Below are 52412 nucleotides of genomic sequence, written 5' to 3'. Positions count from 1 at the left end.
CTTATTTCAGCGGGTCCCACGATGCCAAAACGCAAAGGCTTGTCAGCGAAATCGAAGACTTTGAATACATTGTCACTTCGTCAAACATCGAAGCGCTGATCCTTGAGATGAACTTAATCAAAAAATACGACCCAAAATATAATGTGATGCTGAAAGACGATAAAAGCTACCCATTTATCAAAATTACGAATGAACGGCATCCGAAACTGATCGTAACAAGGAAGGTCAAAAAAGACAAAGGCCGCTATTTCGGACCCTACCCGAACGTGCAGGCCGCCAGGGAAACGAAAAAACTGCTCGACCGCCTGTACCCGCTCAGAAAATGCGCGAAGCTGCCTGACCGCGTCTGCTTGTACTACCACCTCGGCCAGTGTCTGGCGCCGTGCGTCTATGACGTAACAGAGGAGACGAACAGAGAGCTGACGGAAGAAATCACCCGCTTCTTAAAGGGCGGCTACAGCGACGTGAAAAAAGAACTGGAAGCGAAAATGCTTGAAGCATCGGAGAACCTCCAGTTTGAAAGAGCCAAGGAATACCGCGATCAGATCGCCCATATCGAGTCGACGATGGAAAAACAAAAAATGGCGATGAACGATATGGTTGACCGCGATGTCTTTGCGTACTCGTACGACAAAGGGTGGATGTGCGTCCAGGTCTTTTTCATCAGGCAGGGAAAACTGATCGAAAGAGATGTCAGCATGTTTCCTTTATACAGGGAAGCCGATGAAGAATTTCTTACGTTCATCGGCCAGTTCTACTCCAAAAACAATCATTTTCTTCCGAAGGAAATTTTGGTGCCGGACAGCGTCGACAAAGACATGATCGAGGAGCTTTTGGATGTCAAAGTCCGCCAGCCCAAAAGGGGAGCGAAGAAAGACCTGCTTCTCCTTGCCCATAAAAACGCGAAGCTTGCCTTAAAGGAGAAGTTTTCGCTGATCGAACGCGATGAAGAGCGGACGATCGGCGCGATCGAACGGCTCGGCAAAGCCCTCGGAATCTACACGCCGTACAGAATTGAAGCGTTCGACAACTCGAATATTCAAGGGACGGACCCGGTTTCGGCGATGGTCGTGTTTCTTGACGGAAAGCCGAATAAAAAAGAGTACCGGAAGTATAAAATCAAGACAGTCGAAGGGCCTGACGATTACGCCTCCATGCGCGAAGTCGTCAGAAGGCGGTACACGAGGGTGTTGAAAGAAAATCTGCCCCTGCCCGACTTGATTTTGATCGACGGAGGGAAAGGACAGGTTTCAGCCGCGCTCGATGTACTTGAAAACGAACTGAGCCTCGATATTCCTGTAGCCGGCCTGGTAAAAGACGACAAGCACAGAACATCGAACCTCCTGATCGGTGATCCGCTTGAGATCGTCCGGCTTGAACGGAACAGCCAGGAATTTTATTTGCTTCAGCGCATTCAGGACGAGGTGCACAGGTTTGCGATCAGCTTTCACAGGCAGCTCAGGGGAAAAAGCGCTTTCCAATCCGTTCTCGACGGGATTCCCGGCGTCGGGGAGCAGCGGAAAAAGCGGCTGTTAAAGCACTTCGGCTCGGTCAAAAAAATGAAGGAAGCGAGCGTTGAAGACATCCAGCAGGCGGGCATTCCGCTGAAGACGGCCCAATTGATTTTCGAGGCGCTGAAAAAATAACATTGACTTTTTGCAGGAATCTGATAGAATTTTTACTAATTTCATAATAAGATCGTGTGATATGGTGAAGATAGAGGTGCGAACTTCAAGAGTAAGCTTTCTGAGAAAGGTGGATTTCGATGACGAAAGCTGAAAGGGGAGCGTCGCCGAAGCGGGTAAAAATCCATTCGTTTTACCTGCTGGCTTTACATTGAATAAATGTGAGGCTGTCAAGAAAGTCACTTTCTTGGAGAGCTATCTCGTTGTTTAAGATCATCGGCGCAGTTTGTCGGTTAAAGCAATGAGGGGATTCTCTCATTGCTTTTTTGTTTTTCGCGAACAAACCGCCGATCCGGCTTTCCTCTTCATACATAGCCAAGCACGACTGAAAACAAAAAGGGTGGTATATATGGGTCTCATCGTCCAAAAATTTGGCGGAACTTCAGTAGGATCAGTGGAAAAAATCTTAAACGTCTCAAACCGCGTCATCGAGGAAAAAAAACGGGGCCATGACGTCGTCGTCGTCGTGTCCGCCATGGGGAAATCGACCGATTCCCTCGTCGCGCTTGCCAAGGAAATCACCGAACAGCCGAGCCGCCGGGAAATGGACATGCTGCTTACGACCGGTGAGCAAGTGACGATTTCTCTTTTGACCATGGCTTTGCAGGAGAAAGGATATAAAGCCGTTTCATATACCGGCTGGCAGGCGGGCATCCAAACCGAAAACATTCACGGCAATGCGAGGATCATCGATATTGAGACGGCCAAGCTGAAGGAGCGCTTGAAAGAAGGAAAAATCGTCGTAGTCGCCGGATTTCAGGGGGTCACAGAAGGCGGAGAAATCACCACGCTCGGAAGGGGAGGCTCCGATACGACGGCAGTCGCGCTCGCTGCCGCTTTAAAAGCCGATAAGTGCGATATTTACACAGACGTACCGGGCGTTTTCACGACAGATCCCCGCTATGTCAAAACGGCGAGGAAGCTTGCCGGAATATCCTACGACGAAATGCTGGAGCTTGCCAATCTTGGCGCAGGCGTCCTGCATCCGAGAGCCGTCGAATTTGCGAAAAACTATCAGGTCCCGCTAGAGGTCCGTTCAAGCACTGAAAAAGAAGCCGGAACATTAATCGAGGAGGAATCATCCATGGAAGAAAATTTAGTCGTCAGAGGGATTGCATTCGAAGACCAAATTACGCGCGTCACGGTTTGCGGCCTGTCAAGCGGGCTGACGACATTGTCGACGATTTTTACAACGCTCGCAAAACAAAACATCAATGTCGACATCATCATTCAATCGGTCACAAGCACGAGCCAAACGTCGATATCCTTCTCCGTGAAAACGGAAGACCTGTCAAGAACCGTTCAGGTGTTGGAGGAATACAAAGACGCGCTGCAATATGAGCGGATTGAGACTGAAAACAGACTAGCCAAAGTGTCCATCGTCGGTTCCGGCATGATTTCCAATCCGGGCGTGGCAGCTGAAATGTTCGCCGTGCTTGCCGAAAAAAACATCCAGGTCAAAATGGTCAGCACGTCCGAGATCAAAGTCTCAACCGTGATCAATGAAAACGATATGGTAAAGGCCGTTGAATCATTGCATGATGCATTTGAATTGTCAAAAATCAGCGTTCCGGCCAATTAAATCAGCATCCTGGAGGGTCAACTCCAGGATTTTTTATGTGAGGAATGTGAAATTTGTGTTAATATTGGCACATTGAGGATTTTAGCTGATAAGGAGAGTATGGAATCATATTATGACTGCATTGGTACATAGCATAGGCCCATTGGCCGTCGCAGCAATCGCCAGCATTGCCGTACACGAGCTGGGGCATATCCTTTTCGGGCGGATCGTCAGGCGCAAGGCCGATTGGCTGGCAATCGGGCCGCTCATCATATATAGAGACGGGAAAATCTTATTTCGCTGGAAGCACAAATATTTTGGCGGAGCCGTGTTTTTATACGGTGAAGCCATTACAAACAAGGAAGCGTACCGTAAAGAAAAAATTAAAGCGGCAGTGAGTCTTCTAGGAGGCCCGGTCACAAGTTTTCTGTCGGGATTTGGTTTTCTGTACGCTGGTCAAAACAATGAATACGCTTTTTATTTTGGCATTTTCTCAATTTTAATAGGAACAGGCACACTGCTATTTACGGATGGACTTCCTGCCATTCTCATTTTCACGAACAGCCTGTATGCCTATTATTATTTTTTGAGTGTAGAATTGATGACTTCCAAAGAGGAAAAGCAATTTGATTTTTTGCTGAAGGAATTGAGGGGCGAGCTGCAAAAGGTGAAAGCGGACTCCATTGAGAAGATCAGCCTGACTTGTTTGGGTGCATTGTATTTTTATTTATATTGTTCTCAAATCAATTTTAATATGACAAGCCGAGAAGGAGTAAAAATTCACCAATATATATTGAACGAAATTAAACATAAAGGGCTTGGCATATTCAAAAATAAGCAAAAAAGGTCTGTATTAACCGCCATTGTATATCTGGAAGAAATGAATTTATTAATGGAAGGTAATGCGGAGGCTGCTGAAACGCTGTATGCAAAGCTGGCTGATGCTGATGACCGCCGTTTATATGAGTTAAAGCGCGACGCCGTCATCAAGCAGGACGACAAGGCAAAAAGCCTGTATATCAGCGAATTGCAATCCGATGTATTTAACAGAAATACAATACTCCTTAAAATCGAAGAGGAATTTGTTCAAAAAGCAGGCGAATACATGACGGATGTACGGGGAGAAAGGTCGTGTGTGACGGATGGGAACGCGGAAATGTAACAACATCATACCGGGACAAAAGTCTTGTTATGATAAAAAGGGCTGCATCATATCCGGCAGCCCTTTTTCATGTATTATGCCGGATCTTTCAAATCCCACTTCACCGTCAACACGACTTTTTCGGCTCTTTTTTTCACCTGTTCGTATGACTCGGCGATGTGCTCGTTCATCTGCTGGATTTGTTCGGCGATAAATCCGGCTTCAAGCTGAAAGCAAGGCTCTTTTTGAAATTTGAGACGATTGGAGACCAGCGGGCCTTCCAGTTCAAATTCGAGTTCCTGTTTTTTTGAATGGACCATTGTGAGCGTTCCCCATCCCGCATCATGAAAAAACGCAGGGATATCCTCCCATGATTCGAGCGGGAACTTTCGGGCGAGGTTTTTCCCGGCCCAGTACATCATGTCGGCATAGTCTTGTCCCAGCATATCCGGAAGAACCACTTCCCTGATTAATTCATAGGCATATGCGGAGACTTCCAGCTCTTTTAATTGCGCTAAGTTTGCTTCATATTTATTCATATCCAATGTCTCCCCTCTTTCCTCCGTATATTATAGCTTAAATGGGGCCGAAGATTACAGCGCGGACATGCGTTTTAACAGAAAAAAATTTGATATATTTATATTTTAATAAAATAAAATTTTCTGAAATATAATTAAATATTAGAAAATTTCAATTTATGTACGCGTTTTCTTGACGCCTATTTCTCATAGGAGTAAAATGAAATTGTCATAAAATCTTAACAAAGTGCGATATTTGAAACAGGACGGGGATAGGAGACCTTTCAATTTTTCTGCACTTTTCAACTACTAGGGGGTAAAGCAATTGGCCGGGAACAGAGAATTTGTGTATCGAAGATTGCATTCTTTGCTTGGCGTCATACCGGTTGGCATTTTTTTAATCCAGCATTTGGTTGTCAACCACTTTGCGGCAAGAGGAGAAGAGGCATTTAACAATGCCGCTAGTTTTATGGAAAACCTGCCGTTCAGGTACGCTTTGGAAATCTTCGTGATTTTCCTACCGCTGATTTATCATGCTGTTTATGGTGTATACATAGCGTTTACAGCGAAAAATAATGCGAGCCAATTTGGGTACTTTAGAAACTGGATGTTCGTGTTGCAGCGGATTACTGGAATCATTACCTTAATTTTTGTCAGCTGGCACGTCTGGGAAACGCGGATTGCCGCCCAAATGGGGGCGGAAGTAAACTTTGACATGATGGCTGATATTTTAAGCTCCCCGATCATGCTCGGCTTTTACATTGTAGGTGTCCTTTCAACGATCTTCCACTTTTCAAACGGTTTATGGTCGTTTGCTGTCACTTGGGGAATTACTGTCTCCCCGCGTTCGCAGCGAATCTCCACGTTTGTGACAATGGGAGTCTTTGTTGTGCTGTCCTATGTAGGGCTGAGAGCGATTTTGGCATTTGTGTAAAAGAACTAGATTACTAGAGGGAGTGGGGCTGGCATGAGTAACTCAAGCATTATCGTCGTCGGCGGAGGACTCGCGGGTCTGATGGCGACCATTAAAGCTGCGGAAGCAGGAACAAACGTAAAACTCTTTTCGATCGTCCCTGTGAAACGGTCGCATTCTGTATGCGCGCAGGGCGGAATCAACGGTGCGGTCAATACGAAAGGCGAAGGAGACTCTCCTTGGGAGCATTTTGATGATACGGTTTACGGCGGTGACTTTTTGGCCAACCAGCCGCCGGTTAAAGCGATGTGCGAAGCTGCGCCGTCAATCATTCACCTGCTCGACAGGATGGGGGTCATGTTCAACAGAACACCGGAAGGGCTCCTTGACTTCCGGCGCTTCGGGGGAACGCAGCATCACAGAACGGCATATGCCGGAGCAACGACGGGCCAGCAGCTTCTGTATGCGCTCGATGAGCAGGTTCGCCGTTTTGAGGTCGAAGGACTTGTTTCAAAATACGAAGGCTGGGAATTCCTCGGCGCCGTACTTGATGACGAGAGAACGTGCCGGGGGATCGTCGCGCAAAACTTAACGACGATGGAAATCGAATCGTTCCGCTCTGACGCCGTCATCATGGCGACCGGCGGACCCGGGATCATCTTCGGAAAATCGACAAACTCCATGATCAATACGGGATCAGCGGCTTCGATCGTCTACCAGCAGGGTGCATATTACGCAAACGGAGAATTCATCCAGATTCACCCGACGGCCATCCCGGGAGATGACAAGCTGCGGCTGATGAGCGAATCGGCCCGCGGGGAAGGCGGACGGGTCTGGACCTATAAGGACGGAAAACCTTGGTACTTCCTTGAGGAAAAATATCCGGCATACGGAAACCTCGTGCCGCGCGATATCGCGACACGCGAAATTTTCGATGTCTGCGTCAGACAAAAGCTCGGAATCAACGGCGAAAACATGGTGTACCTCGATCTTTCCCATAAAGATCCGAAAGAGCTTGACATCAAGCTTGGCGGAATTATCGAGATCTATGAAAAATTCATGGGGGACGACCCTCGCAAGCTGCCGATGAAAATCTTCCCTGCGGTTCATTACTCAATGGGCGGACTTTGGGTCAACTACGACCAAATGACAAACATCCCGGGACTGTTTGCCGCAGGAGAGTGCGATTATTCGATGCACGGCGCAAACCGCCTCGGCGCGAATTCGCTCTTGTCCGCGATTTACGGCGGCATGGTGGCCGGGCCGAAAGCCGTTGAATACGTCCAGGGGCTTGAAACATCCGCCGAAGACCTGTCTTCTTCTCTATACGAGTCTTATGTCGGAAAAGAAGAAGAAAAATGGGAGGGCATCATGAAGATGGACGGCAATGAAAATGCTTACGTCCTTCACAAAGAGCTCGGCGAATGGATGACGGACAACGTGACGGTCGTGAGGCACAACGACATGCTTCTGAAAACGGACGAAAAAATCCAGGAGCTTATGGAACGCTACCGCAACATCAATATTAACGATACGGCGAAATGGAGCAACCAAGGGGCCGCATTCACGCGTCAGCTGAGAAACATGCTGCAGCTGGCAAGGGTGATTACGATCGGCGCATACAACCGGAACGAAAGCCGCGGCGCCCATTATAAACCGGATTTCCCTGACCGAAATGACGAGGAATGGCTGAAAACGACAATGGCGAAACATGCTGGCGATTTTGAAGCCCCGAAATTCCATTATGAGGATGTCGACGTTTCATTAATCGCACCGCGTAAACGGGATTACACGAAGAAAAAGGTGGCGAAATCATGAGTGAAAATAAGACAATCAGGTTTATCATCACTCGTCAGGATACATCGGAATCCAGTCCTTACCAGGAAGAGTTCGAAATTGCTTACCGTCCGAACATGAATGTCATTTCCGCTTTAATGGAAATCAGAAGAAATCCGGTTAACGCAAAGGGAGAAAAAACGACGCCCATCGCCTGGGATATGAACTGCCTCGAAGAAGTGTGCGGCGCCTGCTCCATGGTGATCAACGGAAGGCCGCGACAATCGTGCACAGCGCTGATCGATCAGCTTGAACAGCCGATCCGCCTTGAGCCGATGAAAACATTCCCGGTTGTCAGAGACCTTCAGGTCGACCGGAGCCGGATGTTTGATTCATTGAAGAAAGTCAAAGCATGGGTGCCGATCGACGGCACATACGATCTCGGGCCTGGACCGAGAATGCCGGAAAAAAGACGGCAGTGGGCGTACGAGCTGTCAAAATGCATGACATGCGGCGTCTGCCTTCAAGCTTGCCCGAACGTCAATGATAAATCAAGCTTCATGGGTCCTGCCCCGCTTTCGCAAGTCCGGCTGTTCAACGCCCATCCAACAGGAGCGATGAACAAATCGGAGCGGCTTGAAGCGATTATGGGAGACGGCGGCCTTGCCAACTGCGGAAACTCTCAAAACTGCGTGCAGGCATGTCCGAAAGGAATCCCTCTCACAACATCGATCGCTGCATTAAACAGGGATACAACCGTTCAGGCGTTTAAAAACTTCTTTGGAAGCGACAACACGGAATAATGAGAACGCACCTCTTCAGTTTTGAAGAGGTGTTTTCATGATATAAGGGGATGAATAAATTGAAATTTCCTTCATATATTGAGGGGTCATTCGACAAATGGCGCCAGTCGTTTTCCTTTTTTGAAAAGGTGTCTGTCCGTTTTTCGGAAACGGATATGTTCGGCCATATGAACAATGTGACACCGTTCATCTATTTTGAAGAAGCGAGAATTTCTTATTTCAAACATCTTCAGGCGATGGATGACTTAACAGTCAGCCGGACGATTCCTGTCGTTGCAAGCCAGCAGTGCGACTACCTCAGGCAAGTCATGCTCCATGAGAACGTAAACATCGGCGTCAAAACGGCAGCTCTCGGACAAACGTCGCTCACGCTCCATTACCTGGCGGAAAACGAAGCGGGGGTTCCTTGTTTTACAGGAAAAGCCGTCATGGTTCAAATTGCAAGGGATACGGGGAAACCCGAAAGCTGGACAGACGAACAAAAAAACAAATTGTCAGGTTCATTTCCTGAGAAATAATATGCAAGGAGAAAAGAGATGAAGAAAGCAGCGGTGATCGGCGCAAGTTCCGGCATCGGGAGAGAGCTTGCAAAACAGCTGTCAGAGAGCGGTGTTACCGTCGGGCTTGCTGCAAGGCGGGAAGAACTTCTCAAAAAACTTCAGAATGAACTGCCCAACCCCTCATATATCAAAAAGTTGATGTAGCCGACGCTAAAACGACGAATATACTGTTAAAGGATCTGATTGATGAGATGGGACAGGCGGACGCCGTCTTCATTTGTTCAGGTGTCGGCTATACAGAAAGCGAACTCGGCCGGCAAAAGCAAAAAGAAAAGATTGATGTGAATGTATTGGGGTTTGCCGTATGTGCAAATCTGTTTCTCGATCATTTCGTCCAAAACGGACGCGGCCATCTTGTCGGCATCTCATCGATTGCCGCATTAAGGGGAAGCGGATCAGGCGCCTTATGCAGCGCTTCAAAAGCCTTCGTCTCAAATTATATAAAAGGCCTGAGAAGAAAAATGAAAAGCACGGGGGCCGACATCGTCGTCACCGAAATTCAGCCTGGCTTCGTCAACACTACGCTTGCCAAAGGGGAGAGGCTGTTTTGGGCGGCTTCTCCTGAAAAAGCAGCTGAACAAATTCTTAAGGCTGTCCGAAAAAAGAAAAAACACGCTTATATATCAAAAAGGTGGCGGATCATGCCTGGATTTTGAAGTGCATTCCTTAATGGAGGCGGTTTGTCCCGCTGTTTTTCGAAAAAACGAAAAAAAGGTGTTAGCGGTTACCCTTTTCTCCTTCGGAAACGTCACCGACTTCAGGGATGTTTCATATGATATCACGACTATATCGAAACCCATTCGTTTCAGATCAGCTCTCACCTAGCAAGGAGGGTTACAATACTTGAAGGAGAAAGAGTTTCAATCAAAGCCGCTGCTAACAAAGAGAGAAAGAGAAGTGTTCGAATTGCTCGTTCAAGACAAGACAACAAAGGAAATTGCAAGCGAGCTCTTTATAAGTGAAAAAACTGTTCGTAATCACATTTCCAATGTTATGCATACCTACGGCAAACGATTAATCCATGATTGAGCCTTTAAAGGCTCTTTTTTGATTATATAATTAGGCGGGTTTTGCTGAAATACATATTGAGGCGGACTTTTGCGAATGGCTCAGACACTTTGAATGTCTTGGCAATGAAGCGGGTATCAAAAAATTGATTATGAGGAATTTTCATCCCGTGGAGCATGAAAGTAGGGATACAAAAGTGATATGAGAAGTAATTTGCTTGACCTTCCTGATAATCTGACCAGAACTTTGGCATTGTTTTTTTGTCTCCTTCATGTCTGAAGAGGTGGCACAATTCGTGTGCAAAGTCATCCCACTGCTCACAGCGGATTTTCCGACTATCTAATGAAATCGTATACACATCATTGTATTTAAAGGAAAAAGACGGAGATGGTTTGAAATAAACTCTGATTCCTAACAGCTCGGCGATGAGCTCGAAATTAATTTGCTCGGGTGTTGTGATGTTGATTCTTTTATACAAGTTTTCAATCCAATCTTCTAAATGACTGTTGGTATACACCAAGATGAATTCCCCCTTAAATGTCAATGATTAATAGGAATATATGTTCTGTTTTTTATATAAAAGAAAATCCCTGCAAATAGGGATTTTCTTATGTATCAATTACTTCACAGGAACAGTGAATGATACGTCTTTATTTTTCATAAAGTCTTCAGTCGTAACATCACCGAATTTTAGTTTAACCTCTTTCACGCTGTTGACATCGATTTCTTTACCTTCAGGTACAGTAAATTCAAGAACACCGTCTTGTTTTACGCCGCCTTCGACGTCTCCACCTACTTGACCGTCGGTTAAGAACATATTAGCGTCTAACTGTATGTCACCCACTACTGCTTTACCTTGGTCAGGATAGAAGTGTAGCTGTTTATTTGTAGTGTTTTCAATGTTGATTCCTACATTAACTTTGTCTTTCATAATTTTAACATCGCCTAGGTTGATCTTCATTCCTAAAGCGTTAGTTTTTTGTTTGCTTGCATCAATTTTTTTAGAACCGTCGTCTTTCTTCTCTTCTGTCTTCTTGTCTTTAGAATTGTCTGCCCCTGTTGATACGTCATCCGTTGATCCGCATGCAGCTAATGCCAGAGCAAGACCAAGAGATAAGAATAAAACTAAAAATTTCTTCAAACTAAATACCCCCAGTTCATATATATGTACGTCTTTTATAATAGGCTAAAAAACTCAAAATTTCAACATTATATTACAAAAATGTCAAAATATTCACTGTTGTTTGCGGGCTTTTAGTGTATGAATCTCGAATTCTGCATCGGCTACCTTGCGATTAACAAAGATGACGCCTTCTTTAAGGGAGCTGATTTCTTCAAGAAGGAGATTATCTGAATTGATGTTCTCAGCATGCTGTGCGTCGACCTTTTCATTTAGTTTATCGATTTTCTCATTGATGACATTCAACTTGGAACTTGTGTCCTGTTTGAAGGAATCGAAGTCCGTTCTGAATTCTGTTATGGCATTCAGAATCATATCCAGTTTTTTGTCTTCCATCGTTTTCACCTCTTTTTTAGACTCGAAAACGCCAAAATTTTTGGTACTCCTTTAGTAATCCATTGGGAAACAGAGAGAACTCCATTGGGAAACGAACACCCCTCAAATCCCTTGATACACAAGGGCCGAAAGGCTTGTATATTTTTACATCGGGAAACGGATAGACTTGAATTAGTTTCCATTCGTCTTTTTTGGGAAACTTCTATAGATAACTAAATAACTAAAGAATAACTAAATAATATATATAAGGAGTCGTTCTTCACTCAATCAGATTTCTTTTTCCGACCTTCTTTAAGTTGCTCCGTGATGATTTCGAGGGCAGCATCTAAAATCTCCGGTGTAATCTCTCCGTCACGGGCAGCGAGGAAGGTTTTGGGATCCTTTAAAATTCTCTTTGCTTCGTCTTCGAAAATTTTATCTTGAATCTTCGGATCGGTGCCTCGAAGTAAGTAGTCAATTGAAACATCGAAATAATCAGCTATTTTAATTAGAATTTCATATTCCGGTTCTCTTCTATTTTGCTCATACATACTAATTGTGCTTTCTGCAAGACCTAAATGTTCCCCTAATTTTTTTTGAGAAAGATTCGGCCTCATTTTCCTGAGTTCTCTAAGTCGATCTCCGAATTTCATATTCATCACCTTTATAGATAATATCACGATTCGTGACGTTTTACAAAAAAACTTCACAATATGTATTGACTTTACGAATCGTGCGGTTTAATATAATAGACAAGAACAACACGAAACGTAAAGGAGGAGGGCAATTGAATAAAAAGGTTATTGGTGCAAAGTTGATGAAACTAAGAGGCGATAAAACCCGGTCTTTAGTTGCAAATGAGCTTGAAATAAGCGAAAGTACATTAGCTATGTATGAATCGGGTCACCGCACACCTCGTGATGAAATAAAGGTTCGTATAGCAAATTATTACAAAAAAACAGTGCAAGAAATTTTTTTTGAAGATCAACTTCACGAATTGCACGGTAAATCCCACACAGCGTAGGAGGTGGAAATAATGCTTGAAAAATTGAAAAGCGAAATCGAGTTACTCGAACGCCGAAAAGCCACTCTAATGGTCGAGATGGGCAAGCAGAACTTTAATGAATTATCAGATCTGTTGGTAGCAGAGATTCAAAAAAGAGACCTGCCGCCGCATCTCATAATCGACTTTTTTAATTATCTAGGTCGAACTTTTCGATTGGCACATGTACATGAACAAAATCAACAGTGAAAAGAGGCTCATTTTTCCTCTCTTCATGATTTTTACGAAAATGATAATTCAAATTCCAAACAGTCCCTAGTGCATTCTTAAGTTTCTCTGTCATAGCTTCATCGAGTTCTTTACTGCAGTATGGGCACATTATAGGTAATTGTTTTTCAAAAGAATGCCAAAAAACTTGAAAAGTATTTTCACAGTTGTGGCATTTAATATCAGCTCTTGTTGCCATATTCTCACCACCTTTCAAAAAGATTCTATCACGGAAGAGTGAGTGATAAACCACAGCATAGGAGGCTGAACATGGAAACGAAAATGGTTGTTAAATTAACAAATCATCAAGAGTTCAGCGAGTTGCTCAAAAAGGCCACGAACCAAGTTGAACAACTCAGCAGAACTTTAGAGCAAATTGAAAACTTCAAACCAAAAGTAATTGTTGATTAAAGACCTAATTTTCTAACCACATATTCTTTCCCGGCAGTATCAAGCATTTCTCTCCAATTTGCAAATTTTGAGTTGCTGGATACGTAAGTGTCTAACTCGTGGTCAGGAATCTCTTGGAAAGTCGGATACTTTGAGAACATTTCATGACTTTCAAACTCTTCTAAAGAAGAGAAGCCGGTGTGTTTTCTTAAAAACGCTTCTGTTAGTAACTCGTTAAGAGGTACTTCATTAGTTCCTTGAAGGTCTTTAGCGGCTTTGCTCATTTTTTCAAGTTTTTTCTCAAATTTTTTAAAACCTTTAAATTTCATAACAATCACCACCTTTCTGTGAAAATTTTACCACATGAGAAAGGTTGATAGATTACAAACAAGGCAAAATCCCATGGTCAGTCCAACTGTCCAACACGAATACACTGACGTGAGGTGATCGCGATGGCGAAAGAAAAAAAGAAAAAGCAAACGATCCTCAAGGTCGGCAAAGAAGTATACGGCACGATGGACCGGGAAGAATGCTTCCGTAAAGCCCTCGAACCGTACTTTACAACAGATAAAGAATTAAAACTCAACGCTTGAAACATTTTTGCTTCACCCTTTTTTGATGGACAAGCTGCAAGGAGGTTATAGCATGAATCAATTACAAACGTTCAAAAATGAGCTGTTCGAAGTTGCTGCAAAAATCGAAAATGATCAAATTCTTTTCGATGTGGAACAGGTCGCGAGATCATTAGGAATTGTTGATGTTAAAAACGGCGTTAAATACGTCAGATGGAATCGAGTGAATAGCTATCTCCCTAAAAATTCGCCACAAGTGGCGAAAGGCGATTTCATCCCTGAACCATTGGTTTACAAATTGGCTTTTAAAGCCTCGAACGAAGTTGCTGAACAATTTCAGGACTGGCTTGCTATTGAAGTCATCCCAACAATCAGAAAAACAGGCCAATACGGCAGCCCGAAAATTTTATCTGAAAGAGAGCAGCGCATCGTATCTCTTGAACTCACTTTAGAAACTGCAAAGCGTCAGGACGAAATGCAAAAAGCCCTGAACAAACATGAAAATAAGTTGCTCGAACTTAGCGAAAAAGTGGACGAGCAAATCACACTTGATCACGGAGAACAGCGCCGGCTTCAAAAAGGCATAGCCCGACGAGTCTATTCTTTCACGGATGACAAGAAAGAAGCGGGGAGGCTTTTCAAGGAATTACATCGTGAAATTAAAGACCGATTCGGGGTTCCAAGCTATAAAGATGTGAAGCGTAAGGAGCTGTTAACCGCGATCAACTATATCGAAAATTGGGTGCCTCGAAAGGTTTCCTAAAACCTGTCGAGTACCCTCATTAATAAATTTTACCAAATAAATTACCGTGAAACAGGAGGCGAACGTATGGAGAACAACCCGTATAATCTGGATAATTTGCCCTCAATTATGCGTGAAATCCGAAAACGATACGGATTCAATCAATTTCAGTTAGGGAGATTACTTGGAGGAAAAGGACAACAGTATATTTCAGATGTTGAAAACGGATTAATTACCTTAACCCCACAGCTTTGTATTAAGTGGTTTGAGGCGTGCGAAGCTTATGAACATATCGATCTTGTACATTACCTTTTCCGGCTGCACCCAACAGCAGCGGCCCCGATCGATCCGGCATTGAACGAAAGTGCCAGTACGGCAGTGATCAATATGATTCACCAATTAAAAGAGGCGCTGCAAGCGACTGAAAACCTCGGGAAGTGGTTAGCTCGGGAACGACCCGGACGAGCTGCGGAATTACCGATAAACGAGATAAAACAAATTTTCGATCTGATCCCGGCCAATAAAACGCTGATCTACTCATTAGCCCGGAATCACGGTCTAAAAATTCAAGAGGTTGCCGACAGATGGACGCGAAAGGCGTTAGTCGATCATGTGGCAATGGCAAGAAAAGAAGAAAGGCAGGCGGTATAAGGTGAAAATCAATCATTTTCTAAAAACAGATATTGAGGCGGCTAAAAGAAAAATGGAATCAGTGGAAGATTTGTCTGGCATGCTTTCAGAAGCATTGAGTGATGGGGATTTTGAGGAAGCAATTAGTATGGCGGGAACCATCAAGGTTTTAGCTGAGGATTTAAACAGAATGGCAAACAAAGCACGATTGTATGAAACAGCTTTAAAAATGAGAAAAAGAGAACTTAATGTAACTGTGGTTAGCAGGTGTTTAAGATGATACTCCATTACGTTCATAAGCCGGCGACAGCGTTAGAAGTGCGTGCATGGTGCGCGAGAATCCGAAACTATCCTGAACTGCATCTTATATGGGATCAGCGTTTTAAAAAATTCAGAGAAAGAGGGTTGAAAAATGGCTAATGTATATGACTTGAAAGCGGCTTTAGCTGCGGTTGAGGATTTCCGTGACGAGGCAGCAAGCGGAATTGAAGAGGCTATCGAGAAAGCGGATCGATTATCGTTCGGATAATCTCGAAGAACTACAAGAGGGATATAACGAGGTTATTTCTATATTGGAAGACACCTTGAAGAAATTACGATGAGGAGTTGTTTCAAATGAACATCGAGCACCCAATGATCACAGAAATTAACCGTTTCGGCTACCCAAAAGAGTATTTGCGGTATGAGGACGAGGAAGAGCAGGAAGATGATGAAGAGTAAAAAAGAGCCCACTTGGCAGAGTGGACTCCCGGGCGATTGGTAAAGAATCATTTATCTAATTATACCAAATCGCCCCATAAAAAACAACGGGGGTTATGGAAAATGAAGCTAACAAGAAGTGAAAGTATTGAAATTATCAAAACCTATCTTGATGGTCAATGGGTACCGACGCCCAAGTTCCTTGAATCACTTAAAAAAATGGTGTCAGAAATCGAAAGATTAGAACGAAAAAATGAAGGTTTGCTAAAAACTGTACGAGCTTATCAAGCTGAGAGGGGGATATATCCTAATGACTAAAGCGATCACAGCACCATTCAGTAACAGACTTGAGGATCAGCAGAGGCTTTATAAGGTCGGCGGGTCTATTGTAATCGATAAACAGGGCAGGACGGTTTTCAGTTTCCCTTCAATGGACAAGTACCGGGAATGGCAGCGGCTCGGGGCAGAAGCACATAAAAGAAAGGTGGGGATCGTCTGATGCAAGCCGAAGTCCTTTCATCTACGGCCAATATGTCGCGGGAGGAATGGCTTTCAATAAGGCAAAAAGGCATCGGCGGGTCGGATGCTGCCGTTGTACTCGGTTTGAGCAAGTGGAAAACACCGTTTGAATTGTGGTTAGAAAAGACCGGACAAGTCATGCCGGAAGAATCTCAGAGCGAGGCGGCATATTTCGGGACCATTTTAGAGGATGTGGTCGCAAAAGAGTTTGAGCTTCGTTCGGGGAAAAAAGTACGTCGCAAAAATCAGATGTTGAAGCATCCTGACAATGAATTTATTATCGCGAACCTCGACCGGATGATCGTTGGGGAAAAAGCCATTCTTGAGTGCAAAACAACATCAGCATACAACATGAAGGAATGGGAAGACGACGAGATTCCAGCGAACTATATCGTTCAGGTTCAGCATTATCTTGGTGTCCTTGGCCCCGAGTATCGAAAGGCGTATTTTGCCGTCTTGATCGGCGGGAACAAGTTTGTTTGGAAAGAGATAGAACGTGACGAAGAGCTTATCCAAATGATCTTTGCTGCTGAAATTGAATTTTGGAATGACAAAGTGTTAGGCGGACAGGCTCCGGCGCTGGACGGCTCGAGCGCGGCGGAGGAATTTCTAAAAAAGCGGTACGCCGAAACAGAAAGTAATAAAGTGATTGATCTTTCTGCCGCAAATCGCGAGCGCATTAAACAGTATTTGCAGCTAAAAGAGCAAATTTCAGAATTACAGGTGCAAGCCAAGGAACTAGAAAATCAGATCAAGTTTGAGATGAAAGATGCCGAATACGGATTCATCGGAAACTACCAAACAAGCTGGAAACATGTCGCCTCTAAAAGAGTTGACACCGAAAAATTGAAAACGCAGTTTCCTGATATTTATGAAAAAGTCACTAAAGAAACGCATTCCAGACGTTTTGGAATTAAGGAGGTTGGCTGATATGGCAACAACTCAATCAATTAAAAATAACATTCAAGCGAAACAAAATAGCGCCCCGGCACAGCAGCAAGGGACGACGATGAAGGGGCTGCTTAAATCCCCAAGGGTCCTCAAACGTTTTGAAGAAGTCTTAGGGAAAAGGGCAACACAGTTCACAGCATCCATTCTGAGCCTGTACAACAGCGAAAATACTCTTCAGAGGGCAGAACCCATGAGTATTATTTCTGCGGCAATGGTGGCCGCCACGCTTGATCTGCCTGTAGATAAAAATTTAGGCTATGCCTGGATTGTACCGTATGGAGGAAAAGCACAGTTTCAGCTCGGGTACAAAGGCTATATCCAGCTTGCATTGAGGACAGGGCAGTACAAATACATCAATTGCATACCGGTTCACGAAGGGGAATTGCAAAAATGGAATCCGTTAACCGAAGAAATCGAGATTGATTTTGAAAAGCGCCAGTCTGATGCCGTGATCGGTTACGCTGCTTATTTCGAACTACTAAACGGCTTTCGGAAAACGGTCTATTGGACAAAGGCACAAGTCGAGAAGCACAAAAAGAAATTCAGTAAGTCGGATTTCGGGTGGGGAAAGGATTGGGACGCGATGGCCCTCAAAACCGTTCTGAAATCCATTCTTAGCAAGTGGGGCATTCTCTCTGTTGAAATGCAAAAGGCGGTTATCGAAGACGAGACACCAAGGGAAAGAATAGACATCACAGAAGATGCAGACAGCCCCGAGATCATCGACTATAACCCTGAGCAGGACCAAGAAGAAAAACCGAGCGCGCAGGATGCCGATCCTTTTGACGGCCAGCCTGTAGATATTAAAGACGATGACCTCCCATTTGATTAAGGTTCCGATCCCCTTCTGCTACAAGTGGCTGACAGCAGGGGCACCGAATCGCGCAAAGCTGTTTCGTTCTTACGTCGAAAGCTATCTGAAGACAAACGAACCGGGATTGAAATTAGTCCGCATCAGCGGAATGACAGCGCTGTGTGAAAGGAAGTAGGTGAGTGTATATGGATATGGAAGGCTGGGGTTATGTAGTTGCACCTGCTCGTGTATTTAAAAACAGGCGCGAAAAAATACTATACATGTGCTTACTTGAGGAAGCTGCTTTCGCTCCGTTTGGATCTTTAAAAACTGGCGAAGCTTTGATAAACGTGACGGAGTTAGCAAGAGATGCCTCCATTGATGTAAAAAAGGTCCGTTATTCGCTCAAGAAATTAGAAGAGGCGGGCTTCATCAAAACCCGACGGCTAAAGCAAAACAGAGGGCTGATCGTTACCATCTTGAATTACGAAAAACTTCAAAATACAAAGAATTACGGAAAGAAAAAAGCCCCGGCACCGGAGGAATCCGGAGAGTTAACGGAACATCAGGGAAAGGGTGAGGACATGCAGGAACAAGGTAAATTCAAAAACATTCCTGAATATGCTGAACACTTGAAAAAACAGAGTGTCAGTGACGAAGACACATTGAAAGATGCACTAGAAGCAGCGGAACTGAAAAATATGAACCTTTCAAGCGAGAAAGAGATCGATAAATTCGCAGACATGATAATCAAAATGGGCGCACTTCCTGAAGGAGTGAAAAAAGGCATATTGGTTAAATATCTCGACTGCATCCGTCTAACCCGAAGTCATTGCAAAATATCGGCCAAGCTTTTGGCGAATCACCTTGAAAAAATGAGTAAATACAGCGTTGATCAACTACATTATGCAATGTGGACGCATGCAGAGCATTATGACGACAAACGAGAAAAGTATACACTCGGAATTCTTCGAAACACAGACGACCATAAAGCACGGCAAGGCCTCATGAAATTGATGAACCGGGGAGGGAAACGAAACGATGAACAGTTTAGCACTTACCCTAAAGCAGTTGGAAAAATCCAATCCGAATCTAGCCAAGAGGTTGAGAGACTCGAAGCACTTGCAAGAGAAAAGGGCCTATCCGGAAAGATACGAGACACTCACTGTGATTTCTGAGGAAAACTGCATTTATAAGCAGTGTGATGGCTCCGGTCTTATCTGGATAAAGGATCATCAAGAAAATAGAGAGTTCATGAAAGAATGCCCTTGCAAGGCCGTCAAACTGTTAGAAAAAAAGCTGTTAGGCGCTCGGTTGCCTGAAGAATTTAAAGACGTAACCTTAAATTCATTTGAAATCGATGTCTATGAACAAGACATATCAAAAGAGCGTGCGGCCAACGCAAAACGGATTTCAAAAAACTATGTTTTGAAATTTGAACAGATGCGAGATCAAGGAAAAGGACTCTATTTTTACAGTAAGGAAAAGGGCAGCGGAAAGACAAGGCTTGCCGCAAGCATTATGAAGGCCATTATTAAAATGCACGACAAACCAGATACACCATTAAAAATTATTTATTCCTCAACAGCTGACCTGATCGGAGAAATTAAAAAGACGTTTGAAGAGGGTTCGAAGATAAAAACATCTGAAATTATAGAAGCGGCAAAGACAGCAGACTTGGCTATTTTTGATGATATCGGTGTTGAAAACGTAAAAGGTTGGATTGAAGAAACGTTTACACGAATCTTAGATTTTAGGCTGCAAAATAAAAAGCCAACGATCTTTACCAGTAACTTGGCTATCAATGAACTGGACTTGAAATATCCAGACGGCCGTATCAGCAGTAGGGTTGAAAAGCTTGCTTTCCCTGTTAGAATGCCAGATGAAAAGATCAGAAGTAAGATTGCACAACAGGAAAACGAACAGCTTTTGCAGTCACTTTTTGAATAAAGGAGATCAAACATGACAAACGTTCAAGTCAATCAATTAATGCCGGGAGTTTTTGAGGTAACGCCAAAGCAACCGGGTAAAGGGCAGGATCTAACCCCGGTCATCCGGGTTCTTGAAGAAAAAATCAAACAAATGGAGCTGATTCAGAGTGCTTAGAGCGGTGCCGGCCTTGCTGTCGATCCTGCTGCTGGCCGGATACAGAGAAAAACAGATTCAACAATGGTTACAAGATGACGGGAGGTAAGGGGCATGCGAGCAAATAAATTCAACGCCAAGAAAACATACGTTGACGGTATCAAATTCGACAGCAAAGCCGAAGCCAAGTATTACTTACAACTTAAATGGCTCAAGCAGGCGGATCAGATCAAAGACTTTAAGCTTCAGCCTCGATTCCTGTTGCAAGAAGCATTCATAAAGAACGGAAAAACTTTTCGGAAGATTGAGTATGTCGCAGATTTTGAAGTTCATAACTTGGACGGCAGCATCGAGATAATCGACATCAAGGGCGTTGCGACGGAAAGCTTTAAAATCAAGCGCAAGCTGTATGAACGCCGATACGATACACCCCTTAAAGTGCTCGTCTATGATGAATCGTTCGGCTTTATCGAAATAGACAAGCTGAAAAAAACAAAAGGAAAGGCGGAGAAATCCACTGCAAAGCGTAATAATCGCAGACGATCGGCCGTTGTGGGTTCGCGAAGAAGATAAGCTCATGGTCTGTATGACACGCTGTTCGCTTTATAAACAATGTTCCAGCCGGATGGGCGCAGATTGTAAGAAGCTCGGCGGCTCGGAAATACCGAAAATCAATTCAGGAGGTCGTTATGATGCAAGAAAACAATAACCCGTATAAACCCGGACCGGTTCACGAATGGAAGATGACGCCCGAGCAGCTGGCGGAATACGTCAAAAAGAACCCGATTATCTACCGGGAACACCTGAAACCGTCGCCAGCTTTCACAATGGAAAAATGGCAACCTGAACAGTATTAAAAAAGCACCGAAGCGCGCGGCCTCAGTGCTCTGATATGAACTGGTACTTCTATCATAGCATAAGGGGGCTGCCTAGTGTACAAACCAGAGCGAATAAATTTAAACGATGATTTAAGCTTCACAGAATCTATTGAGTCGGGGAAGGTCCGTGTCATCGTGTTAGATGGGAAGCAAGGAGCGGCCCACATCATGGATGCCCCAGAGCATGGAAAATCTATTATTCAAACGATAAACGGAAGTTTTAAACGTGTAGATTATGAGATTGGTTACAAAGTCGACTAATGAGCAGGGGCTTTCCCTGCGAGGGAGGAACAGGATGGATAATATCAAGATTCGTTATGTATTCAGACATAAAGCCAGCGGCAACATTGAAATGAAATGGTATAACATCGCGCAATTAGAAGCAAGGGCGGCCGCCGAGCTGTCTCCAGCGTTTTCCGATGAATATGAATTGATCAGCCGGGATTTATACACCGGATTAAAGGACGATACTGGCCGCGAGATTTACGAGGGGGATGTCGTGAAGTTCAAGTCTGTCTATTACGAAAACAAGATTATGAAAGCAGTGGTCAAGTTTAAAGATTCTCTTGGGGCGTTTGTATTCGATATGGGAGACGATCAAGGCACTTGGATAATGAACGCATCCATGAGAGAAATCGAAGTCATCGGCGACGTATATCGAAATCCTGATCTATTGGAGGATGCAAAATGAGAGAGATTAAGTTTCGAGGTAAACCGGTTGAGGATTATGGCGATATTAAATGGTTTTATGGCGGAATCGACTTAAACCATGATGACGAATTAGCTTATATCAGTACGCCTTATAACGGTCATGTTCCGGTAGAGTGGGAATCAATTGGGCAGTACACCGGATTGAAGGATAAAAACGGCCGGGAGATTTATGAGGGGGATATTGTAATTGATGAACGGAAGAACTCTGCAGAAGTAGTTTTTGACGATGGTTGTTTCTGTGTAATTGGATATTTGGGAGATTTACGGACCCATCCACTTCGTGATTCCCTATTTTGTGGTGAAAGGTTTGAAGTCATAGGAAACATTTACGAAGATCCTCAGCTATTGGAGGCGGCGGAATGAGAATGAGAGAGATTAAATTCCGGGCTTGGAACAAAGAAAAGGAAATCATGGTTTATGGGAATGAGGACGACAGCGAATGTTCATGGGATGGTGTTATCGCCTCCGATGTGGATATGGTCAATTCCAGATTAAGATATACCCTTGTATCGGAATATATCTGGATGCAATATGCCGGATCGATGCACGGGAAAGGCGAGATTTACGAAATGGATATAGTCGAATATGGGACTTTTAAAAATATCGGGGTTATCTGTTATGACACTCATCAAGCTATGTTTAAAATTGTGCCGGTTCAGTTCTATCTTGCAAATGCGGGGCATGGCGGATGGACGGGTCACCCATTAAGAAAAACCGTCCCGATGGAAGTCATCGGCGACGTGTATCGAAATCCTGAGCTATTGGAGGCGGCGGAATAATGGAACTTTTACAATCATCTTCTTTACTGCATACGATCAAGGCGCAGCGGGACAACATGATGACCATTGAAGAGCTGGCCGAGAAGTACGCGCTTCACCCGGATTACGTGAAATCGATCATTGAACGCACTGACGGACTGGCGATTAAGGGCAACGTCGTCTATGCTCCGAAACAATCGTTTCTGCTGCCGATGCTTGGTGTTGCCGGGCTGGTTGCGGTAATCGTGATCTTGCCGCAGTTGATAGGGGGATGACCAGACACCGGGGGAAAGAATGAACCATCTCAAATATGAATAAATGACAATATGATCAAATACCAAGAAAGGAGAAGGAGGCGCGCCAGTGATCGAATACAGCTGCCGTGAGTGCGATTACACGGAGTTAGATATAAAAATCCGGCCTAATGTTTGCTGTCCCATCTGCGGGCAGCACATGGGGGCTGAGGAAGAAATTTGTGATGAGTAGAGGGGGAGTGACATGGGAGTTCTTGACGAAATCGGGTTTACGCCTGAGCAATATAAAACATTGAGTAAGCATATGAGCGATGAAGAAATAGCACAAGAGGAATTACTGGTTTCCGGGCGCACTTTAAGCGCCTGGAAGCAAAGAAACGGCATAAAATCAGACAGGACACCGAGCGGCCGTAAATTTACCCGGGAGGAATGGGAAGAAAAACGCAGGGAAGGCTTGAAAGAACAACAAATTGCTGCTTTCTTCGGTTACAAAACATTCAAGCTTTATATTGATTATAAAAAAAGCATCGGAATCCCTAATCTGTCGAAAGAAAGAAGAATCAAAAGAACCCCGGAGTTTTTAGACGAAATACAAAATTATTTGAAGGATGGTCTTACAGTTAAGGAAATAGCGGAAAAATTGAATGTAGACATAACACCGGCTTATCTCGGCCGAATCATCAAAGAAGAAGGGCTAAGAGATGATGCAAAGATTGTAAGAAGTGTTATCAATAAAATCAGAAATCAACAGGAGAAGGGCTTAAAAAAATATGGTGTTCCGGTCAGTGTGGACTTATACAGCCTACGGGGATGGTTGCAGCATGCACTTGAAAAAACACTCGACAAGGCGGTTTATCTTGAAGCTGCTATACAGAAGATCGACGAAATCGAAGGGGGAAAAAGGAAATGACATTAGACATGATCATAAATGTAACTTACAAGAATGGCATCAAAAAAGAATATAAGATGATCGGCGACGTTAATTTTGACGAGGAACCATCAGAGGAAGTAAAGGCTGGTACGGCCGAGGAATTTCTGGATGCTTTAAAACAAGGGAAGATGTATTTTGCACATCCGAAAGGCGGGTTCTTAATAAACGGCCATGAATTGATAGACGCGGAAATCGAATTTGTAATCAATAAAAAGGGGGACTATTCATGAAATACTTTGAAGTTGTTGCACCATACTATGCGTTGATTGCGGCGGAGGATGAGAAAACAGCTATTGAGATATATTCGAAAGATTGGTTCGAAGTTGATGAGAGTTTCAACGAAAACGTTACGGAAGTTGATCGGAAATGTGCACTCGGTAAATTCAGGGATGTTGTTGGGCAAGAAAATCCGGATATTCACCTTACAAGAATGGTGGATGAATTCGAAAAAAGATCAAATGAGTTTCTATTGATTGATGGAAGGTTAGCGAAATGATCACAGCATTCAAAATCATCTTGTTGATCATCATGTTCTCAGCGTTTTCATACGCGGCCGGCGAGAAAGAAAAATCGAAACGGGATAATATGACGGCTATCTGCATAGCTTCAATGATTAGCTCTATAGTGGCGTTCATCACGCTTTGAGGGAGATGGTAAGGGGTGAGAGGTTTAAACGTTCTCAAGGGCATTCTGGTGGTTTTAGGTGGTGTATTCTGGATCGGGTATTTGTGGGTATACAGGCCGGAGATCGGAGAGATAGCGACTGTTGCTATATTCACGGTGGCGCTTGTGATCGCAACGGATATAAGAAAAATGTTTATCGGGACGATCTGCTTTCTGATCAGCGCGCTTTCTTTAGCATCATTCGGGTATTTGTACTTGGAGAGCATCAAGCAGCTTATTGTGATGCTGTTGGTCGCTTTACCGATGGCGTCGGCGATGTTTCTGCATGTGGCTGAGCAAGACTCAACGGAGGAATGGTGAAATAATATGGCATATAGAGTCTATGACGATCGAACGGATGAAACGATTTTTGAAGCGTTTGAGAGTAAAGATTGTGTGTGGTTCATCGAATGCAACTATGATGAAAACGATGACGATTACGAACATATTTTCATCGAGAAAATAAAGTAGCGGCCGGAGCCGGGAAAGGAATTTAGAAATGAAGTTCGGTATTTATTTAGATGGAATCTTGATGGAGAAGTTTAATTCTCCAGAAGAAGCATATGAAGCAGGACGATCTGCTTTTGAAGAAAGTGGTTTATTTCATGAAATAAGGTTAGTGCATCCCTTTGAAAAATCGATTGAAATGGCTTTCGGTGAAGATGACGAGGGGGAGGATGAGGATGTCTGAAAAAATAATTGATGAAGTAAAATATTTAATGACTTTGACTGATGATGAATTAAACGAATTATTAATTAGTGAAAAATATAATAAAGCAAACTTGCGGGAGCTGGTTAGGCGGACTTTGAAGGTTGCAAATGAGTATAAAAAAGCCTTTGAATACGAGATAAGCGAAGAGAAAAAAGAAACTGATGAAGCATTAAGGCTTTATGACGAAGAGAGGCGGCAGATTGATGTCTAAAACCATGGATGAAAAAAGAAAAGAACTACTCGGAAAATTAGAAGGTTTTCGAAAGGCATCAGGGAATAAAGTGACTCTTGAAAAAATGAGTACCGAGCAGTTGGAAAACTTCTATAAATCTTTAATGCACACTGAACCGATATTTAGGGTTCTGAGCCAGTTGGACGATAAGCAACGACAGAAGTTCTTTCGAATCGGGCAGCAGATACTTTCTAGGCATTTCAAGATATAGTGGTATAAGGAGGAAACGGAATGAAAAAGGAACACGTCAAGACAGTTTATTCAAACAGCAGTCAAGAAGCGATCGAACACGCAAAGCGTGCATGGCAATTAGGTTTCGGGGTGGATATGGAACAAACGCGACTACAAAGGCTTGTCGATGCTTATGGTCAGCCGGATGAAGATAAAGCATTTCGTGTTCATATATACAGATTTATCGAAGAAGGTACGCGAGCCATGGTATAATAAAAGTAGATGAAAATAAAATAAACGTCCTAGATGGAAAGCCTGCGGACACTGAACTTACAGCTTTTACGCTGTTTGTTTGGTGTCCGTTTTTTATTTTCGCAACTTTTCAGTCACACCCCACGATCACTAGGGTGTCAAAAGGAGGCTGAAAACATGAAAAAGATCAAAAAGAATACGCAAAAAAAGCCGGAGAAGCTCACTGAACGGGATTTAAGGAACCTGATGGATACAAACAGGCCCATCTATAAAAGAGCCAAAGGCGGGGCATTCAGACAACGATAAGGGGGCATTGATTATGAATAAAAAAGAGATCGAAAAGCTGGTTTGTAGTTATCACTGGATGGCAAAAGAGGTTCAGAGGTTGCAAAGGGTGCTTTACGGTTCTGACATCCCTATGCGGAGCTGGGGCGTTGCTCAGTACGGATTAGAAGCTGCCATGCCAAAGGGAAGCCCCGGCAAGAGTCAGGCTGAATTAAAGCAAATGGACTTGAGAGAGGAACGGCTTTTCAAACGTCTTGAATACTTCGAGGAACGCGTATACGCGATTGAGGCGGCAGCAAGAACGATCGAAGGGGAGCAGCACAAAGTGATTTATGATTGCATGATGGAAGGAATGAGCTATCGGGCTATCGGCATCCATCTCGGCATATCGCGGGAAACCGTAAGGAGAATGAAAGACGAGATCATCTGCCAGTTGTGCCAAAATTGCCGCATTGTGCAGTTGTTGAATCCGGAAAAATCCGTCGTGTAAAATGGAAGGCAGGACGGGGAGGCAGGTTCCCCCGGTTAACCACAACACAAAATTAGGTGGGAAAGAGCTCTATGCCTTAATAGGTGTAGGGCTTTTTTGATACAGCATCAGCCTTCTCCTATTGGAGAAAGGCCAATGCAATGGAAATTATGACTGAGGCAAGGGATTTAATGTCTAACTTTGAATCAAATTCTATCTTTACATTTGCTTTTATTTTGAGCATCATTCTCACCTCCATGAAATAATACCCGTGGGAATCGGGTTTCGCACAAATTTACGACTAACTCATCTCACTATTAAGTTGCGTATATTCCTTGTAAGGTGGACAAGAAAACCGTTCGACAAATTTCGCGAAAGGTTCCATTATCAATCTATTTCCCTAATAATAGGTTGAGGAGGTGAAATAATGATAATTAGCGACGAGAATGTTAAACAATATTTTCAGCATGTCAAAGAACCTATTGATGAATGGGCGATTTTCCTTGGAGAGTATAGTCAAAAATTGGGTCAAGATACCGGGGCAACTAATGTCAGACTTACTCAATTTATTAAACTGAATGACAATGAAACCCTAATCGTTTGGGAAGTAAGTTAATGCAATGAACACCCTTCGCGGGGTGTTTTTTTGTTCTCTGTAAAACGCGTCCAGTGAATCTCAGAATAGACAATCGGCGGCTGAGAGAGGCCTCTGAGTGTGGACGCGGTTTAGAGAGAATATTTTTCAAAACAAACACAAACCAGAAGGGGGCGGCGGGTGAATGTAGATGGCCGAAAAGCACATTCAAGCACAAAAAGATTACGTCAAAGGAATGAAATACAAGGACCTTGCCGAAAAGTACGGGGTGTCAGTGAACACCATCAAGTCATGGAAGAGACGGCACGGTTGGGAAAGAAAAAAGGGTGCACCCATTGAAAAAAGTGTGCACACAAAAAAGGTAGGTGCGCCACCCGGCAATATAAACGCTTTGGGGAATAAAGGCGGCGCAGCACCAAAGGGAAATCAGAACGCAATGACTCACGGCTTTTTCTCCAAGTTTCTCCCGGAGGAAACGCTTGAGATCATGGAAGAGGTTCAGGAGCGCAGCCCGGCCGATATGATATGGGATCAAATTCAGATCCAATACGCGGCCATTATCCGGGCGCAGCGGATCATGTTTGTGCAGGATAAGGACGATATGGCAAAAGAAATGAAAAAGGCGAAATACTCTTATCACTTGGAAAAAGATGAAGACGGTAAAGAGCAACTAAAACAATCTGCTGATGAAGAAGAATATGAAATTCAATTCGCTTGGGATCGTCACGCAACCTTCTTAAACGCTCAATCACGGGCAATGGGTGAGCTGAGAAGCCTGATAAAGCAGTTTGACCAACTGGCTCACGAAGAAGACGAGCGGCGGCTTAAATTGGTACAGATGCGCTTGAACATCGAGAAGACGAAGGCGGAAGTAGATCGACTGACCAATAATGATGATGACGCACCATTCGAAATTATCATCAAGGATAAGGGGGAGCGATGATGGAAAAAGAAGTGAACCCCCGTTTCAGAAGCTTTCTTTTTGATTGGTCGCAGAAGTTTTATTTCCTTGTCGGTGGTTATGGATCGTCAAAAAGCTATCATGTTGCTCTTAAGCTGATTCTGAAGCTGATCCAAGAAAAGCGGACAGCCTTAGTCGTCCGAGAAGTCTACGACACCCACAGGGATTCGACTTTTTCCCTGCTCGAAGAGATCATTACCGATTTAGGGCTGGATCATAAAATCCGATGCGTCAGCTCACCGATGCAAATACGATTCCCGAACGGTAGCAAAATCATCTTTAAAGGGATGGACAAGCCGGCCAAACTGAAATCGATCAACAACATATCGATTGTTTGGATCGAAGAGTGTTCGGAAGTGAAATACGACGGATTTAAAGAGCTGTTGGGGCGCTTGCGGCATCCGACTCTGAAGCTCCATATGATCCTATCAACAAACCCCGTGAGCAAAGGGAACTGGTCGTATAAACACTTTTTCAAAGATGAGGTAAATCGGTTCTTTGTCTTGGACGATAAAGAGCTTTACAAAAAGAAAACCATCATAAAAAACAACACCTATTATCATCACTCCACAGCCGATGATAATTTATTTTTGCCTGAAAGCTATATCGAGCAGTTGGAAGACCTAAAAACCCACGATCCAGACCTTTACCGCGTTGCCCGGAAAGGTCGTTTTGGCGTTAACGGAAAGCTTGTTCTGCCACAGTTCGAAGTGATGGAGCATGAAGAGGTCATGAAAGCGATCAGGGCAATCGACAGGCCGATTTTAAAGAATGGCATGGACTTTGGTTTCGTTGATTCATATAACGCCTTGGTACGTATGGCGATCGACCATAAAGAAAAGATTTTGTACATCTACTGGCAGTATTACAAAAACGACACGACCGACGACAAAACGGCGGAAGACTTGAAAGATCTTAAACGCGTTTTGATCAAGGCGGACAGCGCGGAGCCTAAAACAATTCGATTCTTTCGGCAGCAAGGCTTTCTCATGAAGCCCGCAAAGAAGTTTCAAGGCTCGCGGTTGCAATACACCAAGAAAGTAAAACGATTCAAGAAAATTATTTGCTCCGATCAATGCCCCGATGTCATTAGGGAGCTGAAGGACCTTACTTTCGCAGTCGACAAAGACGGGAACATCATCGAGGACGAATTCAACATCGATCCTCATACATTCTCGGCCATTTGGTACGGCTTGGATGATTATGAGGTATCAAACCTTAAAGGGCATGGGGTAACAAGGAGGTTTAGAGATTGATAAAATTCTTAGATCAAATCAGAAAAAGTGGCATATCAGGGGATTTAATTTCCCAGATTATCGAAGCGCATAAACCGGACCGTGACCGGATGAAAAATTTATACGATCGATATAAGGCGGAACCTAATGGCGTGCCGATTCTTCAGAGGAAAGCGGTCGATTATGAAGACTTTGAAACCGGGCGCATCAAGCGGATCGACCATAAAGTCAATAACAAGCTTAACGACTCCTTTGATTCCGATATAGTCGATACCAAGGTCGGCTATTTATTCGGCCATCCAATCGCATATGAGGTGGATGATAAAAAGGCTTCCTTAAAGCAACTGATCGAGGATTTCAATTTGAGAAACCACGTTCCTGACGAGGACAGCGAGTGGGGGAAAATGGCCACTATTTGCGGTTATGGCGCTCGTCTTGCTTACGTGGATAAGGAAGGGGAAGAAAGGATCAAAAATATCGATCCTTGGGAAGTAGTTTTTCTCACTGACGGAAATATCCATGAACCCGAATATGCTTTGCGATATTACGAGACATATGATGGGCAGCAAAAAGCGGAGTTTTACGATGACACAACTATTCACTTTTACAGTACAAAGGACAGTGCAGTTTTTTCCGAAGACGAGAAGAAGCCCCATATGTTTAAAGGCTGCCCATTGTTCGGATTAGCCAACAATAAGGAGTTAAAAGGCGATGCCGAGAAGGTATTGTCTCTTATTGATGCCTATGACCGTACGCTATCTGACGCCAGCAACGAGATTGAGCAGTATCGTTTAGCGTATCTCGTTCTGAAAGGTCTAGGCGTGGATGACGAAACCATGGAAAAACTGAAAGAAACCGGGATTCTACAGCTGTTAGAAGAGACTGACGATGTTAGCTATCTTACGAAGGACATCAACGACACCATCATTGAGAATCATTTAAACCGACTAGAAAAAAATATCCTTCGTTTCGCTAAGTCAGTCAATTTTACAGACGAATCATTCGCCGGCAATGTCTCAGGCGTTGCTATGAAATACAAGCTGATGGCCCTTGAAAATAAATGTATTACGATGGAACGGAAGATGACGGCCGCCCTTCGGTATCAGTTCAAAATCCTTTTTTCTGCATGGAGAAAAAAGGGCAAGGCCAGTGAAGACGACTATCTAAAAATATGGTTTGGCTTCAAGCGCAACCTGCCGGCAAATATCCTCGAAGAGGCTCAAATCACAGGAAGCCTGAAAGGGCTTGTCAGCGAAGAAACACGGCTTTCCTTACTGTCATTTGTGGATGACGTTCAATATGAGCTCGAGAAAATGAAAGAAGAGGAAGAGGAATACAGAAACAGCATGCCGCCGTTGACTGACATCGACACAGATCAGGACGATGGCGGTGACGAAGATGAACCAGAATGATATTGACAAGTACCTTGATGACATGATCACCGAGGACGCGAAAAAGATTGATGTCGTTTTCGCTGAGCGCCTTAAAGAAATCAATCAGCAGATTGCCCTTTTATATGCGAAATACAGCACAAACGGGCAACTGACTATGGCTGATTTAAATAAATACAACCGGCTTAAGAAAGAAATGGAGCGTATGACAGAGGAATCCTCAAAGGCATTCAAAACAATCCTGACGATTGTCGAAGCGTTAGCCGCAAAACAATTCCTTGAGAACTATATGCGCTCTGCTTACCTCTATGAAATGGAAGCCGCAGTTAACCTAGGCTTCAGTATACCGACAACCGAGGTGATCCGGCAGGCCATTCTTAACCCGATAGCAGAATTGACGCTTTCCGCAATATACAAGCGGCATCGGGATGATTACGTCCGTCAAATACAAATCTCTATTGCACAAGGCATACAGGCGGGCGAGGATTATTCGAAGATAGCGAAACGCATTGAGAAAAACACCGAATTTGCTCGTAGAAAGGCCCGTGACGTGGCGAGAACAGAGGTTCATAGGGTGCAAGTCTTGGGAAGGCTGAAAAGCGCTGAGAAGGCCTCAAAAAAGAGCAAACTCGAAAAAATGTGGAATGCCACGCTTGACCTGAAGACAAGAGCCGGGCACAGGAAGCTCGACGGGAAGACGGTTAAACCGACCGGATTGTTCAAATCGATTTACGGCGGTGTCGGGCCGGCGCCCGGACAAATGCACAACCCCAAGGATGATATAAACTGTCGTTGCACAATCGCGTTCAAAGTAAATGGCGTTTTGCCAGATACGAGACGAGCAAGAAAAGACGGTGCGGGGGCAGGCGAGACTATCCCATATCAAACGTATGAAGAGTGGTACAAATCCATTGAGAAGAAAGGGAAATGACATGGGAAAATACGATTTTTTGACGGTTGAATTGTGTTCAGAAGTCATTTGCGAGCATAACGGGATGGTTCATGTTGCTGTTACGGTCGACGGGTCATTAGCGGGCATTTTCGTTGTGAGTGAATCCGAATATGAAAGGGTGTTCTTAAATGGCTAAATTAGAGATCAAATTGACGGAAGAAGCGCGGAAAAGGAAAGAAGAGAGACCGGAAAATGTAGGGCTTGTATGCTCGGACTATGATGTTTTAATAGACGGCCACGAACCGACGCATTTAACTGATTTAAAGCTTTCTATGAGAGTCGGAGAGTTTAACGAAGCTACAGTAACATTTGTCGTTGATGAAATTGACGTTGACGCCGAATTTTTAGCAGCACTCGAAGCGAAAATCGAAGCTGACAAAGTATCGGTGACATCGCCTGAAGAAACGACAGAAGACACGACAGACGAAGAGTATACGGAAGCGGGGGAATAACATGGTCAATGACAGCGGAATCTGGCGCGAAAAAGCTGTAGACGCAATGGGCAAACTCGTGAACTTGCTCGAAAGAATTGAGAGCGAAACTGAAAACGAGCTATTCGGGGAGGGGGACAAATAACATGTCGGTGAAAGATGTTTTATATTTGGATGACGAAGAAAACAAACGAATTAAGCGATTAATAGAAATGCAGGATGTCGCTGCTAGGTTTGGAGACAACGAAGGATATGACGAAATTTATCGAGAGTTGAAACGATCGCTTTTTATACACGAAAAGTAACAGTCGCCACGTAGCGGCTTTTTATTTTGTCCTGAGCATGACGTTAAAAGGCTTATTTTTTATGCACTCATAACAGGCGCGCACTGTAGAGGGCAAAGGAGGAAATCAAAGTGAATTTAGAAGAAGTCAAACAATTTCTCAATGACAATAAAGAAAATGCAGACGTAAAGGCATATCTGGAAGAACTTTCGGCCGTGTCAGCCGACAAGGTGAAAGGTTTTCTGGAAACAGATGAGGGGCAAAAACTGATCCGGCCTAAATTGGATCAGCACTTCACAAAAAGCCTTGAAACATGGAAAGCAAACAATCTCGATGAACTTGTGAATGCCAAAGTAAAAGAGCTGTACCCAGAAGAAACCGAGGAACAAAAGCGCATTCGGAAGCTTGAGCAAGAGCTCGAGAAGCAGCAGAAAGAAGCTAAGCGCGAAAAGCTCATGAATACGGCGATTTCTTACGCATCTGAAAAGGGATTGCCGACTGATCTTGTTGCTTATTTCCTTGGGGATGACGAAGAAACGACGAAGAGCAACCTTAGCACTCTTGAAGAAAGATACCATGCTGCTGTTCAACAAGCAGTCGAAAACAAATTCAAAGAGAACGGCCGGACCGTGGAGCCGGGTGGCGGTGGTTCTGGTCAAGGTGGAAATTTAGATATTGGTTCGCTTGCTGCTGAAGCAAGTATCAGAAAATAAGGGGGAAAACAGAATATGAGTTTTGATCCAAATAACGTATTGATGCAGGATGCAGTCGACGGAAAAGTTCCGGCTGACAAAGGAACGCTAGTCTTAAAAGATTTCATGACGCGTTCAGCTGTCACGCAACTAGCAAAATATGAAGAAATGAAAAAGCCTGAGAAGACATTCACTTATCTTGCGTCTGGTCCCGGAGCTTACTGGGTTGGTGAAGGCGAGAGAATCCAAACGTCAAAGGCTACATGGTTAGATGCCAAAATGGTATCTAAAAAACTCGGGGTCATCATCCCAGTTACAAAAGAGTTTTTAAGATACACGGTTGCAGACTTCTTTACAGAAATGCGCCCGGCAATTGCGGAAGCTTTTGCCATTAAATTTGACCAGGCTGCGCTTTTTGGAGTCAATTCGCCATTCGGTACAGGTGTTTCTGTATTCGAAAAGGCACAAGCAGCAGGAAACACCGTTGTTTTGAATTCTCTAGGCAACCTTTACGACGAATTAAATGCAGTCATGGCACTCACTGAGGACGCTGACAAAGACGTGAACGGCTTTACTACTACGCGTCGTTTTAAATCAAAATTACGTGGTGCCAAGGATGGCAACGGCAATCCTATTTTCAACGATCCGAAAAACGGGGCTCCTTCAGATGTTTTGGGTCTGCCAATCGGTTATGTTGATTCTAAGTCATGGGATTACACAAAAGCGATGCTATTGTCTGCTGATTGGGATTTTGCTCGTTACGGTATACCGCAAGGAATGGAGTACAAGATTTCTGAAGATGCAACATTGACAACAATTGTAGATGCAGACGGCAATCCTATCAACTTGTATGAGCGCGATATGGTTGCTCTCCGCGTGACTCAGCAAGTCGGATTTATGACACTCTCTGACGAAGCATTTGCGGCTCTTACTCCAGAAAAGGAGGCGTAATATATGAGTTTCACATCGAAAAACTACAAGACTAGTGGCGGCGATAAGTGGGTTATCGGTGGCGAACTGGAAATCAAATCAGGCGCAAAAGTATCCGGTCTACCCGCAGGAACCCCGGGTCCTGACAGCATCACTTCTGAAATGATCGGGGAAGGGCAGGTCAGGAACCGAAATATCGGTGACGGATCTGTAAATAGTCGTAACATCGGAAACGGCAGTGTGCAGAATAATCACATTCAAGCCAAGGCGGTCACGCTGGAGAAAATGGGCGATGATGTAACGGCCAAATTTACAGACATCGAAAACCGCCTCAAAGCGCTGGAAGGCTCGGGAGGTTCTTAATTTGATAATTACAGACGGTTCTATAATTTTGAATGTGTCAGAGAAGGCGTATAGGGTTGTCTATGCGCCTTTTGGCTTCAAAAGGGTAGAAGATGCGGAAGAAGTTGCCCATGAGGCTGATGCGCCATTTGATCTTTTTGAAATGACCAAAGAACAACTGGCTAAAGTAAACAAAAGCGACATCATAGCCTTTTTGGAGCAGCAGGAATTTGAATTTGATCCAACCGCCAAAAAGGACGAACTGATCAAAGTCGTTTTGGGTGAAGAATAGGGGGCCATCTTGATGGATGTCCAGACTATCAAAACAATGCTCGGGATAACCACAGATAGGCATGACGCTTATTTGAAAGAGGTTATTCCCCTTTTTATTGAATTCGCGAGGGATTACTGCAATAACAAGTTTCTTGTTAATGGCGAGGAAAAACTGCCGGGGGGCGTAAAGCTGTTTGTCGCAAAAGCGATCGAGTTTAATATGTCGCCCTCGAATTTAAGTGGTCGAAGCATGGGCGATGTATCTTACTCTTTCGAGACGGAGCTGCCGGAAACCGTTATGCGTCACTTGAAACCTTATAGGATTTTGAGGGTTAAATGATGATTTACGAATACGATGAATTCCCACACACGTTCACTGTTCAGAAGCTTGAGAAAGTGCCGGATGGTGGGGGTGGATACGAGGAAAAGTATGTAGATTTCATTACAATCAACGGTTTCGTTTGCGGGGTGAGCTCTCGGGAATTTTACCAAGCGCAGCAGTTGCAGAATCCTGTTGACTGCAATGTGTATTACCCATACCGCACCGATATTGATAAAACAATGAGGATCATCTATGAAAATAAAATTCTCATATTCAAGTCGGCGCCGATCGATCAGGGCGGCATGCACGAGATCATGAACCTCAAATGCGAGGTTTCGGGGGTGCTTGAAGACCATGGCTGAGGTTAGCGGCAGATGGGTAAGGCAGATGCGAAGGGCTACAGATGAGTTCAGAAACCGTGTTATCGATGACGTAAAGCAGATTGTTACCGATACAGCCGAGCTGATTTATAGTCATGCTGTTTTAAACGCCCCGACAGCTATGATAGATGGCGGTAATCTGAAAAACTCTATCGAGATCGACTATAAAGATGGCGGCCTGACAGCGGTAATATCTGTCGGAGCGAGTTACGCGATTTATGTCGAATACGGAACCGGTATCTATGCTGAAGACGGGAACGGCAGAAAAACACCGTGGGTGTATTACGATACCAAGCTCAATCAGTGGGTTTTCACCCGGGGGATGCGCGCGCAGCCATTCTGGAACCCGGCAGTTGACGAAGGTATGCGCTATTTTGTAAGTCAAATGCGATAGAAAGGGGCTGTTATTATGCGGTCAGCCATGTGGCCGTTGCAGACAGCTATATTCAAAAGGCTTTCAACTGATAAAGAGCTGAATGCACGCGTCACTGGTGTGCTTGATGCAGTCTCGAAAGATCAGAAAAAGCCATATGTGACAACTGGCGATGATGACGTTTCGCCGTTTGAGACAAAAACGTCAAAAGGCGAGATTATCAATGTCGTTTTACACTGCTGGAGCGACTACAACGGCAAAAAAGAAGCTATGCAAATCCTTGATTTGATGCTGCAAGCATTAACGAAAGAGCCCCTAGAAATAGAGGGCTTTTCTTTATGCCGTTCTGAGATGAGCGGAATGCAGGTGATTACCGACATAGACGGCTACACAAAGCACGGCATTCTCAGAATGCGCTACACAATAAACAACTGAAAGGATGAAAAATATGCCAGATTTATTGAATGGTAAAGATGAGGTTTACTTTGTCCAACCGATGAATGCCACTGGAACAGAAGGGCTTTTCATCGCTTTCCAAACGGAAGGTAACCACACGAAAGAGCAGGATACAGTCGACGAGACGACAAAATCCGGCCGGATCGTTGGCTATGGTCCGAAATCGGAAAACATTGAGCTGACATATTATGCAGCCGTGACCGACCCCGGACAGGACGCGATCGAAAAGGCTTATGATAACGAGGAAGCAATTCAGGTCTGGAAGGTAAATCTAAACTTGAATGAAAATCAAAAGCATACATCTGAATATGGTCATGCGATTATTGAGAGCTTGGAGAAAAGCGCGCCGCAGGACGGCTTTATTGAGGTTTCAACGACTCTTCCTGTTCTGGGAAAAACGTTCAAGGGTGAATTAGCTCCATTACCTCAAAGTCTCCTTAATGAGATCAGATCTTCTGCGGGCGCAAAAAAATTCATGCAGTTTGGGGAAGAAGGCAAAACTACACCCTAATGCGCCCCAAAATCTATCGTTCACGGCTACTACTGACAGCGTGACCGTGAAGTGGGAACCGGTAGATGGGGCGACTTCATACAATGTGTACAGGGGTGCCGACAAAAAACTTGATGCAACTGTTACGGGTACATCCCACACCCTGACAGGAATTGCGCCAGATACTAAACTGACTGTTAACGTATCTGCTGTTAATTCTGCCGGCGAATCGCCTATGACTGAAATTGAAACAAGGACGAAACCGGCAGAGGCCTAAATATTCACTTTGAAAATAAGATCATGAGAGCTCGGGCAATAGCCGGGCTCTTTTAAATTTAAAAACAATTTGGAGGTTTTATACATGGCTTACTTAACAATTGACGGAAAAGATTATGCTGCACGTTGTGACTTTGCTTTTGATAGAACAGCAAACGAAAAATATGCAAAAGAAGACAAGAACGGTGACAAGTCTGGAGGAACATTATCAATCTATCTAAGCCTATTAAATGATGACGCGGCTTACTTATCTGCATTTTGGGATTGTGCACTTGCTTACCTCAAAAAAGGAAAGCCTTCTGTTGAACAAATCGAGGAAGCGCTCGCCAAGATTATCAATGAAGATGAAACAGGTAATGCAGCAGATGAATTGATCAAAGAAGCATTCAAGACGTTGGATTCCGCGGGTTTTTTCAAAGGAAAGATCCGTCAGCACTGGAAGATGATCGAAAAGATGGCGCAACCGAAGAAAGTGAGTCCGAACGAGACGCCAGAAATGGAAGCAAAACGTCTGGAAGAGGACGAAGCCAACAAGGAGATGCTCGAAATGATGAAAGAAGCATACAACGAGAAAACGGGATCGACTACGACCAAGTAATTGTCAATGCGGCTCGTTGGCTAAATGTCCATGACATCGACTTAATCATGTCTTGGACACCCAAAGAATACAAGTTGCTCATAAAAGGGGCGAAATTGAAAGAAATCGATCAATGGGAGCGCATGGCGAGAAATGCAATGTTTCACCGTTATGCGCTCAATGAAAAACGCCCAAAAGAATCAAAAATGTTTGATGCGAGAAAAGCAAAGCGTGAGCTTGAGCGAGACATCACAGGTGACGCAAACAACTGGCGATCATCAAACGTTAATGAGCTGGGTTCTAAAGCCAAAGCTGTTCAGCGTTTTAACGATGCCATTCGCGCTCATTTTGGAAACCAATTGTAGAAAAGGGGTGGGGGTATGATCGAAAGGCTGACTGCAATCATTGAGGCTGAGACGAGAAAATTCAACAGGAGCATGGAACGTGTCAATGATATGATGCGCCGTATGACTGACCATCAAACTGTTGAGATCGAGGCGGAAATTGCAAGCTTTCAAGCAAGAGTCAGGGAAGCAGAACAGCAGATTGATCGTTTTATCCATCGGCATGAAAGAACCCGAGTAGATTTAGACGCAGACTCAGACGCCGTACAAAGGGCTGTATCAGCGGCAAGGACAGAACTTGCCTCATTACCCAACCGAGTAACGACCAACATCAACGGAGATACTTCGGATTTAACGCGGGCAGTCGCTACTGCACAAGCTGAAACAAGGTCTTTGCCAAAGAGGGTATGGATCAAAGTAGAGGCGAGAATTGACCGTTTTGAAAATAACATGAATCGCCTTGCCAAAATCACTAACTCGGTTTCAACAGTCATAAGTCATTCGCTTGCGGGTGCCTTTACATCCGTATTACCTGCAATTTCCCCGGCTCTTGCCAGTATTACCGGCGCTATTGGATCACTGGGTCCGATGCTCGGCGTGGCGTCCGGCGGGGTTATGGGGCTTGCGAGCGCATTTTCGACCGCAGGAACCGGCGCGGTTGCCTTTGGCGCTGTGGCAGTATCTTCTCTTAAAGGTGTGTTTAAGGCCTCAGATGACTTAAACAAGCTTCAACAGAAGTTAGACGAAACAACTGACGCAAAAGAACGCGCAAAAATTATGGAGAAGATCAAAGTTATACAGCAGTCTTTGGGAAAAGAAGAGAAGAAGGCGCTTGCGACTTTGGAAGATTTCAAGGCCAACTGGACGGAAATATCAAATTCTGTTCAGAAGCCTATACTAAAGACCTTCACGAGCTCGCTGACGACGTTCAAAGGCGTTCTGAATAGTTTAAGACCCATGTTTAAAAGCGTGGCAAATGGCGGCCTTGAATTAGCGAAAAGCATGAATGCTGCATTTAAAGATGCGGATATGAGGCGTTTTATAGATTTCATGAATAAAAACGCAGGTCAAGCCTTTGTTACATTCGGCAAAATTGCCGGCAATGTCCTGCGTACTGTGATGAATTTAATCGTGGCTTTTGGTCCACTGGGTAATGATATGGCTGCAAGCATGGAAAAAGCGACTGCTTCATGGGTGAAATGGTCAGCAAATTTAGGTTCGTCGAAGAAATTCCAATCATTTGTGGAGTATACGAAAACGAACGGCCCTAAATTATTGCAGATTATCAGGAACTTATCAGGAGGCTTGACGAAGCTTTTCGCTGGCTTTGCGCCGATGTCTCAGGACATGATGACATCCCTTGTCGAAATGACAAAACGATTCAATGAGTGGGCGGGAAGCGTCACCAAAACAAAGGAATTCCAAGCATTCATTGACTATATTAGAACCAATGGACCTACAGTATGGAGCACATTGGGAGAAATATCAAAAACTATTATCAACCTACTTGTTGGTATGGCTCCTTTAGGCCAAACCATTCTGCAAACTGTAAACGGGTTTTTAAAGTTTACAAATGCGGCAATGCAAGCAAATCCAGCGATAGGACAGTTTATTGCGGTTGCTATTTCATTAGTGGGGGCGTTAAGAGCTATCGTTCCTGCAATGGTCGCCGTTAGTGCTGTGACAAATGGACTGAAAGATTTCAAGGTTGCAGCAAGTTATCTGATAAACTTCAGAAATACTGCGGCAGGCATAAAGTTAGCTGGGCTTATCACTCAATTAAAAGGAGCAACAATAGAGGTAGGGCAATTTATCGCAAAATACGCGGCGGCGGCAGCGTCGTCTACTGCCAACGCTGTGAAAATGGCCGCCTCTTGGACTGCAATGAAGATTTCAGCGCTGATAACGTCGTTAAAAAACGGCATTATCCAGATGGGGCTATGGATCAAAAACATGGCACTAATGGCGGCGCAATCAATCGCCCAAGCAACACGCACAGCCACGGCTTGGACCATTATGAAAATCTCTTCATTTATCACCATGCTCCAAACCGGCATTAGACAAATGGCTCTTTGGATCACTCAAATGACTGTCATGGCAGCTCAATCGTTAACGCAAGCTGCACAGATGGCAGCGGCCTGGACGGCGGCAAAGATCAGTTCATTCACTTCTTTTTTGATGAATGGGATCCAACAAATGATCTTGTTCGGGAAGCAGCTTGTTGTATTAGCGGCTCAAGCATTGGCTCAGGCTGCAAGAATGGCCGCGGCTTGGGTTATGGCGATGGGTCCTGTTGGCTGGATCACGACGGCGGTCGTTGGGTTAGTCGCGCTCATCATTGCAAACTGGGACAAAGTGAAACAGTTCACCCTTCAAATTTGGGGTGTGATTTCTGAATGGCTAAAAGGAGCATGGGAAGGAATAAAGGCGGCCGCGACAGCAACATGGAATGCTATCACGTCCTTTTTCTCTACCGTTTGGAATGGGATTGTATCGACTGCAAAATCGATTTGGGGCGGCCTGTCGTCTTTCTTCAAAGCTCAGTTCAACCTATACAAAACAGTATTCACGACCGTCTGGAATGCTATTAAAGGCTTTGCTTCGTCCATTTGGAACGGAATTGTAAATACCGGAAAGTCGATCTGGAACGGTTTGAAATCCTTCTTTTCGGGTTGGCTAAATGCTCAGAAGAAGATTTTTTCAACGGTCTGGAATGGAATCAAAACGGTTCTTTCTTCTGTATGGAAAGGCATAGTTTCGACAGGAAAAAGCGTGTGGAATGGGCTGAAAAGCTTTTTCTCAACGCTTTTAAATTTCTGGAAAAATGTATTTAAAACTGCTTGGAATGCTATAAAAACTGCGGTTTCATCTGTTTGGAAGGGTATTGTATCTGTCGGTAAAAGTGTTTGGGGTGGCTTGAAATCCTTTTTCTCTGGTTGGCTAAACGGGCAAAAGAGTTTATTTTCCAGCGGCTGGAACGCTGTGAAATCTGGCGTAACAGGGATCTGGAAAGGCATGACTTCAACCGGAAAGAATAGTTTTAATGCTTTAAAAGGCGCTGCTTCAGGCATCATGAATGCAACGAAAGACCGAATTAAAAGCATCTGGAACGGCGTTATGTCTTTCTTTAAAGGGATAAACCTCGGCTCGATCGGTCGGGACATTATGCAGGGTCTAATAAATGGTGTCACTGGCATGTGGAGCGCTGTGACGAGAACGTTCTCAAGACTTACAAACGCAATTCCAAGCACCATTAAAAAAATTCTCGGTATCCACTCTCCATCCCGGGTTATGCGGGATCAAGTCGGTTATCACATTGGCACGGGTATGGCTGCAGGTATCGATAAGTCACAGTCAAAAGTGAAAGCCTCTGCTGCACGAGCGGCAAAAGCAGCACAAAAAGCGGCAGAGATCAAAGTAAGCAACAAAATAAAGAATGCTGAGGTTAAATTCGACACCAAAAAAATGGGGGCGGCTGCTTACATCAAGACTCTGAAGAAAATTCAGCAGCAGAATAAGCTGACGGCCGACCAAAATCGAAAGATTCAAAGAGAAATCTATCAGGCTACCAAAAGCGCCTCAGATAAACAAAAGAGGCTTCTGAAAGAACAGCAGCGTAAGGAAGCAAAGGCGAAACTCGCTTACACGAAAAAGGTTTCTGATCAGATTAAGCGAGCAGAAGCCAAATATGACACGGGTAAAATCAGCGGCAATACCTATATCAAAACACTGGAGAAAATCAAGAAAAAGAACAAGCTGACATCTGATCAACAAATCAAAGTTCAGCGGGAAATCTATCAAACACAAAAGGCAATGGCCGACAAAGTCAAAAAGCAGAAGGAAGCCGAGAAAAAGGCTGCCGACAAGATCAACAAAGGCATTTTGTCAGCGAATAACACGTACCTTTCCAAATTCAAGAGCATCAATGACAAGTTAACCGCAGACATCAAGGCGGCCAACGATGCCTATAAGAAGGAATTACAAGACCGAGCAAACGCAATATACAGTGCGATCGGTCTATTTGACGATGTTTCAAGCGAGAAGGTTTCCGGTACAAAACTTACCGACAACCTTAAAAAGCAACTGGACAAAATCAAATCCTTTAATTCTGACATTACAAGCCTTGCAAGCAGAGCGCCGAAAGAGTTTGTAGATGAATTGAGACAAATGGGTGTTGGCTCTGCTGACCAGATCAATGCGATTGCCCGCATGTCCAGTTCTGAGCTAAACAACTATATAAGCCTCTGGAAAGAAAAACACGCTCTTGCAAGCTCGCAGGCGGCGGAAGAATTGTCAGGGCTTAAAGAGGAAACAGCAAAGAAAATACGAGAGTTGCGATCTGCTGCCAACAAGGAATTAGATTTGTTGAAAAACGACTATCTCCGCAAAATCGGCGAGCTTTCGGTTAATGTCAAGCAGTTGGGTTCGCTTAAAAAGAGCGGCAAGGTTATCGGTTCAAACACAATGGCGGGAATTATCTCTGGGATGAAAAACATGTCCGGGGAACTCGAGAAAGAAGCGAAAGCCATTGCGGCCACAATTGAAAAAACAATCAAGAAAAAGCTGAAAATCCATTCTCCATCAAGGGTAATGAGGGACCAAGTCGGAATGATGGTGCCGGCCGGTATCGCTGTTGGAATTCAGAGCGGTATTGGTGCAGTTCAAAAAGCGATGAATGTCGTCAGCGATGCAATAAATATTCAGCAAGAGGACCTGAATCTCGCATACGACACATCCATTTCAAGTGGTGATATTGGTACTGTTTCAAACGAATTGAGCTCCGAAATCAAAAACCTCGAATTACCAGATAGAACAATAGTAATCGAGATGGACAGCAAAAAAGTCGGACAGGGAGTAGAAAAGCCCGTAACTGACGCGCAAAGAAGATCAAACGCAAGGAGGGTGAGATTTAATTGATCAACTATCAGGATTTACTTCCTAACCAGTGGAAAATTACATTTGATGGGGTCGATATTTCACCCTTCTTTTATGTGAAATCGACTAGCGGCCGGGGCGTAATGGGGCGAGAGGTCAACACAGCCACCATCGGAAATCGTCCCGGCGGCTTCCTCCGTGGAGTCCGAGTCCCTGTAAGGGTCATAACTATTGAAGTGCTTTTCGCCTTCAGCAGCGAAGAAGAATTGAAAAAGAAGCAAGAGGAATTGACATACATTTTACACACAGACGAACCGAAGCCCCTTGTATTTCATGATGAGCCAGATAGAACCTATTACGCCGTCTTTGAAAGTATTTCGGAGAACGAAGAGCAGGGAGGCATTCAGTCGGCTACACTGACATTCATTTGTCCTGATCCTAAAAAATACGGAGAACCAAAACAATATGTATTTGATCCGGGTATACAATCATTCACTAACCCGGGTTATGCAGATATTGAGCCGAAAATTGAATGTGTTTTTACGGAGGCAGGCACTTCTTATGAAGTGTCTTTTTTAAATGATGATGAATCTATTTATAAAACAATTAGAGTAGTCTACAACTTTATCGCTGGCGATACTCTCGTTATTGATTCGGCCAAAAGGAAAGTGACGTGCAACGGAAATTTAATCATGGCCGCACTGCAAGTACAGTCAGACTGGTTCAACATACCACCTCAAAGGCCGATAAAATTGAAATTTAGTCACAAGAGCAGCATCAAGTTTGATGTTGCTTTTTTGTAAGGAGGTTCGTTTATGGCTGACATGTATATTCTGTCACCTGATGAGGAAGTCCTCACGGTACTGTCCAGCGACGGACAAGAGGCATGCAAGTTTTGGGATGCGAAATACAAAGAAGAGCTGAATAAAGGCTCTTCTTTTTCTTTTGTGGCCGACGCCTCGCATCCTGATGCTCGTTATTTGGTTGAAGAAAATCAAGTTATTTTTAAGGATAAGGATGGCCTTCTCAAGCTTTTTGTGATCAAAGAGCTGGACGATGCAGACGAAAACGCAGAGATTAACACGCTTGTAACGTGTGAAGCTGCAATGATGGAACTGGCTGAAACCTTTGTGAAAGACTTCCGGCCGACGGAAAAAACAGCACAATATGTTTTGGATCGTGTGCTTTCCCGTTCAAGGTGGGAGGCGGAGGTCACAGCAGCGCTGGGGACAAACTCAACCACGTTTTATAAGAAATCAGCCCTTGAATGTATTTCCGAGGTTTTAAACCTCTGGGGTGGTGAGCTTCAGGACTATATTGAGTTTGAAGGCAATAAGATCACCCGGCGGGTTTTGAAAATTCTTCCCCGTCGCGGAAAAGACAGCGGGAAACGCTTTGAAATAGATAAGGATACCGAAAAGATCAGCCGTACAGTTATCAGCTACCCTCTGACGGCTTTATGGGGGTATGGGGCTTCTATACCTTCAACCGACGAGAACGGCGAAGAGACGGGCGGCTACACACGTTTTATTGACTTCTCCGAGGTAGAGTGGAAAAAGTCAGAAGGTGATCCCGTCGACAAGCCTTTAGGTCAGGAATGGGTTGGCGATCCGGATCTTTTAAAGCGATTTGGCCGTCTCAAAAACGGCGAAAGAATCCACAGAGAAGGACAATTCAGCAACGAGGATATAACTGATCCAAAAGAGCTTTTAAAAGCGACATATAACCACTTGATAACCGAAGCGTCGAAGATTGAAGTCAATTATGAGCTATCTGTCCAACTGCTTCAAAATGTGCCCGGATATGAGCATGAACATGTTGAATTAGGGGATACGACTATCGCTATAGATCGAAATTTCGCTATTCCCATAGAGACAAAACAGCGGATCATATCGATGGAATATGACATCACTGATCCAGACAACACTTGCGTGGTAGAAATCGGTCAATTTTTATCGGTGCTTCAAAAGGATGATCGGATACAAAAGATACAAGACACAATAGACCGAAACCGTGGGAAATGGGATAGCGGCGGCGAAGTGACAGACGGAAGCTTCCCTGACACCATCCCCCCTGTTCCATCAAATGTGAAAATCGAGTCATTATTCCAAGGCGTTTCAATTTCGTGGGATTATAACCCGAGCTCATATATCGCAGCTTATGAGGTTTACGCGTCCCCGGTTAAGGGCTTTACACCGTTACCTGAAAACCGGATATTTTGGGGGAAAGGAAGCAAGTGCGAACATTCGCCCGGCGTTGACCAGGTCTGGTATTACCGGTTGCGAGCGATCAATACGCACAAAACGGCGAGCGAATTCACCCCAGAGTTTACAGGGGTTACACGGAGGATTCTAACTGATGATATCCTTTTCGGATCGATCACGGCTGACTTATTAGCAGATTTAGCCGTCAAAGCTGACAAGATTTCACGAGATTTTGAGGACGCAAACATTCTGCCGGGTTCTATCCTTAACGCGCCTGATATTTATACTGTAAATGCAAAACGGTCCGTTAACTATGCAGCAAACGGATTCAATGAAGTTACTGTGACGAAGAACTCGACATCATACTCTTATTTTGGGATTACAACGAGGGGACGTCCGACATTAGCACTTACAAAAGATCAAGTATATACACTTTCATTCGAATTAAAGAGGTTGACGACAAAAAACTTTTCCTATATTCGATTACTGACGGAGAGCGGCGCATCATACGACATAACGAACAATCTTTCTGATATTTCCAGCTATCCAACAGATGAATTTGTTCGTTTTGATGTTGTATTTACGGCGCCGGCGACTTTCAGCGACGGACGGCTCGGCATCGGCGGCAGAACTGTAAAAAATGGAGATTCAGCGGAATTCGTTTTGAGAAAGCTGCAAATTCGGCGGGGGGACGTCCGGAAAGATTTCGGTTTCAGCCCTTATGATACACAGCTAACGGACGGAGTAATCACAAGCCAATACGTTCAGGATGCTGCCATCGTATCAGCGAAAATCGCGGATGCGGCCATCACGTCGGCCAAGATTGCAGAAGCGGCTGTCGGTTCGGCGGCTATTCAAAACGCAGCTATCAAAAGGGCGCATCTGGAAACGGCGATCATCGGAACGGCTCAGATCGAAGATGGGGCCATTACAAATGCGAAAATTGCCAACCTGTCGGCTGACAAGATCAACGCCGGGACAATCAAGGGGATTACGATTGAAGGTTCATTGATTCGCGGCGCCCGGTTCGAGGCTGCCGGACAAAGTGAGGATTTCGAATCATGGATACAGGACGGAACCTTTTATCAATGGACAAAAAATGCAGATACCGACGAATACAATGAATTGACCATAACATCGGGCATGCTTAAACAAGAAACGGGCAAATTGGATTATAACGAAAAAAGAGAACGTTATACCACAATCGAGATGGGAAACGGTAAGCTTTCCATATACGGCACGCCAAGTGTGGGACAGACTTATGCTTCGCCAATTATTGATATGTATTCAGAAACAAGCGTAAAAGACAATTCAGACTACGAATTTACTGAAGGTGAAGCTGGCCGGTTTAGAATGTGGGAAAAAGGTGCTGAGGTCATCGACGCTAAAAGTCTATACTCTATAACAACCGGAGGTTATTATACGACAAAGGATCGATTAGATGAAGGAAAATACGGAACTTTCCACCCGAGTATTTATCTTGCACGTTTTGATGGTCCTGATTCAATGTTTCGATTTAAGCCACAAAATTTTGATGTTGTAGCCAGCGCTGGTTTGCGTTTGAAGGCTGGGAAAAGAATGCTATTCGATACCCCTGAATTGATATTGCCGGCCGGGACAAAAATCGTCGCAGGAAATAATACGCCTTATCCACCTTATGCAGCCTTAGTTGGTAGTATCGAAAGTAGTATAACCGACACATACGGAAAATTACAGTACAGTTTAGCTGTATGTCTTAAAGAAATTAATTTAACAATGCCACCGGATGGTGGGGCGACCGCAACCAAAACTTTTGATTATAAATTCATTATAGACGGAAACGGCAAGCCGGCTGAAAATATTTTTGCTGTTTTCCCACAACTGTATGGGGCTTATTCTGACGTAATAAATGTGGGAATCCAAAATCAATCTTCAAGTGGATTCAAAATTGTTTTGCGGGGAAATGGAGTATCTTCAGGTATCACAAGTCGAGAAATAACAGTTCGTCTATTAGTTTTCTACGAAGTACCGTAAAAAAGAGGTGTTGCTTTTGATAGAAAGAAAAGATATTCCTGCCGTGTGGTATTTCGAAGGCATGGAAGTGACAGAAACGGACGCAGGAATCGAGATAAGCGCCTGTGTCCTTAAACATAATGACGATGAGTACCCGTTTGAAGCCGTTTCATTCGATTTAATCCCCGATGATCAATTAAAAGTCGCATATGATCTTTTTGTCGAGTTAGATGTTTCAACAAACGAAATGAAATATATTTTGAACCGATCATACGTAGATCCAGACGGGTATTATCCGGGATACAGCGGTGACAAGCGGCTTATCCATACACTTTTAAGTATAACGGTAGACACCGACGGCAGCCGAACCGGAGAAATATTCAATTTTCACAAGTGGGAGGCCACCAATGAAATTAGTACCAAATGAGCAAAACATCGAAGCAAAAGAGAAAGTCGGCCAAAAAACAGAAGAAGAGATGTTGCGGGAACAGTTGGTATACACTCAGCGTCTTGCCAATGACTTAATCCTAAGACTCGAAGGGACAAAATCGTGATGGGGGCGATCGATGTGTTCGAAGGTAAAAGTCGATACTACGGGCATTTTTATTACTGTTGGCTGAATGGAAGTATCACCACAAAAGAGCTTTACATCCATGTCGAAAATGGTCTTATTACTGAGGAAGAGCGCGCGGAAATCATAGCAAATCCACGGGGCAAAGCATTCCCGGACGAAGTATAAGGAGGAAAACAAAATGACATTTGAAGAATTGAAAAAGCAACATGAGGAATTGAAAGCGCAGTTTGAAAGACAGGCATTAAAGGCAGCGGCTTACAAAGATGAAATGAACCAAACGCATGACAGACTGGCGGAGGCTCGAAGCCTTTATATGTACGAAAGGCAAAGAAGGCAGAACCTTGAGCAGGAAAACGAACAGCTTAAAAAGGAGTTGCAGGAAGAGCGCATAGGCAACTCGCAGGCGGAAGAACCACCGTTACATGAGCAAATCGAAGTAAATAAAGAATATCACCGAAAAAGAGCAGAAGCGGCGAGATAAGCGGCTTTTTTATTTTGTATAAAAGGAGGATATACAATGGATCAATTTTATAAAGGTGTCATTGCTGTTGCGGGTGGAATTGTTGGATTTCTTTTTGGAGGGTGGAGCGTGCTTCTTACTATTTTATCTGTACTTGTGATCATTGATTATGCAAGCGGTCTGGCGGCTGCCGGAATAAATGGAGAAATGAAAAGCAAAGTCGGATATATCGGCATTACTCGAAAAGTATTTATTTTTGTGATCGTTGCGGTTGCTCATATGATTGATTTATTGCTTATTGAAAACGGGATCGAAATGGGTTTTCTTGTCATGACAGTAACAATCGTTTTTTACTGCATCAATGAATTGATCTCCATTACTGAAAACGCGGGAAAAATGGGAGTCTATGTACCGGAGCCGATCACCAAGGCTATTGAGGTTTTAAAACAACAGAATAAATCGGAATGAGGTTGCCGCCCGGCAGCCTTTTTTATTTAAAACAAAATAGGAGTGATTCAAGTGGTTAAGGTAGTCAAAAACTATGTGAAGGTCAACGAGTATACCCGGCCGGGCCTAAAAATGTCAGAAGTAAAGGGCATTGTTATGCACTATACGGCGACGCCGGGCGCTTCTGCATTGAATGAGCGGAATTACTTCAATGGAACGTGTATCGCGGCCAAACGTTATGCCTCAGCCCACTATTTTGTAGACCGAAAAGAGGCGCAGTTGATTATCCCTGAAAATGAAGTCGCATACCATGCACATGATCAAAACCGTTGCTATGTTAGCTTTCTAAAACCGAACGCCAACACAAAGGCCATCGGCGTCGAAATGTGTGTCGAAAAAAATGGCAAGATTCACAGCGAAACCGTTCAAAATGCTGCCGAACTGGTTGCCGATCTGTGCAAGCGTTACGGCCTTTCTACAGACAGAATCGTCCGGCATTACGATGTGACAAACAAAAACTGTCCGGCGCCGTGGGTGAGCGATTCAAGCCAACTTTCGTCATTCAGGAAAAAAGTCGACAGTCTGCTCGGGAATAAAACCGTATCGAACACGACGGCACCCACGAGCCAGCCGAGCAAATTAACAGGGACGGCTATTCTTAAAAAAGGATCGTCGGGCTCAAAAGTAAAGGCGCTTCAAAAACGTTTGATTGCTGCGGGCTTCTCACTGCCGAAGTACGGGGCTGATGGCTCATATGGCAATGAGACGGTGCAAGCTGTCAAATCCCTTCAAAAGAAGGCTGGAATTGCAGTTGATGGAATTTACGGACCAGCAACAGAAAAAGCCCTAGCATCTATTGAAGCGAAAAAGAAAAAATCATCATCAAGCAGCAAAAAATCGTCCTACACGCTGCCTTCTGGCATCTATAAAGTCAAAAGCCCACTGATGAAAGGAACGGCCGTCCGGCAGATTCAGGAGGCACTAGCTGCCCTTTATTTTTACCCGGACAAGGGTGCCAAAAATAACGGTATTGATGGTTATTACGGGCCGAAAACAGCGAACGCGGTCAAACGGTTCCAAATGATGCACGGGCTGTCTGCTGACGGCATTTACGGGCCGAAAACAAAGGCAAAACTCGAATCCTTATTGAAGTGAAAATAAGGCTCTCGTGACAGAGAGCCTATTAAAATAAAATACTATTCTTATAGAAGATAAAAAAATTAAAAGTTTGTAAAATTTTAAAAATGGTATTCCCTTTCAATTGGTTTATATGTTAATATCTTACTTGTAAATATAAACTACAGGAGGTTTAATTTGGTATGAAAAGTTTGAAAGCTAGAGTGTTCATGGTACTTTCTGCACTAGCACTTCTGACCACGGTTGTATTGACTACGCCGGCTTCTACAGTACAAGCCAAAAATGTAACAGAAAGCTTGATGAGTAATCAGAAAGTTAACGATGTCGTGCAAAATATTGACGAAGAAGACATGGAGAAGGCTAAAAGGTTTGTGAAAGAAGCATTGATCACAAATGATGATTTTACATATTCAGTAGACCGTCAAAAAGCAATTCAGATTGGATTTACGGTAGATCAAGTAACTAACATGGCTCTATTTTATGAAAACTTACCATCTGAGCAAGTAAAATTTTTAGAGGAAGGGAAACAGGTTAATGGGGATCAACAAATAAAGCCTATGTTTGTGCCTGCTTTACCTTGGGTAGTATACATTACACTTCAAGAATTATTGGCAATTTTAACAGCTGTGGGATTGGCTGGTGTTGCTCAAGCGTTCTTAAAAGATATTTATACACATGGAATCAAACAAGCATGCAAAAAGTTTTCCAAAAAACACAAGAAAATTAAACAGTTCTGTAAGAATAATGGGTATCCAACAAAATAAGCTCCTGGGTTTTCCCAGGAGTTTTTATAAATAAATCGCAAATAAAGCCGCTAATACGGCCATAATAAAGTAATCGCTGCTATCCATTTTTGTACCGTTTTTAACAAAAACATTCAAAGCCCAATTCAATTTTGTCCCATCCACCGTCTTTGTAACAAATTTTTTTCCGATATTGTAATACAAAACCTTAAATAAAGAGAATGCAACTGAACAGAGCAGAAAGAGCAAAATAAACTTACCAAAAAAAATAAGCATTATGCTGGTCACTCCCAGATCTTTGAATTCTTCAACCGACACCTCAATTTTACCAAATATGTTTATATTAGAAAAGAAGACGTTTGTAGCATCTTTGGTCAAGAGGAAGAGGGCTTACTTCATTTCCACGCCTACAACATCCTCAAATTTGATGAGTTTGGTGTCTCCTTTTGAATCCACGACATGAAAAACCTTGCGAATCTGATTTATGTAATGGATTTTTCCTTCTATGTAAATGACTTCTCCCATTTCTACACCGTTTAAAAAGGGCAGCGGTTTAAACACTGAGAACTGAACTGTTGAATTAAACTCCATCGCGTCACATATTACCCTTTCCATGTCTTCTATTTGAGCCATGTCAAGCACCGGCCTCTGTTGTGGTTGCTTTCTAACTCTCGAAGCAAACTGACATGTTCCGGTAGCATCATTGCCGTCCACTTGATTGTACCCCGATCTTTAAGGTTGTCGTCTCTCATGGTGTTTCATCTCCTTGAGATGATTGTATAGGAACGTTTGTTCTATTTTCAACCGAAAATATATGGGATGTTTGAAATCATTATGCTATAATCTCCATATAATGTACCATTTGCAAAAAAAGGGGCGGGCGTATGTTCTTCGAAGAAAAAGACACTCAGGAAATTATAAAATATGAAGATTATCCTTACGCTGTCTATGTACGGGTTTCGACCGAAAAAGATGAGCAATTTTCGTCCAAGGAAAACCAAGTCGATATTATTCAGCACTGGCTTAGACAAAATAATTATGAATGGAACGAAGACGCCATTCAGATTGATGACGGAATCAGTGGCACAGTTTTACTTGATCGGACAGCAATGCAATTAATTCTTGAAAAGGCCAAAAATCACAAGCTGAAAATGGTTGTTTTTAAATCGATCCACCGGTTGGCTCGTGACTTGAAGGATTCTCTTGAAATCCGTGAGGTTCTACTTGCTCATGGCGTAAGAGTCGTAACACTTGAAGAAGGATATGACAGTCTTTATGAAGGCAAAAACTCAATGAAATTCGAAATGTTCTCAATGTTTGCAGCTCAATATCCACAAACCATATCTGTAGCGGCCAGCGCATCACTTGCAGCAAAGGCGAGAAGGGGCGAACACTCGGGGCGCATCCCTTACGGGTACAAAAAAGACGGGAAATACCTCGCGATCCACGAGGAAGAGGCTAAGGTCATCCGTCTTATATTTGATCTTTATAATAACCACGGATATGGGCAAAAGAGAATCGTTTATAAATTAAATGAGGAACTAAGTCTTGGGAACATTCCCAAGCCTCAAAAGGTTGAGAAGTGGCAATTAACGACTGTACAGCGCATTTTGAAAAACCCGATTTATTGTGGGGTGTTCATCGCCAATCGTTATACAACCGTTAAAGTTGGCGGTCGAAAAAAATTTATGCGTAATCCAAAAGAAAAATGGACAGTTTATAAGGATTGGTGTCCAAAGATTGTATCAGAAGAGGAATTTGAAAAAGCCAATAACCGGGAGCGTAGGCTTGCGAAAAAGCGATTTACTCCTTGGAATGAGCTGCGCGGGAAAATGGTCTGTGGAGAATGCGGAGCTAAAATGGTCATACTTCCTTCTTATAGATACAAACAGAATGGCGAAAAGTCGGAGTTTAACTATTTGAAATGCAGCGCTTATCGTCGCGGCGGAAAAGACTTGTGTGTGAACCATGCACCGATACAGTACAAGGATTTCAGGGCTATGGTAATCAAAAAGCTGAAATCCAAAGGGAAAAGGTTCAAACTGAATTTCAAGTCTGACTTTGAGGAACGGAAAAAGAAGAAGATCAAACAAATGAAAAGTGAGCTCGAGAGCACCGAGAAGAAGAAAAAGCGGCTGATCGAATTGTACCTTGAGGATGCCCTTATTTCAAAGGAAGAGTTTCAATCGAAACGACAAGAGCTCGAGAGCCAACTTGAAAAACTGAATGATGATCTATTCCGGCTTGAA

The 52412-nt window shown here is 43.8% G+C and carries 80 protein-coding genes, 3 pseudogenes and 1 riboswitch (2 of these 84 only partly in view); of the genes and pseudogenes, 74 read left to right on the top strand and 9 right to left on the bottom strand.

From position 1 onward, the window contains the following. The 3 genes from uvrC to NSQ39_RS13835 all read left to right on the top strand — a co-directional run. Positions 1-1646 carry the 3' portion of an excinuclease ABC subunit UvrC gene (gene uvrC / locus NSQ39_RS13845; protein WP_046131937.1) on the top strand. 127 nt of this gene lie to the left of the window's left edge, so only the last 1646 of its 1773 coding nucleotides appear in the window; its start codon lies off the left edge, out of view; the stop codon is at positions 1644-1646. A gap of 63 nt (positions 1647-1709) precedes the next feature. Beyond that, positions 1710-1891: riboswitch (Lysine riboswitch) on the top strand. A 143-nt stretch (positions 1892-2034) separates the two neighbouring features. After that, complete coding sequence (locus tag NSQ39_RS13840) at positions 2035-3267, top strand: aspartate kinase (protein WP_341015493.1); 1233 nt, start codon at positions 2035-2037, stop codon at positions 3265-3267. 112 nt (positions 3268-3379) lie between these two features. Continuing rightward, positions 3380-4408: a site-2 protease family protein gene (locus NSQ39_RS13835; protein WP_175075725.1), complete on the top strand. Its 1029-nt coding sequence runs from the start codon at positions 3380-3382 to the stop codon at positions 4406-4408. A gap of 74 nt (positions 4409-4482) precedes the next feature. On the opposite strand, the gene NSQ39_RS13830 is transcribed toward NSQ39_RS13835, so the two are convergent. Beyond that, positions 4483-4926 (bottom strand): YslB family protein, encoded by a 444-nt coding sequence (locus tag NSQ39_RS13830; protein ID WP_046131940.1) that lies wholly within the window; start codon positions 4924-4926, stop codon positions 4483-4485. 304 nt (positions 4927-5230) lie between these two features. Here NSQ39_RS13830 and NSQ39_RS13825 point away from each other — a divergent pair, with 304 nt between their 5' ends. The 7 genes from NSQ39_RS13825 to NSQ39_RS13795 all read left to right on the top strand — a co-directional run bounded on the left by NSQ39_RS13825 (position 5231) and on the right by NSQ39_RS13795 (position 9986). Then, entirely contained in the window at positions 5231-5839 is a 609-nt protein-coding gene (locus tag NSQ39_RS13825) for a succinate dehydrogenase cytochrome b558 subunit (protein ID WP_216899129.1), read from the top strand. Positions 5840-5872: 33 nt separating this feature from the next. Further along, positions 5873-7636, top strand: a complete 1764-nt coding sequence (gene sdhA / locus NSQ39_RS13820; protein WP_046131942.1) for a succinate dehydrogenase flavoprotein subunit — start codon at positions 5873-5875, stop codon at positions 7634-7636. Then, positions 7633-8397 (top strand): succinate dehydrogenase iron-sulfur subunit, encoded by a 765-nt coding sequence (gene sdhB / locus NSQ39_RS13815; protein ID WP_046131943.1) that lies wholly within the window; start codon positions 7633-7635, stop codon positions 8395-8397. The genes sdhA and sdhB overlap by 4 nt, the downstream gene beginning before the upstream one ends. Positions 8398-8456: 59 nt before the next feature. Continuing rightward, complete coding sequence (locus NSQ39_RS13810; protein WP_175075723.1) at positions 8457-8915, top strand: acyl-CoA thioesterase; 459 nt, start codon at positions 8457-8459, stop codon at positions 8913-8915. An 18-nt stretch (positions 8916-8933) separates the two neighbouring features. Next, entirely contained in the window at positions 8934-9101 is a 168-nt protein-coding gene (locus NSQ39_RS13805; protein WP_254416523.1) for an SDR family NAD(P)-dependent oxidoreductase, read from the top strand. Then, positions 9080-9613 carry an SDR family NAD(P)-dependent oxidoreductase gene (locus NSQ39_RS13800; RefSeq protein WP_335497044.1) on the top strand — a complete coding sequence of 178 codons (534 nt, stop codon included), beginning with the start codon at positions 9080-9082 and terminating at the stop codon, positions 9611-9613. Before NSQ39_RS13805 ends, NSQ39_RS13800 begins: the two co-directional genes overlap by 22 nt. A gap of 187 nt (positions 9614-9800) precedes the next feature. After that, positions 9801-9986, top strand: a complete 186-nt coding sequence (locus tag NSQ39_RS13795) for a helix-turn-helix domain-containing protein (RefSeq protein ID WP_341015487.1) — start codon at positions 9801-9803, stop codon at positions 9984-9986. 22 nt (positions 9987-10008) lie between these two features. Here the strand turns inward: NSQ39_RS13795 and NSQ39_RS13790 are convergent, their stop codons facing one another. The 4 genes from NSQ39_RS13790 to NSQ39_RS13775 all read right to left on the bottom strand — a co-directional run bounded on the left by NSQ39_RS13790 (position 10009) and on the right by NSQ39_RS13775 (position 12113). Further along, on the bottom strand, positions 10009-10485 hold the full coding sequence (locus NSQ39_RS13790; RefSeq protein WP_341015485.1) for an ImmA/IrrE family metallo-endopeptidase: 477 nt from the start codon (positions 10483-10485) through the stop codon (positions 10009-10011). 99 nt (positions 10486-10584) lie between these two features. After that, the gene (locus tag NSQ39_RS13785; protein WP_046131946.1) at positions 10585-11106 is read right to left on the bottom strand and encodes a hypothetical protein; all 522 of its coding nucleotides are present in this window, start codon (positions 11104-11106) and stop codon (positions 10585-10587) included. A gap of 93 nt (positions 11107-11199) precedes the next feature. Further along, positions 11200-11481, bottom strand: coding sequence for a hypothetical protein (locus NSQ39_RS13780; protein WP_046131947.1), 282 nt, complete (start codon positions 11479-11481; stop codon positions 11200-11202). Positions 11482-11744: 263 nt separating this feature from the next. Further along, positions 11745-12113 (bottom strand): helix-turn-helix domain-containing protein, encoded by a 369-nt coding sequence (locus NSQ39_RS13775; protein ID WP_046131948.1) that lies wholly within the window; start codon positions 12111-12113, stop codon positions 11745-11747. A 134-nt stretch (positions 12114-12247) separates the two neighbouring features. On the opposite strand from NSQ39_RS13775, the gene NSQ39_RS13770 reads away from it, so the two are divergent. Continuing rightward, positions 12248-12484: a helix-turn-helix transcriptional regulator gene (locus NSQ39_RS13770; protein WP_011197841.1), complete on the top strand. Its 237-nt coding sequence runs from the start codon at positions 12248-12250 to the stop codon at positions 12482-12484. Between the two features lie 169 nt (positions 12485-12653). Here the strand turns inward: NSQ39_RS13770 and NSQ39_RS13765 are convergent, their stop codons facing one another. Continuing rightward, on the bottom strand, positions 12654-12929 hold the full coding sequence (locus tag NSQ39_RS13765; RefSeq protein WP_341015479.1) for a hypothetical protein: 276 nt from the start codon (positions 12927-12929) through the stop codon (positions 12654-12656). A gap of 71 nt (positions 12930-13000) precedes the next feature. On the opposite strand from NSQ39_RS13765, the gene NSQ39_RS13760 reads away from it, so the two are divergent. Next, positions 13001-13141, top strand: coding sequence for a hypothetical protein (locus NSQ39_RS13760; protein WP_341015477.1), 141 nt, complete (start codon positions 13001-13003; stop codon positions 13139-13141). Here the strand turns inward: NSQ39_RS13760 and NSQ39_RS13755 are convergent. Beyond that, positions 13138-13449 (bottom strand): hypothetical protein, encoded by a 312-nt coding sequence (locus NSQ39_RS13755; RefSeq protein ID WP_046131949.1) that lies wholly within the window; start codon positions 13447-13449, stop codon positions 13138-13140. The two genes, NSQ39_RS13760 and NSQ39_RS13755, sit on opposite strands and share 4 nt — an antisense overlap. A 123-nt stretch (positions 13450-13572) precedes the next feature. On the opposite strand from NSQ39_RS13755, the gene NSQ39_RS13750 reads away from it, so the two are divergent. From NSQ39_RS13750 to NSQ39_RS13450, 61 genes and pseudogenes are all read left to right on the top strand, one after another. Continuing rightward, complete coding sequence (locus NSQ39_RS13750) at positions 13573-13713, top strand: hypothetical protein (RefSeq protein ID WP_164918169.1); 141 nt, start codon at positions 13573-13575, stop codon at positions 13711-13713. Between the two features lie 52 nt (positions 13714-13765). After that, entirely contained in the window at positions 13766-14455 is a 690-nt protein-coding gene (locus tag NSQ39_RS13745; protein WP_046131950.1) for an ORF6C domain-containing protein, read from the top strand. 66 nt (positions 14456-14521) lie between these two features. Next, positions 14522-15085, top strand: a complete 564-nt coding sequence (locus tag NSQ39_RS13740; protein ID WP_046131951.1) for a helix-turn-helix domain-containing protein — start codon at positions 14522-14524, stop codon at positions 15083-15085. A 1-nt stretch (position 15086) separates the two neighbouring features. Continuing rightward, the gene (locus NSQ39_RS13735; RefSeq protein ID WP_046131952.1) at positions 15087-15344 is read left to right on the top strand and encodes a YqaH family protein; all 258 of its coding nucleotides are present in this window, start codon (positions 15087-15089) and stop codon (positions 15342-15344) included. Positions 15345-15886: 542 nt separating this feature from the next. Beyond that, positions 15887-16081: a hypothetical protein gene (locus NSQ39_RS13730; protein WP_046131953.1), complete on the top strand. Its 195-nt coding sequence runs from the start codon at positions 15887-15889 to the stop codon at positions 16079-16081. Then, complete coding sequence (locus NSQ39_RS13725) at positions 16074-16262, top strand: hypothetical protein (RefSeq protein ID WP_046131954.1); 189 nt, start codon at positions 16074-16076, stop codon at positions 16260-16262. The genes NSQ39_RS13730 and NSQ39_RS13725 overlap by 8 nt, the downstream gene beginning before the upstream one ends. Further along, the gene (locus tag NSQ39_RS13720; RefSeq protein ID WP_046131955.1) at positions 16262-17212 is read left to right on the top strand and encodes a YqaJ viral recombinase family nuclease; all 951 of its coding nucleotides are present in this window, start codon (positions 16262-16264) and stop codon (positions 17210-17212) included. The genes NSQ39_RS13725 and NSQ39_RS13720 overlap by 1 nt, the downstream gene beginning before the upstream one ends. Position 17213: 1 nt before the next feature. After that, on the top strand, positions 17214-18065 hold the full coding sequence (locus NSQ39_RS13715) for a recombinase RecT (RefSeq protein WP_046131956.1): 852 nt from the start codon (positions 17214-17216) through the stop codon (positions 18063-18065). 167 nt (positions 18066-18232) lie between these two features. After that, positions 18233-19204: a winged helix-turn-helix domain-containing protein gene (locus NSQ39_RS13710; protein WP_052948542.1), complete on the top strand. Its 972-nt coding sequence runs from the start codon at positions 18233-18235 to the stop codon at positions 19202-19204. After that, positions 19194-19976, top strand: coding sequence for an ATP-binding protein (locus NSQ39_RS13705; protein ID WP_052948543.1), 783 nt, complete (start codon positions 19194-19196; stop codon positions 19974-19976). Before NSQ39_RS13710 ends, NSQ39_RS13705 begins: the two co-directional genes overlap by 11 nt. 12 nt (positions 19977-19988) lie before the next feature. Further along, positions 19989-20132, top strand: a complete 144-nt coding sequence (locus NSQ39_RS13700; protein ID WP_164918168.1) for a hypothetical protein — start codon at positions 19989-19991, stop codon at positions 20130-20132. 93 nt (positions 20133-20225) lie between these two features. Then, positions 20226-20684, top strand: coding sequence for a DUF1064 domain-containing protein (locus NSQ39_RS13695; protein WP_046131957.1), 459 nt, complete (start codon positions 20226-20228; stop codon positions 20682-20684). A 119-nt stretch (positions 20685-20803) separates the two neighbouring features. Next, positions 20804-20968, top strand: a complete 165-nt coding sequence (locus NSQ39_RS13690) for a hypothetical protein (RefSeq protein WP_167543086.1) — start codon at positions 20804-20806, stop codon at positions 20966-20968. 75 nt (positions 20969-21043) lie between these two features. Further along, positions 21044-21250 (top strand): XtrA/YqaO family protein, encoded by a 207-nt coding sequence (locus tag NSQ39_RS13685; protein WP_048355006.1) that lies wholly within the window; start codon positions 21044-21046, stop codon positions 21248-21250. A 34-nt stretch (positions 21251-21284) separates the two neighbouring features. Next, the gene (locus NSQ39_RS13680; RefSeq protein ID WP_341015457.1) at positions 21285-21680 is read left to right on the top strand and encodes a YopX family protein; all 396 of its coding nucleotides are present in this window, start codon (positions 21285-21287) and stop codon (positions 21678-21680) included. Next, positions 21677-22063, top strand: a complete 387-nt coding sequence (locus NSQ39_RS13675) for a YopX family protein (RefSeq protein ID WP_341015454.1) — start codon at positions 21677-21679, stop codon at positions 22061-22063. The genes NSQ39_RS13680 and NSQ39_RS13675 overlap by 4 nt, the downstream gene beginning before the upstream one ends. Then, positions 22060-22479, top strand: a complete 420-nt coding sequence (locus tag NSQ39_RS13670; protein ID WP_341015452.1) for a YopX family protein — start codon at positions 22060-22062, stop codon at positions 22477-22479. Before NSQ39_RS13675 ends, NSQ39_RS13670 begins: the two co-directional genes overlap by 4 nt. Then, positions 22479-22733 (top strand): hypothetical protein, encoded by a 255-nt coding sequence (locus tag NSQ39_RS13665; protein ID WP_341015448.1) that lies wholly within the window; start codon positions 22479-22481, stop codon positions 22731-22733. Before NSQ39_RS13670 ends, NSQ39_RS13665 begins: the two co-directional genes overlap by 1 nt. 283 nt (positions 22734-23016) lie before the next feature. Continuing rightward, positions 23017-23622, top strand: a complete 606-nt coding sequence (locus NSQ39_RS13660) for a hypothetical protein (protein WP_341015446.1) — start codon at positions 23017-23019, stop codon at positions 23620-23622. After that, positions 23619-23873 carry a hypothetical protein gene (locus NSQ39_RS13655; RefSeq protein ID WP_341015444.1) on the top strand — a complete coding sequence of 85 codons (255 nt, stop codon included), beginning with the start codon at positions 23619-23621 and terminating at the stop codon, positions 23871-23873. Before NSQ39_RS13660 ends, NSQ39_RS13655 begins: the two co-directional genes overlap by 4 nt. Further along, positions 23870-24139, top strand: a complete 270-nt coding sequence (locus tag NSQ39_RS13650; RefSeq protein WP_341015442.1) for a hypothetical protein — start codon at positions 23870-23872, stop codon at positions 24137-24139. The genes NSQ39_RS13655 and NSQ39_RS13650 overlap by 4 nt, the downstream gene beginning before the upstream one ends. Before the next feature lie 164 nt (positions 24140-24303). Next, a complete protein-coding gene (locus tag NSQ39_RS13645; protein WP_341015438.1) occupies positions 24304-24627 on the top strand; it encodes a hypothetical protein in 324 nt (107 codons plus the stop codon). A gap of 6 nt (positions 24628-24633) precedes the next feature. Continuing rightward, positions 24634-24777, top strand: a complete 144-nt coding sequence (locus tag NSQ39_RS13640) for a hypothetical protein (protein WP_175075716.1) — start codon at positions 24634-24636, stop codon at positions 24775-24777. Between the two features lie 28 nt (positions 24778-24805). Then, positions 24806-24997, top strand: a complete 192-nt coding sequence (locus tag NSQ39_RS13635; protein ID WP_341015434.1) for a hypothetical protein — start codon at positions 24806-24808, stop codon at positions 24995-24997. Next, positions 24990-25229, top strand: coding sequence for a hypothetical protein (locus tag NSQ39_RS13630; protein WP_341015432.1), 240 nt, complete (start codon positions 24990-24992; stop codon positions 25227-25229). The genes NSQ39_RS13635 and NSQ39_RS13630 overlap by 8 nt, the downstream gene beginning before the upstream one ends. Continuing rightward, positions 25222-25461: a hypothetical protein gene (locus tag NSQ39_RS13625; RefSeq protein WP_341015428.1), complete on the top strand. Its 240-nt coding sequence runs from the start codon at positions 25222-25224 to the stop codon at positions 25459-25461. Before NSQ39_RS13630 ends, NSQ39_RS13625 begins: the two co-directional genes overlap by 8 nt. A gap of 20 nt (positions 25462-25481) precedes the next feature. Further along, complete coding sequence (locus tag NSQ39_RS13620; protein WP_341015426.1) at positions 25482-25694, top strand: hypothetical protein; 213 nt, start codon at positions 25482-25484, stop codon at positions 25692-25694. Between the two features lie 156 nt (positions 25695-25850). Next, positions 25851-25979 carry a hypothetical protein gene (locus NSQ39_RS13615; RefSeq protein WP_269449650.1) on the top strand — a complete coding sequence of 43 codons (129 nt, stop codon included), beginning with the start codon at positions 25851-25853 and terminating at the stop codon, positions 25977-25979. A 13-nt stretch (positions 25980-25992) separates the two neighbouring features. After that, a complete protein-coding gene (locus NSQ39_RS13610; protein ID WP_341015421.1) occupies positions 25993-26448 on the top strand; it encodes a sigma factor-like helix-turn-helix DNA-binding protein in 456 nt (151 codons plus the stop codon). Between the two features lie 406 nt (positions 26449-26854). Continuing rightward, positions 26855-27043 (top strand): hypothetical protein, encoded by a 189-nt coding sequence (locus NSQ39_RS13605; protein WP_341015420.1) that lies wholly within the window; start codon positions 26855-26857, stop codon positions 27041-27043. Between the two features lie 169 nt (positions 27044-27212). After that, positions 27213-27965, top strand: coding sequence for a phage terminase small subunit (gene terS / locus NSQ39_RS13600; RefSeq protein ID WP_341015418.1), 753 nt, complete (start codon positions 27213-27215; stop codon positions 27963-27965). Further along, on the top strand, positions 27965-29239 hold the full coding sequence (locus tag NSQ39_RS13595; RefSeq protein WP_341015416.1) for a PBSX family phage terminase large subunit: 1275 nt from the start codon (positions 27965-27967) through the stop codon (positions 29237-29239). Before terS ends, NSQ39_RS13595 begins: the two co-directional genes overlap by 1 nt. Then, positions 29236-30630 (top strand): phage portal protein, encoded by a 1395-nt coding sequence (locus tag NSQ39_RS13590; RefSeq protein WP_341015415.1) that lies wholly within the window; start codon positions 29236-29238, stop codon positions 30628-30630. The genes NSQ39_RS13595 and NSQ39_RS13590 overlap by 4 nt, the downstream gene beginning before the upstream one ends. Further along, the gene (locus NSQ39_RS13585; RefSeq protein ID WP_216899131.1) at positions 30617-31540 is read left to right on the top strand and encodes a phage minor head protein; all 924 of its coding nucleotides are present in this window, start codon (positions 30617-30619) and stop codon (positions 31538-31540) included. The genes NSQ39_RS13590 and NSQ39_RS13585 overlap by 14 nt, the downstream gene beginning before the upstream one ends. 1 nt (position 31541) lies before the next feature. Beyond that, positions 31542-31697, top strand: coding sequence for a hypothetical protein (locus NSQ39_RS13580; RefSeq protein ID WP_164918166.1), 156 nt, complete (start codon positions 31542-31544; stop codon positions 31695-31697). Continuing rightward, positions 31690-32013, top strand: coding sequence for a hypothetical protein (locus NSQ39_RS13575; protein ID WP_341015410.1), 324 nt, complete (start codon positions 31690-31692; stop codon positions 32011-32013). The genes NSQ39_RS13580 and NSQ39_RS13575 overlap by 8 nt, the downstream gene beginning before the upstream one ends. A 1-nt stretch (position 32014) precedes the next feature. Then, a complete protein-coding gene (locus NSQ39_RS13570) occupies positions 32015-32137 on the top strand; it encodes a hypothetical protein (protein ID WP_341015408.1) in 123 nt (40 codons plus the stop codon). Between the two features lies 1 nt (position 32138). Then, positions 32139-32297, top strand: coding sequence for a hypothetical protein (locus NSQ39_RS13565; protein WP_157759343.1), 159 nt, complete (start codon positions 32139-32141; stop codon positions 32295-32297). Between the two features lie 110 nt (positions 32298-32407). Beyond that, entirely contained in the window at positions 32408-32989 is a 582-nt protein-coding gene (locus tag NSQ39_RS13560; protein WP_216899133.1) for a DUF4355 domain-containing protein, read from the top strand. 15 nt (positions 32990-33004) lie between these two features. After that, complete coding sequence (locus NSQ39_RS13555; RefSeq protein ID WP_216899136.1) at positions 33005-33919, top strand: phage major capsid protein; 915 nt, start codon at positions 33005-33007, stop codon at positions 33917-33919. 3 nt (positions 33920-33922) lie between these two features. Beyond that, positions 33923-34261: a hypothetical protein gene (locus NSQ39_RS13550; protein ID WP_175075705.1), complete on the top strand. Its 339-nt coding sequence runs from the start codon at positions 33923-33925 to the stop codon at positions 34259-34261. A 1-nt stretch (position 34262) separates the two neighbouring features. Continuing rightward, a complete protein-coding gene (locus tag NSQ39_RS13545; protein ID WP_175075704.1) occupies positions 34263-34532 on the top strand; it encodes a hypothetical protein in 270 nt (89 codons plus the stop codon). A 12-nt stretch (positions 34533-34544) separates the two neighbouring features. Next, positions 34545-34853, top strand: a complete 309-nt coding sequence (locus NSQ39_RS13540) for a phage head-tail connector protein (protein WP_065894636.1) — start codon at positions 34545-34547, stop codon at positions 34851-34853. Next, entirely contained in the window at positions 34853-35197 is a 345-nt protein-coding gene (locus tag NSQ39_RS13535; protein ID WP_065894634.1) for a phage head closure protein, read from the top strand. Before NSQ39_RS13540 ends, NSQ39_RS13535 begins: the two co-directional genes overlap by 1 nt. After that, the gene (locus NSQ39_RS13530; protein WP_065894632.1) at positions 35190-35609 is read left to right on the top strand and encodes an HK97-gp10 family putative phage morphogenesis protein; all 420 of its coding nucleotides are present in this window, start codon (positions 35190-35192) and stop codon (positions 35607-35609) included. The genes NSQ39_RS13535 and NSQ39_RS13530 overlap by 8 nt, the downstream gene beginning before the upstream one ends. A gap of 15 nt (positions 35610-35624) precedes the next feature. Continuing rightward, the gene (locus NSQ39_RS13525) at positions 35625-36023 is read left to right on the top strand and encodes a DUF3168 domain-containing protein (RefSeq protein ID WP_046131983.1); all 399 of its coding nucleotides are present in this window, start codon (positions 35625-35627) and stop codon (positions 36021-36023) included. A gap of 13 nt (positions 36024-36036) precedes the next feature. Further along, a complete protein-coding gene (locus NSQ39_RS13520; protein ID WP_175075703.1) occupies positions 36037-36555 on the top strand; it encodes a phage major tail protein, TP901-1 family in 519 nt (172 codons plus the stop codon). Then, positions 36485-36811, top strand: a complete 327-nt coding sequence (locus NSQ39_RS13515; RefSeq protein ID WP_175075702.1) for a fibronectin type III domain-containing protein — start codon at positions 36485-36487, stop codon at positions 36809-36811. Before NSQ39_RS13520 ends, NSQ39_RS13515 begins: the two co-directional genes overlap by 71 nt. Before the next feature lie 84 nt (positions 36812-36895). After that, positions 36896-37408 carry a tail assembly chaperone gene (locus NSQ39_RS13510; protein ID WP_046131985.1) on the top strand — a complete coding sequence of 171 codons (513 nt, stop codon included), beginning with the start codon at positions 36896-36898 and terminating at the stop codon, positions 37406-37408. Between the two features lie 95 nt (positions 37409-37503). Continuing rightward, positions 37504-37752: a hypothetical protein gene (locus NSQ39_RS13505; RefSeq protein WP_236809585.1), complete on the top strand. Its 249-nt coding sequence runs from the start codon at positions 37504-37506 to the stop codon at positions 37750-37752. A gap of 15 nt (positions 37753-37767) precedes the next feature. Beyond that, complete coding sequence (locus NSQ39_RS13500) at positions 37768-42648, top strand: hypothetical protein (RefSeq protein ID WP_341015389.1); 4881 nt, start codon at positions 37768-37770, stop codon at positions 42646-42648. Then, the gene (locus tag NSQ39_RS13495) at positions 42645-43409 is read left to right on the top strand and encodes a distal tail protein Dit (protein ID WP_216899140.1); all 765 of its coding nucleotides are present in this window, start codon (positions 42645-42647) and stop codon (positions 43407-43409) included. The genes NSQ39_RS13500 and NSQ39_RS13495 overlap by 4 nt, the downstream gene beginning before the upstream one ends. A gap of 12 nt (positions 43410-43421) precedes the next feature. Then, the gene (locus NSQ39_RS13490; RefSeq protein ID WP_341015386.1) at positions 43422-46823 is read left to right on the top strand and encodes a prophage endopeptidase tail family protein; all 3402 of its coding nucleotides are present in this window, start codon (positions 43422-43424) and stop codon (positions 46821-46823) included. 16 nt (positions 46824-46839) lie between these two features. After that, on the top strand, positions 46840-47229 hold the full coding sequence (locus NSQ39_RS13485; protein ID WP_341015385.1) for a hypothetical protein: 390 nt from the start codon (positions 46840-46842) through the stop codon (positions 47227-47229). Then, positions 47210-47356, top strand: a complete 147-nt coding sequence (locus tag NSQ39_RS13480; protein WP_341015384.1) for a hypothetical protein — start codon at positions 47210-47212, stop codon at positions 47354-47356. Before NSQ39_RS13485 ends, NSQ39_RS13480 begins: the two co-directional genes overlap by 20 nt. Then, entirely contained in the window at positions 47356-47541 is a 186-nt protein-coding gene (locus tag NSQ39_RS13475) for an XkdX family protein (RefSeq protein ID WP_341015382.1), read from the top strand. The genes NSQ39_RS13480 and NSQ39_RS13475 overlap by 1 nt, the downstream gene beginning before the upstream one ends. Before the next feature lie 13 nt (positions 47542-47554). Continuing rightward, positions 47555-47857: a hypothetical protein gene (locus NSQ39_RS13470; RefSeq protein ID WP_341015380.1), complete on the top strand. Its 303-nt coding sequence runs from the start codon at positions 47555-47557 to the stop codon at positions 47855-47857. A 36-nt stretch (positions 47858-47893) separates the two neighbouring features. After that, a complete protein-coding gene (locus tag NSQ39_RS13465; protein WP_341015378.1) occupies positions 47894-48304 on the top strand; it encodes a phage holin family protein in 411 nt (136 codons plus the stop codon). Positions 48305-48415: 111 nt separating this feature from the next. Further along, positions 48416-49120 (top strand): annotated as a pseudogene (locus NSQ39_RS13460) (peptidoglycan recognition protein family protein); the annotation flags it as partial. A gap of 12 nt (positions 49121-49132) precedes the next feature. Continuing rightward, a pseudogene (locus NSQ39_RS13455) lies at positions 49133-49438 on the top strand (peptidoglycan-binding domain-containing protein); the annotation flags it as partial. Between the two features lie 164 nt (positions 49439-49602). Then, complete coding sequence (locus NSQ39_RS13450) at positions 49603-50184, top strand: hypothetical protein (RefSeq protein ID WP_046131995.1); 582 nt, start codon at positions 49603-49605, stop codon at positions 50182-50184. Between the two features lie 24 nt (positions 50185-50208). Here the strand turns inward: NSQ39_RS13450 and NSQ39_RS13445 are convergent, their stop codons facing one another. After that, on the bottom strand, positions 50209-50439 hold the full coding sequence (locus NSQ39_RS13445; RefSeq protein ID WP_046131996.1) for a hypothetical protein: 231 nt from the start codon (positions 50437-50439) through the stop codon (positions 50209-50211). Positions 50440-50553: 114 nt separating this feature from the next. Next, positions 50554-50867, bottom strand: a pseudogene (locus NSQ39_RS13440) (YolD-like family protein). Between the two features lie 180 nt (positions 50868-51047). On the opposite strand from NSQ39_RS13440, the gene NSQ39_RS13435 reads away from it, so the two are divergent. Further along, on the top strand, positions 51048-52412 hold the 5' portion of the coding sequence (locus NSQ39_RS13435; RefSeq protein ID WP_175075692.1) for a recombinase family protein. It continues 159 nt past the right edge of the window; the window shows 1365 of its 1524 coding nt (coding positions 1-1365); the start codon lies at positions 51048-51050; its stop codon lies off the right edge, out of view.

The sequence above is a fragment of the Bacillus sp. FSL W8-0848 genome (assembly GCF_038007805.1).
GTDB classification, from domain to species: domain Bacteria; phylum Bacillota; class Bacilli; order Bacillales; family Bacillaceae; genus Bacillus; species Bacillus glycinifermentans.
The sequence above is the reverse complement of the archived record's forward strand: the minus strand, read 5'-3'. Positions and strand labels throughout refer to the sequence as shown.

What these genes read in the sequence shown, in the direction of transcription:
- NSQ39_RS13830 (WP_046131940.1), bottom strand. Translation starts at nt 4,926, where the DNA reads ATGAATAAATATGAAGCAAACTTAGCGCAATTAAAAGAGCTGGAAGTC.
- NSQ39_RS13535 (WP_065894634.1), top strand. Translation starts at nt 34,853, where the DNA reads ATGATTTACGAATACGATGAATTCCCACACACGTTCACTGTTCAGAAG.
- NSQ39_RS13630 (WP_341015432.1), top strand. Translation starts at nt 24,990, where the DNA reads ATGTCTGAAAAAATAATTGATGAAGTAAAATATTTAATGACTTTGACT.
- NSQ39_RS13570 (WP_341015408.1), top strand. Translation starts at nt 32,015, where the DNA reads ATGGTCAATGACAGCGGAATCTGGCGCGAAAAAGCTGTAGACGCAATG.
- NSQ39_RS13675 (WP_341015454.1), top strand. Translation starts at nt 21,677, where the DNA reads ATGAGAGAGATTAAGTTTCGAGGTAAACCGGTTGAGGATTATGGCGAT.
- NSQ39_RS13670 (WP_341015452.1), top strand. Translation starts at nt 22,060, where the DNA reads ATGAGAATGAGAGAGATTAAATTCCGGGCTTGGAACAAAGAAAAGGAA.
- NSQ39_RS13715 (WP_046131956.1), top strand. Translation starts at nt 17,214, where the DNA reads ATGGCAACAACTCAATCAATTAAAAATAACATTCAAGCGAAACAAAAT.
- sdhB (WP_046131943.1), top strand. Translation starts at nt 7,633, where the DNA reads ATGAGTGAAAATAAGACAATCAGGTTTATCATCACTCGTCAGGATACA.
- NSQ39_RS13760 (WP_341015477.1), top strand. Translation starts at nt 13,001, where the DNA reads ATGGAAACGAAAATGGTTGTTAAATTAACAAATCATCAAGAGTTCAGC.
- NSQ39_RS13755 (WP_046131949.1), bottom strand. Translation starts at nt 13,449, where the DNA reads ATGAAATTTAAAGGTTTTAAAAAATTTGAGAAAAAACTTGAAAAAATG.
- NSQ39_RS13465 (WP_341015378.1), top strand. Translation starts at nt 47,894, where the DNA reads ATGGATCAATTTTATAAAGGTGTCATTGCTGTTGCGGGTGGAATTGTT.
- NSQ39_RS13750 (WP_164918169.1), top strand. Translation starts at nt 13,573, where the DNA reads ATGGCGAAAGAAAAAAAGAAAAAGCAAACGATCCTCAAGGTCGGCAAA.
- NSQ39_RS13615 (WP_269449650.1), top strand. Translation starts at nt 25,851, where the DNA reads ATGAAAAAGATCAAAAAGAATACGCAAAAAAAGCCGGAGAAGCTCACT.
- terS (WP_341015418.1), top strand. Translation starts at nt 27,213, where the DNA reads ATGGCCGAAAAGCACATTCAAGCACAAAAAGATTACGTCAAAGGAATG.
- NSQ39_RS13550 (WP_175075705.1), top strand. Translation starts at nt 33,923, where the DNA reads ATGAGTTTCACATCGAAAAACTACAAGACTAGTGGCGGCGATAAGTGG.
- sdhA (WP_046131942.1), top strand. Translation starts at nt 5,873, where the DNA reads ATGAGTAACTCAAGCATTATCGTCGTCGGCGGAGGACTCGCGGGTCTG.
- NSQ39_RS13540 (WP_065894636.1), top strand. Translation starts at nt 34,545, where the DNA reads ATGGATGTCCAGACTATCAAAACAATGCTCGGGATAACCACAGATAGG.
- NSQ39_RS13710 (WP_052948542.1), top strand. Translation starts at nt 18,233, where the DNA reads ATGGATATGGAAGGCTGGGGTTATGTAGTTGCACCTGCTCGTGTATTT.
- NSQ39_RS13665 (WP_341015448.1), top strand. Translation starts at nt 22,479, where the DNA reads ATGGAACTTTTACAATCATCTTCTTTACTGCATACGATCAAGGCGCAG.
- NSQ39_RS13680 (WP_341015457.1), top strand. Translation starts at nt 21,285, where the DNA reads ATGGATAATATCAAGATTCGTTATGTATTCAGACATAAAGCCAGCGGC.
- NSQ39_RS13580 (WP_164918166.1), top strand. Translation starts at nt 31,542, where the DNA reads ATGGGAAAATACGATTTTTTGACGGTTGAATTGTGTTCAGAAGTCATT.
- NSQ39_RS13700 (WP_164918168.1), top strand. Translation starts at nt 19,989, where the DNA reads ATGACAAACGTTCAAGTCAATCAATTAATGCCGGGAGTTTTTGAGGTA.
- NSQ39_RS13555 (WP_216899136.1), top strand. Translation starts at nt 33,005, where the DNA reads ATGAGTTTTGATCCAAATAACGTATTGATGCAGGATGCAGTCGACGGA.
- NSQ39_RS13775 (WP_046131948.1), bottom strand. Translation starts at nt 12,113, where the DNA reads ATGAAATTCGGAGATCGACTTAGAGAACTCAGGAAAATGAGGCCGAAT.
- NSQ39_RS13745 (WP_046131950.1), top strand. Translation starts at nt 13,766, where the DNA reads ATGAATCAATTACAAACGTTCAAAAATGAGCTGTTCGAAGTTGCTGCA.
- NSQ39_RS13720 (WP_046131955.1), top strand. Translation starts at nt 16,262, where the DNA reads ATGCAAGCCGAAGTCCTTTCATCTACGGCCAATATGTCGCGGGAGGAA.
- NSQ39_RS13500 (WP_341015389.1), top strand. Translation starts at nt 37,768, where the DNA reads ATGATCGAAAGGCTGACTGCAATCATTGAGGCTGAGACGAGAAAATTC.
- NSQ39_RS13525 (WP_046131983.1), top strand. Translation starts at nt 35,625, where the DNA reads ATGCGGTCAGCCATGTGGCCGTTGCAGACAGCTATATTCAAAAGGCTT.
- NSQ39_RS13730 (WP_046131953.1), top strand. Translation starts at nt 15,887, where the DNA reads ATGAAGCTAACAAGAAGTGAAAGTATTGAAATTATCAAAACCTATCTT.
- NSQ39_RS13765 (WP_341015479.1), bottom strand. Translation starts at nt 12,929, where the DNA reads ATGGCAACAAGAGCTGATATTAAATGCCACAACTGTGAAAATACTTTT.
- NSQ39_RS13610 (WP_341015421.1), top strand. Translation starts at nt 25,993, where the DNA reads ATGAATAAAAAAGAGATCGAAAAGCTGGTTTGTAGTTATCACTGGATG.
- NSQ39_RS13530 (WP_065894632.1), top strand. Translation starts at nt 35,190, where the DNA reads ATGGCTGAGGTTAGCGGCAGATGGGTAAGGCAGATGCGAAGGGCTACA.
- NSQ39_RS13475 (WP_341015382.1), top strand. Translation starts at nt 47,356, where the DNA reads ATGGGGGCGATCGATGTGTTCGAAGGTAAAAGTCGATACTACGGGCAT.
- NSQ39_RS13490 (WP_341015386.1), top strand. Translation starts at nt 43,422, where the DNA reads ATGGCTGACATGTATATTCTGTCACCTGATGAGGAAGTCCTCACGGTA.
- NSQ39_RS13585 (WP_216899131.1), top strand. Translation starts at nt 30,617, where the DNA reads ATGAACCAGAATGATATTGACAAGTACCTTGATGACATGATCACCGAG.
- NSQ39_RS13595 (WP_341015416.1), top strand. Translation starts at nt 27,965, where the DNA reads ATGGAAAAAGAAGTGAACCCCCGTTTCAGAAGCTTTCTTTTTGATTGG.
- NSQ39_RS13565 (WP_157759343.1), top strand. Translation starts at nt 32,139, where the DNA reads ATGTCGGTGAAAGATGTTTTATATTTGGATGACGAAGAAAACAAACGA.
- NSQ39_RS13520 (WP_175075703.1), top strand. Translation starts at nt 36,037, where the DNA reads ATGCCAGATTTATTGAATGGTAAAGATGAGGTTTACTTTGTCCAACCG.
- NSQ39_RS13695 (WP_046131957.1), top strand. Translation starts at nt 20,226, where the DNA reads ATGCGAGCAAATAAATTCAACGCCAAGAAAACATACGTTGACGGTATC.
- NSQ39_RS13515 (WP_175075702.1), top strand. Translation starts at nt 36,485, where the DNA reads ATGAGATCAGATCTTCTGCGGGCGCAAAAAAATTCATGCAGTTTGGGG.
- NSQ39_RS13605 (WP_341015420.1), top strand. Translation starts at nt 26,855, where the DNA reads ATGATAATTAGCGACGAGAATGTTAAACAATATTTTCAGCATGTCAAA.
- NSQ39_RS13660 (WP_341015446.1), top strand. Translation starts at nt 23,017, where the DNA reads ATGAGCGATGAAGAAATAGCACAAGAGGAATTACTGGTTTCCGGGCGC.
- NSQ39_RS13575 (WP_341015410.1), top strand. Translation starts at nt 31,690, where the DNA reads ATGGCTAAATTAGAGATCAAATTGACGGAAGAAGCGCGGAAAAGGAAA.
- NSQ39_RS13445 (WP_046131996.1), bottom strand. Translation starts at nt 50,439, where the DNA reads ATGCTTATTTTTTTTGGTAAGTTTATTTTGCTCTTTCTGCTCTGTTCA.
- NSQ39_RS13640 (WP_175075716.1), top strand. Translation starts at nt 24,634, where the DNA reads ATGGCATATAGAGTCTATGACGATCGAACGGATGAAACGATTTTTGAA.
- NSQ39_RS13805 (WP_254416523.1), top strand. Translation starts at nt 8,934, where the DNA reads ATGAAGAAAGCAGCGGTGATCGGCGCAAGTTCCGGCATCGGGAGAGAG.
- NSQ39_RS13510 (WP_046131985.1), top strand. Translation starts at nt 36,896, where the DNA reads ATGGCTTACTTAACAATTGACGGAAAAGATTATGCTGCACGTTGTGAC.
- NSQ39_RS13625 (WP_341015428.1), top strand. Translation starts at nt 25,222, where the DNA reads ATGTCTAAAACCATGGATGAAAAAAGAAAAGAACTACTCGGAAAATTA.
- NSQ39_RS13725 (WP_046131954.1), top strand. Translation starts at nt 16,074, where the DNA reads ATGACTAAAGCGATCACAGCACCATTCAGTAACAGACTTGAGGATCAG.
- NSQ39_RS13620 (WP_341015426.1), top strand. Translation starts at nt 25,482, where the DNA reads ATGAAAAAGGAACACGTCAAGACAGTTTATTCAAACAGCAGTCAAGAA.
- NSQ39_RS13780 (WP_046131947.1), bottom strand. Translation starts at nt 11,481, where the DNA reads ATGGAAGACAAAAAACTGGATATGATTCTGAATGCCATAACAGAATTC.
- NSQ39_RS13470 (WP_341015380.1), top strand. Translation starts at nt 47,555, where the DNA reads ATGACATTTGAAGAATTGAAAAAGCAACATGAGGAATTGAAAGCGCAG.
- NSQ39_RS13480 (WP_341015384.1), top strand. Translation starts at nt 47,210, where the DNA reads ATGAAATTAGTACCAAATGAGCAAAACATCGAAGCAAAAGAGAAAGTC.
- NSQ39_RS13690 (WP_167543086.1), top strand. Translation starts at nt 20,804, where the DNA reads ATGCAAGAAAACAATAACCCGTATAAACCCGGACCGGTTCACGAATGG.
- NSQ39_RS13450 (WP_046131995.1), top strand. Translation starts at nt 49,603, where the DNA reads ATGAAAAGTTTGAAAGCTAGAGTGTTCATGGTACTTTCTGCACTAGCA.
- NSQ39_RS13655 (WP_341015444.1), top strand. Translation starts at nt 23,619, where the DNA reads ATGACATTAGACATGATCATAAATGTAACTTACAAGAATGGCATCAAA.
- NSQ39_RS13840 (WP_341015493.1), top strand. Translation starts at nt 2,035, where the DNA reads ATGGGTCTCATCGTCCAAAAATTTGGCGGAACTTCAGTAGGATCAGTG.
- NSQ39_RS13835 (WP_175075725.1), top strand. Translation starts at nt 3,380, where the DNA reads ATGACTGCATTGGTACATAGCATAGGCCCATTGGCCGTCGCAGCAATC.
- NSQ39_RS13740 (WP_046131951.1), top strand. Translation starts at nt 14,522, where the DNA reads ATGGAGAACAACCCGTATAATCTGGATAATTTGCCCTCAATTATGCGT.
- NSQ39_RS13650 (WP_341015442.1), top strand. Translation starts at nt 23,870, where the DNA reads ATGAAATACTTTGAAGTTGTTGCACCATACTATGCGTTGATTGCGGCG.
- NSQ39_RS13635 (WP_341015434.1), top strand. Translation starts at nt 24,806, where the DNA reads ATGAAGTTCGGTATTTATTTAGATGGAATCTTGATGGAGAAGTTTAAT.